Source organism: Comamonas terrae, from assembly GCF_001544075.1.
In the GTDB taxonomy this organism is placed as follows: Bacteria; Pseudomonadota; Gammaproteobacteria; order Burkholderiales; family Burkholderiaceae_C; genus Comamonas; species Comamonas terrae.
The window spans coordinates 170,866-225,527 of record NZ_BCNT01000007.1 but is presented as its reverse complement, the minus strand read 5'-3'; the positions used below and the strand labels follow the sequence as shown (position 1 = coordinate 225,527).

58 protein-coding genes and 1 pseudogene (2 of these 59 only partly in view) are annotated in these 54,662 nt (G+C 67.9%); 37 read left to right on the top strand and 22 right to left on the bottom strand.

The features are described 5' to 3' along the window. Positions 1-319: the 5' end (the start) of a DUF3100 domain-containing protein gene (locus tag Cte04_RS12640; protein WP_066477932.1), read on the bottom strand. It extends 1,043 nt beyond the left edge of the window; only the first 319 of its 1,362 coding nucleotides appear in the window; its start codon is at positions 317-319; the stop codon falls past the left edge of the window. 171 nt (positions 320-490) lie between these two features. On the opposite strand from Cte04_RS12640, the gene Cte04_RS12635 reads away from it, so the two are divergent. Continuing rightward, entirely contained in the window at positions 491-1,411 is a 921-nt protein-coding gene (locus tag Cte04_RS12635; protein WP_066478168.1) for a LysR family transcriptional regulator, read from the top strand. A gap of 112 nt (positions 1,412-1,523) precedes the next feature. Here the strand turns inward: Cte04_RS12635 and Cte04_RS12630 are convergent, their stop codons facing one another. Next, on the bottom strand, positions 1,524-1,928 hold the full coding sequence (locus Cte04_RS12630) for a group II truncated hemoglobin (RefSeq protein ID WP_066477930.1): 405 nt from the start codon (positions 1,926-1,928) through the stop codon (positions 1,524-1,526). A gap of 306 nt (positions 1,929-2,234) precedes the next feature. Here Cte04_RS12630 and Cte04_RS12625 point away from each other — a divergent pair, with 306 nt between their 5' ends. From Cte04_RS12625 to Cte04_RS12610, 4 genes are all read left to right on the top strand, one after another. Next, positions 2,235-2,714 (top strand): sigma-70 family RNA polymerase sigma factor, encoded by a 480-nt coding sequence (locus Cte04_RS12625; RefSeq protein ID WP_066478166.1) that lies wholly within the window; start codon positions 2,235-2,237, stop codon positions 2,712-2,714. Then, a complete protein-coding gene (locus tag Cte04_RS12620; protein WP_245633361.1) occupies positions 2,711-3,670 on the top strand; it encodes a FecR domain-containing protein in 960 nt (319 codons plus the stop codon). Before Cte04_RS12625 ends, Cte04_RS12620 begins: the two co-directional genes overlap by 4 nt. Positions 3,671-4,035: 365 nt before the next feature. Beyond that, positions 4,036-6,510 (top strand): TonB-dependent receptor, encoded by a 2,475-nt coding sequence (locus tag Cte04_RS12615; RefSeq protein WP_370671032.1) that lies wholly within the window; start codon positions 4,036-4,038, stop codon positions 6,508-6,510. Between the two features lie 4 nt (positions 6,511-6,514). Then, positions 6,515-7,732 carry a PepSY-associated TM helix domain-containing protein gene (locus Cte04_RS12610; protein WP_066477927.1) on the top strand — a complete coding sequence of 406 codons (1,218 nt, stop codon included), beginning with the start codon at positions 6,515-6,517 and terminating at the stop codon, positions 7,730-7,732. Positions 7,733-7,840: 108 nt separating this feature from the next. On the opposite strand, the gene Cte04_RS12605 is transcribed toward Cte04_RS12610, so the two are convergent. Further along, positions 7,841-10,378 (bottom strand): ABC transporter permease, encoded by a 2,538-nt coding sequence (locus Cte04_RS12605; RefSeq protein WP_066478162.1) that lies wholly within the window; start codon positions 10,376-10,378, stop codon positions 7,841-7,843. Positions 10,379-10,455: 77 nt separating this feature from the next. Between Cte04_RS12605 and Cte04_RS12600 the strand changes: the two genes are divergently transcribed. After that, positions 10,456-11,223: a sulfite exporter TauE/SafE family protein gene (locus tag Cte04_RS12600; protein WP_066477918.1), complete on the top strand. Its 768-nt coding sequence runs from the start codon at positions 10,456-10,458 to the stop codon at positions 11,221-11,223. Here Cte04_RS12600 and Cte04_RS12595 read toward each other — a convergent pair. Continuing rightward, positions 11,188-12,102 carry a LysR family transcriptional regulator gene (locus tag Cte04_RS12595; RefSeq protein WP_066477915.1) on the bottom strand — a complete coding sequence of 305 codons (915 nt, stop codon included), beginning with the start codon at positions 12,100-12,102 and terminating at the stop codon, positions 11,188-11,190. The two genes, Cte04_RS12600 and Cte04_RS12595, sit on opposite strands and share 36 nt — an antisense overlap. Positions 12,103-12,172: 70 nt before the next feature. Here Cte04_RS12595 and Cte04_RS12590 point away from each other — a divergent pair, with 70 nt between their 5' ends. From Cte04_RS12590 to Cte04_RS12575, 4 genes are all read left to right on the top strand, one after another. Then, on the top strand, positions 12,173-13,255 hold the full coding sequence (locus tag Cte04_RS12590; RefSeq protein ID WP_066477912.1) for an adenosine deaminase family protein: 1,083 nt from the start codon (positions 12,173-12,175) through the stop codon (positions 13,253-13,255). Positions 13,256-13,257: 2 nt separating this feature from the next. Continuing rightward, positions 13,258-14,253 (top strand): Bug family tripartite tricarboxylate transporter substrate binding protein, encoded by a 996-nt coding sequence (locus Cte04_RS12585; RefSeq protein ID WP_066477909.1) that lies wholly within the window; start codon positions 13,258-13,260, stop codon positions 14,251-14,253. A 373-nt stretch (positions 14,254-14,626) separates the two neighbouring features. Then, positions 14,627-15,010 carry a hypothetical protein gene (locus Cte04_RS12580; RefSeq protein ID WP_066477900.1) on the top strand — a complete coding sequence of 128 codons (384 nt, stop codon included), beginning with the start codon at positions 14,627-14,629 and terminating at the stop codon, positions 15,008-15,010. After that, on the top strand, positions 15,007-15,489 hold the full coding sequence (locus Cte04_RS12575) for a low molecular weight protein-tyrosine-phosphatase (protein ID WP_174522922.1): 483 nt from the start codon (positions 15,007-15,009) through the stop codon (positions 15,487-15,489). The genes Cte04_RS12580 and Cte04_RS12575 overlap by 4 nt, the downstream gene beginning before the upstream one ends. 147 nt (positions 15,490-15,636) lie before the next feature. On the opposite strand, the gene Cte04_RS12570 is transcribed toward Cte04_RS12575, so the two are convergent. Then, complete coding sequence (locus Cte04_RS12570) at positions 15,637-16,584, bottom strand: DMT family transporter (RefSeq protein WP_066478157.1); 948 nt, start codon at positions 16,582-16,584, stop codon at positions 15,637-15,639. Between the two features lie 50 nt (positions 16,585-16,634). Here Cte04_RS12570 and Cte04_RS12565 point away from each other — a divergent pair, with 50 nt between their 5' ends. After that, the gene (locus tag Cte04_RS12565) at positions 16,635-17,519 is read left to right on the top strand and encodes a LysR family transcriptional regulator (protein WP_066477897.1); all 885 of its coding nucleotides are present in this window, start codon (positions 16,635-16,637) and stop codon (positions 17,517-17,519) included. A gap of 64 nt (positions 17,520-17,583) precedes the next feature. Here the strand turns inward: Cte04_RS12565 and apbC are convergent, their stop codons facing one another. Next, complete coding sequence (apbC, locus tag Cte04_RS12560; RefSeq protein ID WP_066477894.1) at positions 17,584-18,675, bottom strand: iron-sulfur cluster carrier protein ApbC; 1,092 nt, start codon at positions 18,673-18,675, stop codon at positions 17,584-17,586. A gap of 206 nt (positions 18,676-18,881) precedes the next feature. Here apbC and Cte04_RS12555 point away from each other — a divergent pair, with 206 nt between their 5' ends. From Cte04_RS12555 to Cte04_RS12540, 4 genes are all read left to right on the top strand, one after another. Further along, positions 18,882-19,445 carry a restriction endonuclease gene (locus Cte04_RS12555; protein WP_066478154.1) on the top strand — a complete coding sequence of 188 codons (564 nt, stop codon included), beginning with the start codon at positions 18,882-18,884 and terminating at the stop codon, positions 19,443-19,445. A gap of 124 nt (positions 19,446-19,569) precedes the next feature. After that, positions 19,570-20,796 (top strand): patatin-like phospholipase family protein, encoded by a 1,227-nt coding sequence (locus tag Cte04_RS12550; RefSeq protein WP_245633360.1) that lies wholly within the window; start codon positions 19,570-19,572, stop codon positions 20,794-20,796. A 216-nt stretch (positions 20,797-21,012) separates the two neighbouring features. Then, positions 21,013-23,160: a methionine--tRNA ligase gene (gene metG, locus Cte04_RS12545; protein WP_066477881.1), complete on the top strand. Its 2,148-nt coding sequence runs from the start codon at positions 21,013-21,015 to the stop codon at positions 23,158-23,160. 119 nt (positions 23,161-23,279) lie between these two features. Then, complete coding sequence (locus Cte04_RS12540; protein ID WP_245633364.1) at positions 23,280-23,576, top strand: hypothetical protein; 297 nt, start codon at positions 23,280-23,282, stop codon at positions 23,574-23,576. Positions 23,577-23,618: 42 nt separating this feature from the next. On the opposite strand, the gene Cte04_RS12535 is transcribed toward Cte04_RS12540, so the two are convergent. Further along, positions 23,619-24,284: a YitT family protein gene (locus Cte04_RS12535; RefSeq protein ID WP_066477878.1), complete on the bottom strand. Its 666-nt coding sequence runs from the start codon at positions 24,282-24,284 to the stop codon at positions 23,619-23,621. Between the two features lie 202 nt (positions 24,285-24,486). Continuing rightward, positions 24,487-24,984: a hypothetical protein gene (locus Cte04_RS12530; protein WP_066477874.1), complete on the bottom strand. Its 498-nt coding sequence runs from the start codon at positions 24,982-24,984 to the stop codon at positions 24,487-24,489. Positions 24,985-25,172: 188 nt separating this feature from the next. Here Cte04_RS12530 and Cte04_RS12525 point away from each other — a divergent pair, with 188 nt between their 5' ends. The 9 genes from Cte04_RS12525 (at position 25,173) to Cte04_RS12485 (ending at position 32,308) form a co-directional block, all read left to right on the top strand. Then, positions 25,173-25,379, top strand: a complete 207-nt coding sequence (locus Cte04_RS12525) for a DUF3460 family protein (protein ID WP_066477872.1) — start codon at positions 25,173-25,175, stop codon at positions 25,377-25,379. Positions 25,380-25,458: 79 nt separating this feature from the next. Next, positions 25,459-26,322 (top strand): segregation and condensation protein A, encoded by an 864-nt coding sequence (locus Cte04_RS12520; RefSeq protein ID WP_066477870.1) that lies wholly within the window; start codon positions 25,459-25,461, stop codon positions 26,320-26,322. A gap of 119 nt (positions 26,323-26,441) precedes the next feature. Next, the gene (gene queE, locus Cte04_RS12515; RefSeq protein ID WP_066477868.1) at positions 26,442-27,080 is read left to right on the top strand and encodes a 7-carboxy-7-deazaguanine synthase; all 639 of its coding nucleotides are present in this window, start codon (positions 26,442-26,444) and stop codon (positions 27,078-27,080) included. A 138-nt stretch (positions 27,081-27,218) separates the two neighbouring features. After that, positions 27,219-27,626: a 6-pyruvoyl trahydropterin synthase family protein gene (locus Cte04_RS12510; RefSeq protein ID WP_066477859.1), complete on the top strand. Its 408-nt coding sequence runs from the start codon at positions 27,219-27,221 to the stop codon at positions 27,624-27,626. A gap of 48 nt (positions 27,627-27,674) precedes the next feature. After that, entirely contained in the window at positions 27,675-29,327 is a 1,653-nt protein-coding gene (gene nadB, locus Cte04_RS12505; RefSeq protein ID WP_066478148.1) for an L-aspartate oxidase, read from the top strand. 74 nt (positions 29,328-29,401) lie between these two features. Further along, positions 29,402-29,782, top strand: a complete 381-nt coding sequence (gene panD, locus Cte04_RS12500) for an aspartate 1-decarboxylase (protein ID WP_066477851.1) — start codon at positions 29,402-29,404, stop codon at positions 29,780-29,782. 43 nt (positions 29,783-29,825) lie between these two features. Next, a complete protein-coding gene (locus Cte04_RS12495; RefSeq protein WP_066477849.1) occupies positions 29,826-30,185 on the top strand; it encodes a 5-carboxymethyl-2-hydroxymuconate Delta-isomerase in 360 nt (119 codons plus the stop codon). A 110-nt stretch (positions 30,186-30,295) separates the two neighbouring features. Continuing rightward, positions 30,296-31,504 carry a CynX/NimT family MFS transporter gene (locus tag Cte04_RS12490; RefSeq protein ID WP_157081973.1) on the top strand — a complete coding sequence of 403 codons (1,209 nt, stop codon included), beginning with the start codon at positions 30,296-30,298 and terminating at the stop codon, positions 31,502-31,504. 90 nt (positions 31,505-31,594) lie between these two features. Then, positions 31,595-32,308 carry a tRNA-uridine aminocarboxypropyltransferase gene (locus Cte04_RS12485; protein ID WP_066477839.1) on the top strand — a complete coding sequence of 238 codons (714 nt, stop codon included), beginning with the start codon at positions 31,595-31,597 and terminating at the stop codon, positions 32,306-32,308. Between the two features lie 25 nt (positions 32,309-32,333). On the opposite strand, the gene yiaA is transcribed toward Cte04_RS12485, so the two are convergent. From yiaA to Cte04_RS12445, 8 genes are all read right to left on the bottom strand, one after another. Beyond that, positions 32,334-32,855 carry an inner membrane protein YiaA gene (yiaA, locus tag Cte04_RS12480; RefSeq protein WP_066477836.1) on the bottom strand — a complete coding sequence of 174 codons (522 nt, stop codon included), beginning with the start codon at positions 32,853-32,855 and terminating at the stop codon, positions 32,334-32,336. A gap of 133 nt (positions 32,856-32,988) precedes the next feature. Beyond that, complete coding sequence (locus tag Cte04_RS12475; protein ID WP_066477833.1) at positions 32,989-33,369, bottom strand: hypothetical protein; 381 nt, start codon at positions 33,367-33,369, stop codon at positions 32,989-32,991. 26 nt (positions 33,370-33,395) lie between these two features. Next, positions 33,396-33,977 carry a DUF4274 domain-containing protein gene (locus Cte04_RS12470; protein ID WP_066477829.1) on the bottom strand — a complete coding sequence of 194 codons (582 nt, stop codon included), beginning with the start codon at positions 33,975-33,977 and terminating at the stop codon, positions 33,396-33,398. A 108-nt stretch (positions 33,978-34,085) separates the two neighbouring features. Then, positions 34,086-34,715 carry an aminotransferase class IV gene (locus Cte04_RS12465; protein WP_066477826.1) on the bottom strand — a complete coding sequence of 210 codons (630 nt, stop codon included), beginning with the start codon at positions 34,713-34,715 and terminating at the stop codon, positions 34,086-34,088. Positions 34,716-34,725: 10 nt separating this feature from the next. Then, entirely contained in the window at positions 34,726-35,955 is a 1,230-nt protein-coding gene (gene pabB / locus Cte04_RS12460; protein WP_066477823.1) for an aminodeoxychorismate synthase component I, read from the bottom strand. 74 nt (positions 35,956-36,029) lie between these two features. Further along, positions 36,030-37,214, bottom strand: coding sequence for a quinolinate synthase NadA (gene nadA, locus Cte04_RS12455; protein ID WP_083526649.1), 1,185 nt, complete (start codon positions 37,212-37,214; stop codon positions 36,030-36,032). Between the two features lie 219 nt (positions 37,215-37,433). Next, entirely contained in the window at positions 37,434-37,748 is a 315-nt protein-coding gene (locus Cte04_RS12450) for a DUF4148 domain-containing protein (protein ID WP_066477819.1), read from the bottom strand. Between the two features lie 131 nt (positions 37,749-37,879). Continuing rightward, a complete protein-coding gene (locus Cte04_RS12445; RefSeq protein WP_066477815.1) occupies positions 37,880-38,614 on the bottom strand; it encodes a Crp/Fnr family transcriptional regulator in 735 nt (244 codons plus the stop codon). A 230-nt stretch (positions 38,615-38,844) separates the two neighbouring features. Between Cte04_RS12445 and panB the strand changes: the two genes are divergently transcribed. Together panB and panC are read left to right on the top strand one after the other, a co-directional pair. Next, complete coding sequence (panB, locus tag Cte04_RS12440) at positions 38,845-39,729, top strand: 3-methyl-2-oxobutanoate hydroxymethyltransferase (RefSeq protein ID WP_066477812.1); 885 nt, start codon at positions 38,845-38,847, stop codon at positions 39,727-39,729. 46 nt (positions 39,730-39,775) lie between these two features. Continuing rightward, complete coding sequence (gene panC, locus Cte04_RS12435) at positions 39,776-40,636, top strand: pantoate--beta-alanine ligase (protein WP_066477803.1); 861 nt, start codon at positions 39,776-39,778, stop codon at positions 40,634-40,636. Between the two features lie 131 nt (positions 40,637-40,767). On the opposite strand, the gene Cte04_RS12430 is transcribed toward panC, so the two are convergent. Beyond that, complete coding sequence (locus Cte04_RS12430) at positions 40,768-41,157, bottom strand: hypothetical protein (protein WP_157081971.1); 390 nt, start codon at positions 41,155-41,157, stop codon at positions 40,768-40,770. A gap of 60 nt (positions 41,158-41,217) precedes the next feature. On the opposite strand from Cte04_RS12430, the gene Cte04_RS12425 reads away from it, so the two are divergent. The 5 genes and pseudogenes from Cte04_RS12425 to Cte04_RS12405 all read left to right on the top strand — a co-directional run bounded on the left by Cte04_RS12425 (position 41,218) and on the right by Cte04_RS12405 (position 44,731). After that, positions 41,218-41,667 carry a MaoC family dehydratase gene (locus tag Cte04_RS12425; protein WP_066477799.1) on the top strand — a complete coding sequence of 150 codons (450 nt, stop codon included), beginning with the start codon at positions 41,218-41,220 and terminating at the stop codon, positions 41,665-41,667. A 78-nt stretch (positions 41,668-41,745) separates the two neighbouring features. Then, positions 41,746-41,901 (top strand): annotated as a pseudogene (locus tag Cte04_RS21995) (DUF3079 domain-containing protein); the annotation flags it as partial. A gap of 325 nt (positions 41,902-42,226) precedes the next feature. Then, positions 42,227-43,051, top strand: a complete 825-nt coding sequence (locus Cte04_RS12415; RefSeq protein ID WP_066477798.1) for an ABC transporter substrate-binding protein — start codon at positions 42,227-42,229, stop codon at positions 43,049-43,051. 232 nt (positions 43,052-43,283) lie between these two features. After that, a complete protein-coding gene (locus Cte04_RS12410) occupies positions 43,284-44,039 on the top strand; it encodes an amino acid ABC transporter permease (RefSeq protein WP_066477795.1) in 756 nt (251 codons plus the stop codon). Further along, positions 44,036-44,731: an amino acid ABC transporter permease gene (locus Cte04_RS12405; RefSeq protein WP_066477792.1), complete on the top strand. Its 696-nt coding sequence runs from the start codon at positions 44,036-44,038 to the stop codon at positions 44,729-44,731. The genes Cte04_RS12410 and Cte04_RS12405 overlap by 4 nt, the downstream gene beginning before the upstream one ends. 100 nt (positions 44,732-44,831) lie before the next feature. Here Cte04_RS12405 and Cte04_RS12400 read toward each other — a convergent pair whose 3' ends face one another. Continuing rightward, positions 44,832-45,749 carry a LysR family transcriptional regulator gene (locus Cte04_RS12400; protein ID WP_066477790.1) on the bottom strand — a complete coding sequence of 306 codons (918 nt, stop codon included), beginning with the start codon at positions 45,747-45,749 and terminating at the stop codon, positions 44,832-44,834. Positions 45,750-45,855: 106 nt separating this feature from the next. Between Cte04_RS12400 and lysA the strand changes: the two genes are divergently transcribed. Together lysA and Cte04_RS12390 are read left to right on the top strand one after the other, a co-directional pair. Next, on the top strand, positions 45,856-47,103 hold the full coding sequence (lysA, locus tag Cte04_RS12395; protein ID WP_066477787.1) for a diaminopimelate decarboxylase: 1,248 nt from the start codon (positions 45,856-45,858) through the stop codon (positions 47,101-47,103). 102 nt (positions 47,104-47,205) lie between these two features. After that, positions 47,206-48,093 (top strand): DMT family transporter, encoded by an 888-nt coding sequence (locus tag Cte04_RS12390; protein ID WP_066477786.1) that lies wholly within the window; start codon positions 47,206-47,208, stop codon positions 48,091-48,093. A gap of 105 nt (positions 48,094-48,198) precedes the next feature. Here Cte04_RS12390 and Cte04_RS12385 read toward each other — a convergent pair whose 3' ends face one another. The 4 genes from Cte04_RS12385 to Cte04_RS12370 all read right to left on the bottom strand — a co-directional run bounded on the left by Cte04_RS12385 (position 48,199) and on the right by Cte04_RS12370 (position 50,675). Beyond that, positions 48,199-49,212, bottom strand: coding sequence for an NAD(P)H-dependent glycerol-3-phosphate dehydrogenase (locus tag Cte04_RS12385; RefSeq protein WP_066477783.1), 1,014 nt, complete (start codon positions 49,210-49,212; stop codon positions 48,199-48,201). A gap of 77 nt (positions 49,213-49,289) precedes the next feature. Continuing rightward, a complete protein-coding gene (secB, locus tag Cte04_RS12380) occupies positions 49,290-49,745 on the bottom strand; it encodes a protein-export chaperone SecB (protein ID WP_066477781.1) in 456 nt (151 codons plus the stop codon). Between the two features lie 159 nt (positions 49,746-49,904). Then, positions 49,905-50,162, bottom strand: a complete 258-nt coding sequence (grxC, locus tag Cte04_RS12375) for a glutaredoxin 3 (RefSeq protein ID WP_066477772.1) — start codon at positions 50,160-50,162, stop codon at positions 49,905-49,907. Between the two features lie 105 nt (positions 50,163-50,267). Then, positions 50,268-50,675 (bottom strand): rhodanese-like domain-containing protein, encoded by a 408-nt coding sequence (locus Cte04_RS12370; protein ID WP_066477771.1) that lies wholly within the window; start codon positions 50,673-50,675, stop codon positions 50,268-50,270. Between the two features lie 274 nt (positions 50,676-50,949). On the opposite strand from Cte04_RS12370, the gene gpmA reads away from it, so the two are divergent. The 4 genes from gpmA to Cte04_RS12350 form a co-directional block, all read left to right on the top strand. Further along, positions 50,950-51,693, top strand: a complete 744-nt coding sequence (gene gpmA, locus Cte04_RS12365; RefSeq protein ID WP_066477768.1) for a 2,3-diphosphoglycerate-dependent phosphoglycerate mutase — start codon at positions 50,950-50,952, stop codon at positions 51,691-51,693. A 149-nt stretch (positions 51,694-51,842) separates the two neighbouring features. Next, entirely contained in the window at positions 51,843-53,339 is a 1,497-nt protein-coding gene (locus Cte04_RS12360) for a S41 family peptidase (RefSeq protein WP_066477765.1), read from the top strand. A gap of 84 nt (positions 53,340-53,423) precedes the next feature. After that, entirely contained in the window at positions 53,424-54,176 is a 753-nt protein-coding gene (locus tag Cte04_RS12355; protein ID WP_066477761.1) for a HesA/MoeB/ThiF family protein, read from the top strand. 122 nt (positions 54,177-54,298) lie between these two features. Beyond that, positions 54,299-54,662, top strand: partial view of a response regulator gene (locus Cte04_RS12350; protein WP_066478137.1) — the 5' portion only. It continues 17 nt past the right edge of the window; 364 of the gene's 381 nt are visible here — the first part of the coding sequence; its start codon is at positions 54,299-54,301; its stop codon lies off the right edge, out of view.

The window sequence follows — 54,662 nt, the reverse complement described above, 5'->3', positions numbered from 1 at the left end:
AGAGCTTGACCACGAACAGCATCAGCGCCGCATTGAGCAGGGCGCCCGCCAGGCTCTGCAGGCTGGTGCCTATGCGCAGCGCGCCCGGCAGGCGCCGCTGCGCCACGCCCCAGACCGCCGCCATCAGCAGCGCCCACAGCATGGGCATCAGCACCACCTGCCCGGGGCCCAGCTTGAACTTGGCCGAACCTATGGACTCCGCCAGCGCGACGATGGCGAGGACGGTGAGCACCAGGCGGAGCTTGCCGGCTCCCGTGACCCGGGCCGGCGCATCGCCATGCCCTGCCACACCGGAGGAAGATGCTGCGACAGAATTCATAGGGTTTTCCCTATATCGTGAGGTAAGATAGTGGACACTTGCCAGGCAGCCCCGCGCTGCATTGACAGCGCCAAAGTGTCATCGTCCTGTCTTGTTGCATCAATGATGCAAAATCGGGATATTTGTTGCATTGAATGCAACGCAGCAAGCCGACACGCCATGCCCCCCGTCCTGCAAGAAACCCTGGATTCCCGCCGCCTGCGCTATTTCATGCAGGTGCTGGAGCACGGCTCGGTGCGCGGAGCGGCCGAAGCCCTGGACATGGACCCCTCGGCCGTGAGCCGCGCCATCGGCCTGCTGGAGCAGGAATGCGGCGCGCGCCTGCTGGAGCGCCACGGCCGCGGCGTGGTGCCCACCGAGGCCGGCCTGCTGCTGGCCGACTACCAGCGCCGCCAGAACAGCGAGCAGCGCCAGCTGCTCGCGCAGTTCGACAGCATCCGCAAGCTCGAGCGCGGCCATATCGACATCGTGGCCGGCGAGGGTTTCATCGACTGGCTCATGCGCCACAGCCTGCGCGACTTCATGGCCGAATACCCGGGGATCACGGTGGACATCGAGGTCGGCAGTACCGACGACATCGTGGAGCGCATCGTCGAGCAGCATGCCCATATCGGCCTGGTTTTCCAGCCGCCGCGCGACGAGCGGCTGCGTACCCACCACTCGCATCCCCAGCCCATCGAGGCCCTGGTGCTGCAGGCGCATCCGCTGACGCAGCTGCAGCGCCCGCTGCTGCTGGCCGACCTGGTGCCCTATCCGGGCGCCATGCTGCACCGGGGCTTCGGCGTGCGCCAGCACATCGAGGCCGCCGAAATCAGCGAGGGCCTGCGCCTGCAGCCCGCGCTGACCACCACCTCGTTCAACGCCATCGCCCATTTCGTGACCGCCGGCCTCGGCTATGCCCTGGGCGCGCGCATGCCCATGCCGGCCTACGAGATCAGCGGCGAGCGCGTCGTGGCCCTGCCCATGGCCAATCCGCTGCTGTCGCAGGGCCAGGCCAAGGTCGTCACCCGCCAGGGCCGGCAACTGCCGCCGGCCGCCGGCGTGCTGCTGCAGCGCATCGTGGCCGATATCAAGCACCGCGCGCTGGCCTGAGCCCTGCCGGCGCCGTGCAGCATGGCGTCACGCCAGGCGTGGATGCCAAAATTTTTGGCTACAACCCATTGCCTGGCATGCGCAGAAAGCTATATTTTCAATAGCAAAAGATTCAAACGCCGCGGTTGCGCATCCAGTCGGCGGTATTCATGAAGCTGGCCTTCAGGCGCACACGCAACGCCTCGGGCACGCCGGTCTCGCCCATGGCCTGGTCCATGCAGGCCACCCACTGGTCGCGCTCCTGGATGCCGATGGAAAACGGCATGTGGCGCATGCGCAGGCGCGGATGGCCGAAGCGGCTCTGGTAGTGGTCCGGCCCGCCCAGCCAGCCGCAGAGAAACCAGAACAGCTTCTGGCGCGCATCGTCCAGCGTGCTGCCGTGGGCCCCGCGCAGCTCGCGATAGGCGGGCTCCAGGTCCATGAGGTCGTAAAAGCGCGTGACCAGCTGCTGGACCTTCTCTTCCCCGCCAATCCACTCGTAGGGCGTGGCGAACGGCGGCTTTTCTTCAATCTGCATGGTGTGAGGGGCAATGGAATGCGACTTGCGCAAATCAGTTTCGGGCGGGGCATGTGTCTCATGGAGAGGCACTTGGCGCCTTGGCGCCCGCATGTCTGCGCAAGTGCTGACGGATACGGTCGCTGCGGCATTGTCCCCCGACCGGCTTGGCCTGCGTTGCCGCAAGGCAATAGCCGGATGGCCGGAGCATGGCATATCAATAATGAGAATAAATATCATTTATGTAGAATCCCGCCATCTTTGACGCCAACCGACTTTCCCGTGTCCATACCCGCCGATAGTGACAGCCGCCAGACGCTGGGCCGCATGTACCTGCAGCACAACCCCTGGCTGGTGGCATGGCTGCAGCGCAAGCTGGGCAACCGCAGCGATGCCGCCGACATCGCGCAGGACACCTTCGCCCGCCTGTGCACGGCAACCCGGGCCCAGGCCCTGCAGGACCTGCGCGAGCCCCGCGCCTACCTGACCATGGTGGCCAAGCGGCTGCTCATCAACCACCTGGAGCGCCAGTCGCTGGAGCAGGCCTACCTGGCCTCGCTGCGGCTGCTGCCCGAGCCCATGGCCCCCTCGCCCGAGGCGCGCGCCATGCTGCTGGAAACCCTGGAGGAGCTGGACGCCCTGCTCGACGAGCTGCCGCCCAAGGTCCGCACTGCCTTTCTGCTGTCCCAGCTCGAAGGCCTGTCTTATGAAGACATCGCGGCGCAGATGGAACTGAGCGTGCGCACCGTGACGCGCTACATGGCCCAGGGCTTCCGGCAGTGCCTGCGCGCCATGCTGGAGGCATGAGCATGGGGCCCGTGGACGCCCGTCTGCTCGACGAGGCCGCGCACTGGCTGGCCCGAAGCCATTCCTCCAGCTTCAGCGCCGCCGAGCAGCAGGAGCTGGCGCGCTGGCGCAGCCGCAGCCCCGAGCACGAGCAGGTGTGGCTGTGCGCCGAACAGTTGCAGGAACGCCTGGGCAGCCTGCCCCCTGCCCTGGGCATGGCGGTGCTCAACCGTCCGCGCCGGCGCAGCAAACGCCGCCAGGCCTTGCGCCACGCCGCGCTGCTGCTGGCCACTCCCGCGCTCGGCTGGCTGGGTTGGCGCCACCTGCCCTGGCAGTCCTGGAGCGCCGACTACCGCACCGCCAGGGGCGAGAGCCGCTCCATCACCCTGGCCGACAGCAGCCGGGTTCTTCTGAACACCGATTCGGCCATCAGCGTCCGCTTCGACACCCAGGCCCGGCGGGTGCGCCAGCATGCCGGGGAAATCCTGGTCGAGACCGCGCACACGGCCGCATACGCCGCCCGGGCCTTCGTGGTCGAGACCGAGGAAGGCCGCATGCAGGCCCTGGGTACGCGGTTCATCGTGCGCAGGCAGCAGGGCAGGACCCGGCTTGCCGTGCTGGAGGGCGCGGTGCGGGTCACGCCGGCACGCTCGGGCAGCTCCGTCATCGTGCAGGCCGGCCAGCAGCTGGCGTTCGATGCGCGCACGGCCGCCACGCCCTCCCCCCTCGCCGCCGCGCCCGACGCCTGGACCCACGGCATGCTGTATGCCGAGCGCATGCGGCTGCAGGACTTCCTGGCCGAGGTGGGCCGCTACCGCGAGGGGTTGCTGCTGTGCGATCCGCAGGTGGCCGAGCTGCGCGTCTCGGGCGCCTTCCAGCTGCGGGACACGGACCGCATTCTGGAGCTGCTGGCCCAGACCCTGCCGGTGAACGTGCGCAGCCGCACGCGCTATTGGGTGACTGTGACGGGGGAATAGCCCCCGCGCTTGCCGCACTGCGTGCGGCGGCGCTGCCCCCGAGGGCCCGTACGGCTTCGCCGTTTTGCCTTGGGGCGGCCCGGCGGCAAAACATGTCCAAGGCCAGGCTTGTCGCGCCGCGTGCGGTGGCGCTGCGCCCCGAGGGGGCCCGTATGGCTTCGCCGTTTTGGCCTGGGCGGCCCGACTGCAGATTTTTTTGTCCTCCGCTGTCCGGTTTTTGCGGCTCGCCTGTCATGTGCAGTGAAGCCTTTCATTTGACAGCGACCAGGATCGAACCTATGCCCGCAATCCGCCTTTCCTCCCCCGGCTCCCTGCCCTGCGCCCCTTCCGTCCTGCCGCCACGGCGGCGGGTGGCGCAGGCCGCCATGACGGCCCTCATCGGCGGCGCCGCGCTGGGCCTGCAGCTGGGCGCGGCGCAGGCGGGGGAGCCCGTGCCGGCCCAGGCTCAGGCCTCCACGTCGTTCCAGATTCCGCCCGGCCCGCTGGGTCCGGCGCTGATGGCCTTTGCCACGCAGGCCGGCATCAATCTGAGCCTGGACCCCGACCGGCTGGGCTCGCTGCGCACCCCGGGCCTGTCCGGGCGCTTTTCCGTTGACGGCGGCTTGGCCGGCCTGCTGCAGGGCACGGGGCTCAGGGCGCGCCAGGCCGGCCCCGGCAACTATGTGCTGGAAGCCGCGCAGGCCGCGACACTCCAGGCCGCCGCCGGCGTGGGTTCAGGTGCCGGTTCTGGCGGGGATACGCGGGCAGGCGATGGCGCCGAGCTGGCAGCCGTCACCGTCACGGCCCGCACCCAGAACAACCTGGTGGCCCCCACGCGCCAGGTCACGGTGCTCGAAGGCGAGGAGGTACAGCAGCTCAGGCAGGGCTCGGACAGCCTGGCCACCGTGCTGAGCAAGGCCGTGCCCGGCATGGCCGATTCCAGCCACACCATCACCGACTACGGCCAGACGCTGCGCGGGCGCAACATGCTCATCCTCGTCGACGGCGTGCCGCTGAACACCAACCGCGACTCCTCCAGGAACCTGGCCAACATCAACCCCGCGGACATAGAGCAGATCGAGGTGCTGCGCGGCAGCAGCGCCATCTACGGCAGCGGCGCGGCCGGCGGCATCATCTCCATCCGCACCAAGCGCCCCAGCGGCGAGGTGCAGGCCGAGACCGTGGTCACCGGCACCGTCCCGCTGTCGCGCCCGCGCGCGGCCGGCCTGGGCGCGGAAGTGCAGCACTACCTGTCCGGCGGCAACGAGAGCGTGGACTACTCGGTGAGCCTGGGCGCCCGCCACAATGGCGGCTCCTACGATGCGCGAGGCGCGCGCATCGCGCCCGAGCCCAGCCAGGGCGACCTGTTCGACTCCAGCATCTACAACGCCTCGGCCAAGGTCGGCTTCAAGCTCGATGCGCGCCAGCGCCTGCAGCTGTCGGCCAGCCACTACAACGCCAGCCAGGACACGGCCTATGCCTCCGACCCTTCGGTGGCCCGGCTGCCCCCCGGCACGGCCGCGGCAAGGCCGATCAAGGGCCTGGAGCTGGCCGACCAGAACCAGATCAGGAACACCATGCTGGGCCTGGACTACGAGAACAGCGACCTGGCGGGCAGCACGCTGGCCGCCCAGCTCTACTACCGCGATTTCTACACGCGCTTTGCCCCCTTCGACGCCCGCGCCGTGCCCGTGCGCGGCGCCAACGTGGACCAGTCCATGCAGAACTCGAACGTGTTCGGCGGCCGCCTGACCGTCAAGACGCCGTTCGGCCAGGACCGCAGCAGCCTGCTGATCTGGGGCGCCGACTTCAACCATGAGCGCACCGACATGCCCATCGACGTGTTCGATCCGCGGGCCTACGACGCCAGCGGCGGCCTGGTGTTCCGCAAGACCGGCCGGCTGACCTACATGCCGCCCGTGACCACGCGCAGCATCGGCGCCTTTGCCCAGCTGCAGCACCGCTTCAGCGACCGGTGGTCGGCCGAGGGCGGCGTGCGCTACGACCGCGCCCAGGCCAGCTTCAACGACTTCACGCCGCTTTCGCAGTCGCGCGTGCCCGATCCCCAGTCCGTGGCCGGCGGCACGGTCAGGTACAGCGCCTGGACCTACAACCTGGGTGCCGTGTACACGCCGGCCAAGGGCCAGGAGTTCTACGCCTCGTACAGCCAGGGCTTCGAGCTGCCCGACATCGGCGTGGTGGTGCGCAATGCCACGCCGGCCTTCAACATCGGCAACTCCAACCTGCAGGCCATCAAGACCGATACCTACGAAATCGGCTGGCGCGGCAAGTTCTCCAACGTCATGGCCAATCTGAGCGTCTTCCAGTCGCAGTCCGACCTGGGCGCCGTGCAGAGCTTCAACAACGGCCTGACGCTGCTGCGCACGCGCGAGAAGATCCACGGCATCGAAGGCGGCCTCGACTACTACAGCGACGACGACCGCTGGAGCGCCGGCGCCAGCCTGACCTGGATGGCGGGCCGCGAGCGCCTGCAGGGCGCCGCCAGCGCCCAGGACATGACGGGCTACCGCATACCGCCGCTCAAGGTCACGGCCTATGCCCAGTACCGGCCCAGCGCCAGCTGGAGCCACAGGGTGCAGCTGACCTCCTACGCCTCCAAGGACTACCGCCTGCAGGGCAGGACCAGCTTCGGGCGCTACGACACCAGCGGCTACACCACGGTGGACCTGATCAGCCAGTGGCGCCTGGATGCCAAGAACCGCGTCTCCTTCGGCGTGGAGAACCTGTTCAACCGCCACTACTTCCCGCTCTACAGCCAGCTGCTGCGCAGCAACAACAACACCAGCCGCCTGCCCGCAGCCGGCGCGGTGCTGAAGATCGGCTACGCCCACACCTGGTGACAGGATGAAGGCGCTGTTTCGCCGGCTGCACCGCTGGTGCGGCCTGACCGTCGCCGGCCTGCTGTGCATCAGCGCGATCACGGGCAGCCTGATCGCCTTCGAGCATGAGCTGGACCGGCTGATCAACCCGCAGCTGTTTCGCACGGGCAACCTGCGGCAGGCCATGCCGGTGGATGCGCTCATCGCCCGCATCGAAGCGCAGGAGCCGCAGGTGCGCGTGGCGCAGATGCCGCTGGACACGCCGCCGGGCGAGGCGCGCGAAGTGCATGTCGCGCCACGCCCGCAGGCGGGCGGGCCGACAGCGGCGCCGCGCTTCGACCGGCTGTTCGTCGATCCGGCCACGGCCCGCATCCTGGGCCGGCGCCAATGGGGCGCCTGGCAGGGCGACCGCGCCCATCTCATGCCCTGGCTCAACCGCTTTCACCGCACGCTGACGCTGCCGGGCCGGCTGGGCAACCGCCTGCTGGGCGGCGCCGCCATCGCGTGGCTGGGCCTGAGCCTGGCGGGCCTGTATCTCACCCTGCCCGCGCGGCAAAGAGGCAGGGCGGCGGCGCTGCCGCGGGGCACGCGCCAGCGCGCCTACCTGGCGCGCTGGCGGCCGGCCTGGCAGATGCCATGGAAGGGCCCGCGCTTTCGCCTCGTCAACGACTTACACCGCGCCCTCGGCCTGTGGCTGCTGCCCCTGGCCCTGTGCAGCGCGCTGACCGGCATCTACCTGAACCTGGGCAACGAGGTCTTCAAGCCGGTGGTCGGCCTCTTCGGCCACATCACGCCCCACCCGCTCGCCCGGCTGTCGCAGCGCGATGGGCGGCAAACCGATGGCCGGCTGCCGGCCGGCGCGCAGCTGCCCGCCGCCCAGGCCCTGGAGCAGGCGCAAAGCCTGCTGCCCGCCGAGGCCCTGCATTACCAGCCCTGGTACCTGGCGCCGCTGCCGCAGCAGGGGGCGTACCGCATCGCCTTCAAGGAGCCGGGCCTGCGGGAGGCGGCCTGGCGCGTGCGCTACGAGCAGGTCTTCATCGACAGCCGCAGCGGCAGCCTGCTGGCGCGCTTCGGCTACCCCAGCGGCACCGGCGCCGACCGCTTTCTGGTCTGGATGTATCCGCTGCATTCGGGCAAGCTCTGGGGCCTGCGCGGGCGCGTGCTCATCTGCCTTGCGGGGCTGGGAACGGCCGCGCTGTGCATCGCGGGAGTCTTGCGCTGGACCTTCAAAAAGAAGAGCTGACACCGCCTGTCCCACAATGAATCCAGACAGGAATCACTGTGGATTTGTTGATGAAAAGGCGATGGCCGCTATCCAGAATGATTCAACGCATCTGCTGCCGCGCGGGCTTCACTCCGCCGCCTGGCGCAGCGTCGTCATCACCGGGCGCTGCAGCACCTCCCGCAGCGCCCACCAGCCGGCCAGCCAGGCCAGCACCGCGCCGGCCAGGGCACCGACCAGCGGCACCCACCACAGCACGTTCCAGCTGAAATCGAACACCCAGCGCGCCAGCGCCCAGCCCACGGCCAGCGCCACGCAGCTGGCCAGAAAACCGGCCATCAGGCCCACGCCCGCCAGCTCCGCGCTCTGCACCTGGCGCAGCAGTCCGGCGCGGGCGCCCACGGCGCGCATGATGGCGTATTCGCGCGCCCGCTCCTCGCGCGTGGCCGTCACGGCCGCGAACAGCACCACCAGGCCGGCGGCCAGCGTGAAGCCGAACAGGAATTCCACGGCACGGATCACCTGGTCCATCACGCGCTGCACCTGGGCCAGCGTGCTGCTCAGATCCACATTGGTGATGTTGGGAAACTCGCGCACCAGCGCATTGTCGAAGCCCGCCACCTCGGGCGCCCGGTAGGCCGCCAGATAGGTGACGGCCACGTTGTCCAGGTGCTGCACCGGATAGATCACGAAGAAGTTGGCGCGCATGGAGCCCCAGTCCACCTTGCGCAGGCTGGTGATCCGTGCCTCGCTGAGCTCGCCGCCGATGTCGAAGCGCAGCACGTCGCCCATGTGCAGGCCCAGCGTCTTGGCAATGCCCTCTTCCACGCTGACGGCGCCGGCCTCGCCCGGCGACCAGCGCCCGGCCACGATCTGGTTGTGCTCAGGCGCCACCGTGGTCGTCGATAGATTGAACTCCCGGTCCACCAGCCGCTTGGCCCGGTCCTCGGCGTAGTCGTCGGGCGAGACCTCGCGGCCGTTGACGGCCACCAGCCGCCCGCGGATCATCGGATACCAGTCGTAGCTGCGCACGCCGGCACGGGCCAGCGCGGCCTGGAAGTCACTGGCCTGGTCGGGCTGCACATTGATCACGAAGCGGTTGGGCGCATTGGCCGGCGTGGCCTGGCGCCAGCTGGCAATCAGGTCGGTGCGCAGCAGCACCAGCAGCACCAGGGCCAGCAGGCCCACGGCCAGGCTGCTGACCTGCACCACGGCATAGGCCGGCCGCGCCGAGACCTGGCGCGTGGCCAGCACCAGCCAGCGCGGCGCCGTGGCCTCGTTGACCAGCCGCCGCAGCAGCCCGACGGCCAGCCAGGCCAGCGCCGCAAACAGCAGCACGGCGGCGGCAAAGCCGCCCACGGCGATCAGGCCCAGCTGCCGGTCGCGGCTCACGGCCATGAGCAGGCCCGCGAAGCCCGCCACGCCCACCACCAGCACCGACAGCGATGCCGGCTTGAGGCTGCCCAGATCGCGCCGCATCACGCGCAGCGGCGGCACCTGGGCCAGCTGCAGCACCGGCGGCAGGCCGAAGGCCAGCAGCAGGGTCATGCCCATGCCCAGCCCCATGAGCGCGGGCCAGATGCCGGCGGCCGGCAGGCTTGTCTGCACCAGCCCCGCCACCATCAGCACGAACACATGGTGGATGGCCCAGCCCAGCAGCACGCCGGCGGCACTGGCCGCCAGTCCCGCCAGCACGAACTCCACCGCATACGCACCGGCAATGCGCCGCTGGCTCTGGCCGAGCACGCGCAGCATGGCCGAAGCATCGAGATGGCTGTTGGCAAAGCCGCGCGCGGCCAGCGCCACGGCCACGGCCGACAGCAGCGCGGCCAGCAGCGCCACCAGGCTCAGGAATTTCTCGGCACGGTCCAGCGTCTGGCGCATCTCGGGGCGGCCGCTTTCCAGCGACTCTATGCGCAGGCCGTGCCCGGCCCTGGTCTGCTCCTGGGCCCAGGCCAGATAGCGCTGCGCGGCCAGCTCTCCCGCTCGGCCCGCTTCGGGCGCTGCGGCCACGGCCAGGCGGTAGGTGATGCGGCTGGCCGGCTGCACCAGGCGCGTGGCGGGCAGGTCGGCGCCGCTGATCATCACGCGCGGCGCAAAGCTCATGAAGCCCGCCCCGCGGTCGGGCTCCATGGCGATGACGTGGGAGAGGCGAAAGCGCGCATCGCCCAGCAGCAGCTCATCGCCGAGCTTCAGGCCCAGCGCCTCCAGCAGCGCGGCATCGACCCAGGCGTGGCCGCTTTCGGGAATCGCCCTGACCTCCAGATCCGGCTGGCCCGGTCCCTGGTTCAGATGCAGCACGCCGCGCAGCGGATAGCCGGGCTCCACGCTTTTGAGCGCCACCAGCTGGCTGGCACCACCCCTGGCCTGGTCGGCCCGCGCCATGGTCGGAAAGCTGGCCGAAGCCACGGTCTGCAGGCCCTGCGCGCGGGCATGCTCGCCAAAGATGGCGGGTGCCGGATTGTCGCTGACCACCACCACGTCGCCGCCCAGCAGCTGGCGCGCATCGCGCTGCAGGCCGCCCTGCAGGCGGTCGGCAAAAAAGCCCACCGAGGTCAGCGCCGCCACGGCCAGCAGCACGGCCACGGCCAGCAGGCGCAGCTCGCCTGCGCGCACATCGCGCCACAGGCTGCGCCAACCCAGAGTCCAGACAGAAGATTCATGCATGCCCCGCACGATAACCGAGGCGCGCTTGCCCCGGCGGTTGCGCGGAATCCGCACACAATGCGGGAAAGAGGAAGGCCATGGAAATATTCATCGTTGTCGCCCTGGGCGCCGCCGTCGCGGGATTCGTGCAGGGGCTTTCGGGCTTTGCCTTCGGCATGGTGGCCATGTCGTTCTGGGCCTGGGTGCTGGAGCCCCGGCTGGCCGCCACGCTGGCCGTGTTCGGTGCGCTCACGGGCCAGCTGGTCGCGGCCTTTTCCGTGCGCCGCGGCTTCGACTGGCGGCAGCTGGCGCCCTTTCTGCTCGGCGGCCTGGCCGGCATTCCGCTGGGCGTGTCGCTGCTGCCGCGCCTGGACATGGACTGGTTCCGCCTCGTCCTGGGGCTGCTGCTGGTGCTCTGGTGCCCGGCCATGCTGCTGTCGCAGCGCCTGCCCCGGCTCGCGGCCGGCGGGCGGCTGGCCGACGGCGCGGTCGGGCTGGCCGGCGGCATCATGGGCGGCATCGGCGGCTTCACCGGCACCCTGCCCACGCTGTGGTGCACGCTGCGCGGCTATGAGCGCGACGTGCAGCGCGCCATCATCCAGAACTTCAACCTGTCCATGCTGCTGGTCACCATGGGCACCTATCTGGCCTCGGGCATCGTCACCCGGTCCATGTGGCCCTGGTTCGCCACCGTGCTGCCGGCCATGCTGATCCCGAGCTTCATCGGCACGCGCGTCTACATCGGCATCAGCGACATGCGCTTTCGCCAGATCGTGCTGGGCCTGCTGACCTTCTCGGGCCTGGCCCTGCTGGTCTCCGCCCTCCCCAAGCTATGGCTGCGCCTGGGCGCCCAGGCGCTCGCATAGAAAACCCCGGCAGGCGGCCACCGGCGGCCGCTGCTGCCCTGGCTCGCCATTGACCATCAGGGCCAGGCGCCGGCCGATCACGGGCGCCGTGAGGCGCCGCACCTGCAACGCGGGCGTGGCCACGCCCTGGGTGTAGAGGCGCGAGATCACGCCCACCGCATGGCCGGCCTGCACCAGGCTGTACAGCGACTCGCTGTAGCGCATGCGCATGGCCTCGTCCAGGGCGATGCGCTGCTGGCGCAGGGTGGCCACGGCCAGTTCGTAGGTGCTGCCGCGCGCGAACAGGGCCAGCCGTTCGCCGCGCAAGGCGCGCCAGCGCAGCGGCCCGCCATCCTGCGCCAGGCGGTGGCCCGGCGGCAGCAGCACGACCAGCTCGTCCTCCATCAGCGGCGTGGTGTGCAGCCCCGCCGGCATGTCCAATTCGGTGGTGATGCCCATGTCCACGGCGCCGCCGCGCAGCTGGGCGATCAGTTCCTCATGCAGGGGATCGGAGATTTCCACTCGCACCTGCGGCTGCTGCCGCTGCCATTGCGCCAGGGCCGGCGCCAGCAGGTGCATGGCCGACGGCAGGCAGGCGATGCGCACGGTCTGCTGGCCGCCGGCCAGCACGGCATGCATCCGGCCCACGCCGCGGTCGAAGCTGGCCACCAGCCACTGCGCCTCATGCAGCAGCGTGCGGCCGGCCTCGGTCAGCGCCATGTGATGCGGCCCGCGGTCCATCAGGCGCGCGCCCAGCAGCGACTCCAGCTCGCGGATGCTGGCCGAGACCGCGGGCTGGCTCAACGACAGCTGCTGGGCCGCCTGGCTGAAGCTGCCGCTTTCCGCCACGGCCAGGAAGGCCCGCAACTGGCGCAGGCTGGGCACATGCAGGTTTGCCATAAATTACCTGGATAGACCTATCAAATTAAATCATTTTATTTATGGCTGCAGTCGGCCTAGCATGCGGGCCATGAATGCTGCCCCCACCTGCGCCACACCCGAGCTGTCCGCCTTTTTGCATGCCATCCCCAAGATGGAGCTGCACTGCCACCTGCTGGGCACCGTGCGCAAGAACACTTTTATCGACCTCGTGCAGCGCGCCAGGGCGCCGCTGACGCTGGAGGAAATCGAGGCCTTCTACACGCGTGGCGAAAAGCCCGTGGGCGTGCTGCGCGTGCTGCGCGCCCTGGACCAGTGGCTGCTGCGCTCGAGCGACGACCTGCACCGCATCACCTACGAATACCTGCAGGACGCGGCCGCGCACAACGTGCGCTATGCCGAGTTCTTCTGGAACCCCACGGGCACGGTGCAGTGCTCGGGCATGCGCTACGAGACCGCCCAGGCCGCCATCCTGGCCGGCGCGGCCGATGCGCTCAAGGACTGCGGCATACGCGGGCGCCTGGTGCCGTCCATCGACCGCGAGGCACCGGCCGCGGCCGCCGTCGAGATGGTCGAATGGATGCTCGCCCACCGCCATGACGAGGTGCCCGGCATAGGCATCGACTACCGCGAGAACGAGCGCCCGCCCGAGCTGTTCGTCGACGCCTATGCGCTGGCCCGCAGGAGCGGCCTCAAGACCACGGCCCACGCCAGCGAATTCGGCCTGCCCTGGAACAATCTCCAGACCGCGCTGGACGTGCTCCAGGTGGACCGCATCGACCACGGCTACACCGTGGTGGACAACCCGGAGCTGGCCCGGCGCTGCGCCGACAGGGGCATCGTGTTCACGGTGGTGCCCACCAATTCCTACTACCTGCGCACGCTCCCGCCCGAGCGCTGGGCGCTGGACCACCCGATCCGCCAGATGCCGGGCCTGGGCCTGCGCGTGCATCCCAATACCGACGACCCCACGCTGCACCATGTCGATCCCACGGGCGCCTGGAGCAAGATGGTCTGCGACTTCGGTTTTTCCATTGACGATCTCAAGGGCTTCATGCTCAACGGCATAGACGCCGCCTGGATCACCCCTGCCGAGCAAGCCGAACTGCGCCGCCAGTGGAGCGCCGAGTTCGATGCGCAGCGCGCCACCCATCTTTCCACCGCACAGGCCTGACCATGTTCCAGTTCAAGAAATCCTTCCCACTCGCCGCCTTCTTCTGCGGCCTTGCGCTGTGCGCCGGCGCTAGCCATGCCGCCGATCCCGCCTGGCCCGCGGCGCGGCCCATCACGCTGATCGTGCCCTTCAGCGCCGGCGGCAGCGTGGACGTGACGGCCCGCCTGGTCGCACAGAAGCTCGGCGAGCGCCTGCACCAGTCCGTGGTCATCGACAACGTGGCCGGCGCCGGCGGCGCCATCGGCGTCAACAAGGGCGTGCATGCGGCCGCCGACGGCTACACCCTGGTCATGGGCGCGGACAGCCCCATCGCCATCGCCAAGCTCGTCAACCCGGCCGCCGTGCGCTACGACGCGCTCAAGGACCTGGCGCCCGTGGCCATGGTCAACACGGCGCCCATGGTGCTGGTGGCCCGCAGCAGCCTGCCGGCCGGCAACCTCGACGAACTGGCCAGGCTGGCCCAGCAGCAGCCCGGCAAGATCAGCTATGCCACCTCGGGCATAGGCACCATCCTGCACCTGGCGACCGAGCGGCTGAGCGAGCGCGCCAAGATGCAGCTGGTCCACGTGCCCTACCGCGGCGGCGGCCAGATCGTGACCGACGTGGTCGGCGGCCAGGTGGACCTGGCCATGCTGATCAGCGTGACGGCCATTCCGCAGATCCAGTCCGGCAAGCTCAAGGCCCTGGCCGTGACTTCGGACAAGCGGCTGCCCGAGTTGCCCAACGTGCCCACCGTGGGCGAGACCCCGGCGCTCAAGGGCTACCAGATGGTGTCCTGGTCCGGCATCTTCGCGCCGGCCCGCACGCCCGCGCCCATCGTCGCCCGGCTCAACCAGGAACTCAATGCCGTGCTCGCCGCGCCCGAGGTCAAGGCCAAGCTCGCCGAGCAGGGCGCCGTGGCGGCCAGCGGCAGCGCGGCGGACTTCGGCGCCTTCGTGCGCAAGGAACAGGCGCGCTACGCGGAAATCGTCAAGAACGCCCATATCTCGGCAGATTGAGCACCGCGATCGACCAAGAACGTATTTACGATCTCTACGCAGCCGCGTTGGAGCGCAATCGGGATGAGTTCGAAGCGATGGCTCGCAGCTTGCACCGGGGTGCAGGCAAGAGACAGCGCGAAGAAATCGCCCGATTGCGCTCCAACCCTTCGGGACATCGGCTTTGCGGCCGCCCGGGTCAGGGGCGGTCTGCATCGTTGCCTAGCCGGCCGCGCCAATCCTCGCAATAGCACGGCTATTGCTGCGGTATCGGATGCGGGGGGCCGCCCCCTAGCATCCCATCCCGCAAGGCCGCTGTCGCGGCGCGAGGAGATCGTAAACACGTTCTAAGGCATGGAGCCTGGAGGTGACCCGCACTTCCTACAATGGCTCCATGCCTTCCGACAACGCACCCATCCCCCAAAGCCTGGAAGAAGTCCAGGCATCGCTGGCCAGGCTCCAGGCCACGGGCCAGCAACTCGAAAACACCGCACAGCAATACGCGCTGAAGATGCAGCGCTCCAGAAAGTGGAACTACCTGGCCGTCGCCATGGCCGTGGCGGTCTGCATCGTGGCCTGGGCCAACCATGCATCGCCGTGGCTGCGCTGGGGCGTTCTGCCGGTCGTGCTGTTCATGGTGCTGTTCTTCGAAGCCATGCGCCGCCTGCTGGGCCTGACCATGCAAAGCAGCCTGCGCCAGCTGCAGCTGCAGATCGGTGGACTGGAGGCTCAGCTGGCTGCCCATCTCAAGGCCCGCGAGCAAGAGGGCCAGCCATGACTGCCGGCCGTCCGTTTCGCGTGCTCATGGTCTGCACGGGGAACATCTGCCGCAGCCCCACGGCCCATGGCGTGCTGGAGAAAATGGTGGCCGATGCCGGCCTGTCCGACCGCATCGCCGTGGACTCCGCCGGCACCCATGGCTACCACGTGGGCGAAGCGCCCGATGCGCGCAGCCAGGCCCATGCCCGAAAACGCGGCTACGACCTGAGCCCGCAGCGCGCGCGCCAGTTGCAGGCCAGCGACTTCGACGATTTCGACCTGGTACTGGTCATGGATGACGCCAACGAGGCCGCCGCCCGCCGCCTGTGCCCCGCCGAGCGGCTGACGCGCCTGCGCCGCCTGACCGATTTCTGCCGCACCCATACCGACCGCGAAGTGCCCGACCCCTACTACGGAGGCGTCCAGGGCTTCGAGCATGTGCTCGACCTGGTGGAAGACGCCTGCGCGGGCGTGCTCGCCTCCGTGCCGCGCGCCTAGGCGGCCCCACCGGTCCGCGCCAGGCGCATCTGCAAGCGCTCAGATGGCCAGCAGCCCGGTGAGCCTGGGCGCGGTCGTGTTCCTGCCCATGGCGCATGCGCCCATGCCCGGGCAGGCGGATACGCGCGCTTTGCGGCAGCGAGGGAGTTAACCCGCCACCCGCCTCGTGGACAGGGCAGCTGCTGCCGGCCTGCGCCCCCAGTTCATGACCACCGTGCCGGCCACGGCCATGGCGCCGCCCACCAGCATGGAGGCATCGATCTCCTCGCCCAGCAGCAAGGCAGAGAACACCACGCCGATCACCGGCACCAGCGTGATATAGCCCGAGGCCGCGCCCGCGCCCAGGGCCTTGACCCCGTCGAAATACCAGGCATAGGCCAGGGCCGTGGCGCCAAAGGCCAGGAACAGCAGGGCCATCCAGGCCTGCCAGGTGCCGTGAAGGGCGGCGGCAAGGCCCGCAGGCCCTTCCACGACCAGACTGGCGGCCAGCAGCAGCACAGCGCCCACGGTGGACGTGACGGCCGTGGCCGAAAGCGCATCCACGCCCGTGAGCAGCCAGCGGCCGATCAGCGTGTACGACACCCAGCAGGCCACGCAGCCCAGGATCAGCGCCTCGCCGGTGCCCACGGCACCTTGCAGGATCTCCAGCGGCCGGCCGTGCGAGATGACGACCACGGCCCCCAGCGCCGCCAGCAGCATGCCCGAGGCGATGACGCGGTTGATGCGCTCCCGAAACAGCCACACGGCCAGCAGCAGCGTGACCACGGGATTGAGCGTGATGACCAGCGCCGCCTTGCCGGCCGGCACATGCTGCAGGCCCAGCAGGAAGAACGAGGCATAGCCGAAAACGCCGGTGGCGCCGGCGGCTCCCATGCCCAGCCAGCGCCTCGCGCTCCAGCCCTTGAGGCCGGCAAAGCCGCCGGCGCAGTACATCCAGGGCAGCAGCACCATGACGGCAAGCACAAAGCGCAGGCTGGCCGCAGCCAGCGGCGGCATGTTCTGGGCGATCACGCGGCCCGCAGGCCAGGAAGCGCCCCAGAGCAGGGCCATGCCGACAAGCCGCAGGTGCGGGCCAAAGGAATCACGGGTCATCATGGCGCGTACTATGTCTTCATGCAGCCTCATAGACAAATGAGCAAACATTCATGACATTCGCCCAACTCGAAGTGTTCGCGGCGCTGGCGCGCGCCGGCAGTTTTTCACGTGCGGCCGCGCTGCTGGGCATTACCCAGAGTGCCGTCAGCCACGCCATGCGCGCGCTGGAGGGGGAGCTTCAGGTCCAGCTGGTGCGGCGCGAAGGCCCCAGCTCCTCGCTGACCGATGCGGGCACGCGCCTGCTGCAGCGCGCCAACGACATCCTGCAGCAGAAAGAGGCGCTGCGCCAGGAAGCCGATGCCGAGCGCGGCATGGCGCGCGGCACGCTGCGCGTGGCCTCGTTCGGCGCGACCTCTTCCTTGCGGCTGCTGCCGCAGCTGCTTGCCGAATATCGGCTCCGCCAGCCGGCCGTGCAGGTCCAGGTGGACGAGCAGAACGACGACACCGTGGTCAAGTGGCTGCTGGAGCGGCGCGTGGAAATCGGCTTCGTGGTGCTGCCCGACGAGCGCTTCGAGACCATCCCCCTGGTCGAGGACGAGCTGGTGGCCCTGCTGCCGGCCGCACACCGGCTCGCGGGCCAGCGCAGCATCCGTGCCGCGGACCTGCAGGGCGAGCCCTTCATCCGCACCTCGGCCGGCTCGGGCGCGCAGATCGACCGATTCCTGGCCGAAGCCGGCGCCCAGCCCGATGCGATCTACCACTTTGAGCAGATGTCCTCGATGCTGGGCTTCGTGGCCCAGGGGCAGGCGACCGCGATCGCCGCGCGGCTGGCCGTGCCCGCAGAGCCGCCGGCCGGCATGGTCTACCGCAGCCTCTCGCCGCGCCAGCGCCGCGTCACGGGCCTGGCCGTGCGCAGCCTGGAGCGCCTGTCGCCGGCCGCGGCCGGCTTTGTGGCGCTGGCGCGCGAGATGGCCAGGAAAAAGCGCTTCGGCTAGATGCGGCAACGCCCGCAGATAGCGGGCGTTGTTCTTCAAGAGGCCAAGGGGCGGGCCGCCGGGCTCAGGTGCCCTGGCTCACCGTGATGGTCGGAAACTTGCTCGTGAAGTCCTTCGCCTTGAGGGCCACCTTCACGGCCAGGTCGCGTGCCACCTTCTTGTAGACCTGGGCAGCCTCGCTCTCGGGCTCGGCCACCACCGTGGGCCTGCCGCTGTCGGCCTGCAGGCGGATCTGCAGCGACAGGGGCAGCGCGCCCAGGTAGTCGATGTGCTGCTCGGCCGCCATCTTCTTGCCGCCGTCGGCGCCGAAGATGTGCTCCACATGGCCGCACTGGGTGCAGACATGGGCCGCCATGTTCTCCACCAGGCCCAGGATGGGCACGCCCACCTTCTCGAACATCTGCACGCCCTTCTTGGCGTCGATCAGCGCGATGTCCTGCGGCGTGGTCACGACCACGGCGCCCGTCATGGGCACGCGCTGGGCCAGGGTCAGCTGGATGTCGCCGGTGCCGGGCGGCATGTCCACCAGCAGATAGTCCAGGTCCTTCCAGTTGGTCTGGCGCAGCATCTGCTCCAGCGCCTGCGTGGCCATGGGGCCGCGCCATATCATGGCCTGGTCGTTGTTGACCAGCAGGCCGATGGACATGACCTGCACGCCGTGGTTCTCGAGCGGCTCCATGGTCTTGCCGTCCGTGCTCTCGGGCTTGCCGGAGACGCCCATCATCATGGGCTGGCTGGGGCCGTAGATGTCGGCATCCAGGATGCCCACGCGCGCGCCCTCGGCGGCCAGCGCCAGGGCGAGATTGGCCGTGGTCGTGCTCTTGCCCACCCCGCCCTTGCCCGAGGAGATGGCGATGATGTTCTTCACGCCCGGCAGCAGCTGCACGCCGCGCTGCACCGCATGGGCCGCGACCTTGGTGGCGATGTTGACGGAGACATTGCCCACGCCTTCGACCGTCCTGGCCGCCGCGATGAACTGGCTGCGCAGCGCGGGCTGCAGGCTCCGGGCCGGATAGCCCATTTCCACCTCGAAGGACACATCGCCGCCGGCGATCTGCAGATTGCGCACGGCGCGCGTGCTCACGAAGTCCTTGCCCGTATGCGGATCGAGCACGCCGGAGAGTGCGGCCAGGAGCGCTTGTTCAGTAACTGCCATTGCTTGTGGAGGATTGTTCTGGTGATTTCTCGGATGAGGGATAGTCTAGCGAACGCTTCCAACCCTAGTGCGTGCCGGCGATCTCCGCCGCCGCGCACAAGGATCGCGGCCATGCGCCGCCGCCCGAGAGACAATGCGGGCTTGCCTTGCGCCCCGCCGGCGCCGTCCCACAGATACCGATAGAGAGACAGTCCGTGAAACTGAAGATGGCCGAAAACTCCTTGTTTGCAATCCTGCTGCGCTCGCGCTGGTGGATCAGCTTTGCGATCTGCGCCGCCGTGGCGCTGGTGTCGCTGGCCGTATTTCCCAAGGACATCTCGCCGTTCGCCGCCCTGGGCGCCTTCCCGTTCTTCATCGTGGGCTGCATGGCGTTCTACAGGCAGATGCGCGCGCCCAGCCCGGTGCGCCTGGCGCAGATCGAGGAGACGCTGCGCCAGCAGTCCTGGAGCGACTTCTGCGCCCAGCTGGAAGCGGCCTGGCAGGCCGAGGGCTATACGGTGCAGCGCCTGGACATGGCCGGAGCCGACCTGCTGCTGGAGCGCAACGGCCAGACCCTGGTGGTCAGCGCCAGGCGCTGGAAGGCGGCCAGCCACGGCGTGGAGCCGCTGCGCGAGCTGGCCGAGGCAGCCCGGCGCCAGCAGGCGGGCGCCAGCGTCTACGTCGCCATGCAGCCCCTGGGCGGCAATGCGGCCACCTGGGCGGCCGAGCATGGCGTGATGGTGCTGGACCGCACTGCGCTGGCAACGCTGATCGCCAAGCCAAAGCGCTGACCCCGGGGAAGCGCCCCAGGACAGGGGCGGCCATTGCAGGCACACTGCGGCCATGGTGGCCGCAAGCATTCCCTCTTTGCCCGTCCCGGGAAATCCCCCCGCCGAAGCCTCCGCGCCGTCCTCCATGATCGCGCGCACCGGCCTGCTGCTCAGCGGCGGCGGCGCGCGCGCCGCCTACCAGGTCGGTGTGCTCGAGGCGATCGCCGAAATCCGCCGCGACTGCGGCCTGCGCCACGGCCCCAACCCCTTTCCCGTGCTGACCGGCACCTCGGCGGGCGCCATCAACGTGACGGCCCTGGCCTGCCACTGCGACCACTTCGACAGCGCCGTGCGGCGCATGGCCCATGTCTGGCGCAACATGCACACCGAGGACATCTACCGTGCCGACTCCCTGAGCGTGCTGCGCAGCGGCGCACGCTGGCTGACCCTGCTGTCTCTGGGCTGGGCCCTGGCCCGCTGGGGCATGACGCGGCCGCGCTCGCTGCTGGACAACACGCCGCTGGAAAAGCTGCTGGCCAGCGATCTCATGCCGTTCGAGCGCCTGCCCCAGCTCGTGGTCGACGGCCATCTGCATGCGCTGGCCATCACGGCCTCAAGCTACAGCAGCGGCCAGCACGTCACCTTCTTCCAGACCCGGCAGGCGCTCAGTCCCTGGGTGCGCAACCAGCGCCGGGCCGTACCGGCCCAGCTGGGCCGCGAGCACCTGCTGGCCTCGGCCGCCCTGCCCTTTCTCTTTCCGGCCGTGGCTCTGCCGCTGGACGGCCATGTGGAATATTTCGGCGACGGCTCCATGCGCCAGACGGCGCCGCTGGCCCCGGCCATCCACCTGGGCGCGCAGAAGATCATGGTGATCGACCCGGGCCGGCGGCGCGGCCAGCCGGGCGAGCAGCCCGTGGCCGACGCCGGCTACCCCACGCTGGCCCAGGTGGCCGGCCATGCGCTGTCGAGCATCTTCCTGGACACGCTGAACGTGGACATAGAGCGCGCGGAGCGCATCAACCAGACGCTGGCGCTGATCTCGCCGGCCGAGCGCGTGCACAGCCAGCTGCGCCCCATCGAGGTGCTGAGCATCACGCCGTCCGAACCCGTGGACGACATTGCCACGCGCCATATCGACCAGCTGCCGCTGTCGGTGCGCGCGCTGCTGAGCACGCTGGGCGTGCGCAGCCACGCGGGCGACGCCATGCGCGACGGCGCGCTGGCCAGCTATCTTCTGTTCGAGCAAAGCTACACACGCGAGCTGCTGGCGCTGGGGCGGCGCGACGCGCTGGCGCGCAGCGGCGAGATCGCCGAGTTCCTGGGCTGGCCCGGGCCCCGGCATGTCCCGGCGGCGCCGGCACCGGACGAATGAGCCACGCTACCCAATCAGGAGCACCTGGCGCCTTCCGTCCAATGGATTGAGCATGGATATTCATTGATCTTCAATCAGATCACGCGCAGGAAGCTTCTTTTTCAGGAGCATTCCGCGGAAGCCGGCAGCCGCGCCGCCCCTGACAAGACCCGGCAGCCGGCGGCCTGCGGCGCGCGCTTCTAAAATGCCGGGTTCACCGTGAAAGCAGTTTTTCCCATGACCGCACGCAAAATCTTCGTCACCACCGCCCTGCCGTATGCCAACGGCAATTTCCACATCGGCCACATCATGGAATACATCCAGGCCGACACCTGGGTGCGTGCGCAGCGAATGCAGGGCAATGCGGTCAACTTCGTGGGCGCCGACGATGCCCACGGCGCGCCCATCATGATCGCGGCCGAGAAGGCCGGCAAGACGCCCCAGCAGTTCGTGGCCGACATCGCCGCGGGCCGCAAGCAGTACCTTGACGGCTTCCACATCGCCTTCGACAACTGGAGCAACACCGACAGCCCCGAGAACCACGAGCTGTCCAGGCAGATCTACCTGGACCTCAAGAAGGCCGGCTTCATCGAGACGCGCACCATCGAGCAGTTCTTCGACCCCGAGAAGAACATGTTCCTGCCCGACCGCTTCATCAAGGGCGAATGCCCGCGCTGCCACGCCAAGGACCAGTACGGCGACAACTGCGAGGTCTGCAGCTCGGTCTACGCGCCCACCGACCTGATCAACCCGTACTCGGCCCTGTCGGGCGCCAAGCCCGTCATCAAGACCTCGGAGCACTTCTTCTTCAAGCTCTCGGACCCGCGCGCCGTGGAGTTCCTGACCGAGTGGACGCAGAACGGCCAGCACGTGCAGCCCGAAGTGGCCGCCAAGATCAAGGAATGGTTCGGCGTGCGCACCAATCCCGACGGCAGCACCAGCGAAGGCCTGGACGACTGGGACATCTCGCGCGATGCGCCCTACTTCGGCATCGAGATTCCCGACGCGCCGGGCAAGTACTTCTACGTCTGGCTGGATGCGCCCGTGGGCTACCTGGCCTCGCTCAAGAACCTGCTGAACCGGCGCGGCGAGGACTTTGACGCCTACATGGCCGACCCGGCCCTGGAGCAGTACCACTTCATCGGCAAGGACATCATCACCTTCCACACGCTGTTCTGGCCCGCCATGCTCAAGTTCAGCGGCCGCAAGACGCCGACCCGCATCTGCGTGCACGGCTTCATGACGGTGAACAACGGCGAGAAGATGAGCAAGAGCCGCGGCACGGGCCTGGACCCGCTCAAGTACCTGGCGCTGAACATGAACCCCGAGTGGCTGCGCTACTACCTGGGCGCCAAGCTCAACGGCAGGAACGAAGACATCGACTTCAACCCCGAAGACTTCATGCTGCGCGTCAACTCCGACCTGATCGGCAAGTACGTGAACATCGCCAGCCGCGCCGCGGGCTTTATCGCCAAGCGCTTCGGCGGCAGGCTGGGCGCCGTCAGCGAGGACGGCCAGGCCCTGCTGGCCCAGCTGCGCGAGCAAAAGGACGCCATCGTGACCGCCTACGAGGCCCGCGACACGGCCCGCGCCGCGCGCGAGATCATGCTGCTGTGCGACAAGGTCAACAGCTATGTGGACGCCAACAAGCCCTGGGAACTGGCCAAGAAGGAAGGCATGGAGGCGCGCCTGCAGGATGTGTGCTCCACCTGCATCGAAGCCTTCCGCATCCTGACCATCTACCTCAAGCCCATCCTGCCCGGCGTGGCCGCCGAAGTGGCGAACTTCCTCATCGTGCCGCCCGAAAGCTTTGCCGACGTGGACCAGCCCCTGGGCCAGGACCACCAGATCGGCGAATACAAGCACCTGATGCAGCGCGTCGACCCCAAGCAGCTCGAAGCCCTGTTCGAAGCGCCCGCCGGCCAGGCCGCAGCTGCGGCCGAGCCCGCCAAGGCCGACAAGAAGGCAGCGAAAAAAGCCGAGCCCGCGATCGACCCCCATGCCCCCGGCGGCGAACCCCTGGCCGAGACCATCGGCATCGAGGACTTTGCCAAGGTGGACCTGCGCATCGCCAGAATTCTGGAGTGCAAGGCCGTGGAAGGTTCGACCAAGCTGCTGCAGCTGACGCTGGATGTGGGTGAAAAGGACGAGAGCGGCCAGCCCAGGACACGCAATGTGTTCAGCGGCATCAGCAGCATGTACCAGCCCGAGCAGCTGCAGGGCAAGCTCACCGTGATGGTGGCCAACCTCGCGCCGCGCAAGATGAAGTTCGGCATTTCCGAAGGCATGGTGCTGGCCGCCAGCCACGCCGACGAGAAAGCCCAGCCCGGCATCTATGTGCTGGAGCCCTTCCCCGGCGCCACACCGGGCATGAGAATCCATTGATGCCCCCTGAGTCGCTTCGCGCCTTCCCCCATAGGGGGACGACACCCTCGCTGCGGGGCGGCCCTTGCTTGGTGTCCCTCCTGCAGGACAGGGATGGATCAAGCTCCTGCAAGCCATGGCTGGCAGGGGCTTTTTTGTGTTGTGCGCTTTCAGGCTGCACCGTGGTGAGCGTGGGCGCGGCGGCCGTCGGCGTCACGGCCACGGCCGTGGGCGTGGCGGCCGATGCAGCCGTGGGCACGGCCAAGCTGGTGGGCAAAGGCGTGGGCAAGGCCTATGACGCCGTGACGGACGACAAAGCCGACAACAGCGGCGTGAGCATCAGATACCGGGAAAGCGACCCCAACCATCCCTACCGGCCCGGACCGGGGGCCAGCAATGCGCGCGACCCGGCAGAGTACGCGCCGGACCCGCCCTGAGCAGGCCTGTGCCCTTTTCCCGAGGTCGCTGGAGATCGCAACTCAATTGCCCTGGTAGCGCCCGGGCCTGTGGCTGATCCAGAGGAACATGCTCATGATCACGGCAGCCAGCACCGAGTAGGCCACGCGCTCGAAAGGCACGATCCACAGCGCCAGCAGCACCACGGTGCAGTCGATCATCATCTGCACCTTGCCCGCGCGGATGCCGTAACGGTCCTGCAGATAGAGCGAGACGATGGTGGCTCCGCCCAGGCTGGAATGGTGGCGCGCCAGGAACAGGCAGCCCGAGCCCATGAGCAGGCCGCCCGCGACGGCCGCATACAGCGGGTTCAGGTAATCGATATGGATGAAGCGCGGCCCCACGTCGGCCATCAGCGCCAGCATGGCCACGGACACAAAGGTCTTGACCGTGAACTCCGCCCCCATGCGCTTCCAGGCGAACCAGTAGAACGGCAGGTTGATCACGAAGAAGATGGCGCCGAACGGCAGCCCCGTCACATAGTGCAGCAGGAATGCGATGCCCGCCGTGCTGCCCGTGAGCAGGCCGGCCTGGGCAAACAGCATCATGGTGATGGAAACGAACAGCGAGCCCGTGAACAGGGCCTGGGCATCCTCGAAGCGGCCATGGCGCAGGGCCGGCGGCGGGACGGAGGCGGAAACTGCAGGCTCCAGGGCGGAGGCCGCAGCGGTCGATAGCGGTGTGGACATGTCGGGGGTGGTGACAGCAAGGCAAGCACCCAGCGCCCGTGTGAGGCCTGGACCAGCAGCGCATCAAGGTATACCCTGATTGCGCTGGCCGGATTTTACGAACTACCGACTCTCCCTGGTAGAGATCCGGGTGCTGGACCCGGCATTTTTGTGCATTGCAGCAACCTCTGTAGGCTGGCCGCAACAGGCAGCGGCACCGGGCTCAGGGGCCGTCGTGCAGCTTCTCGTGGCTGCCGCTGCGCAGCACGCGCTCGTCGGGCCCGAAGGTGACGATGAACTCCATCTGGCGCGTGGGCGGATCGATCCAGTTCCACTCCCAGTCGGTCTCCTGCTTGAGCGCGTAGGGGATGGCCCTCGCCGGCTTGCCCAGCATGCGGCGCACCTGCTCCTGGGTCAGCCCGGGCACGATCTTCTCGAAGTTGTGCGGCGCCAGCACCTGGCGCAGCGCGCTCATCTTGCCGTCGGGGCCGATGGTGATCATGTAATTGCGCGTGCCCGCGGGCTGGCGGTTGTACTCGAAAGTGCGCGAGCCGTCGGCTTCGGGCCAGATGCGCTCGGGATCGCCGAAGCGCTCGCGCACATCGGCCTCGGTGGACAGGCCTTCCTCCAGCTCCTTGATCTTCTGCTGATCGCAGCCAGCCAGTGCCAGTGCGCCGAAGACGGCCACCGCAGCGAGGGCCAGACGGGAAAAAATATTCATGGGCATGCATCACAAAAGTGCCGGACACAGGCCGATTCTGGCAGCATCCGCGTCCGGGCTGCGCGCCCGTCTGCAAACGCTTGTCAAAACCGCTGCCGGTACGGCGGCCGCCGCAACGCCAAAGGGCCGCTGCCTGCCCCCGCACGCGCAACCGGCTAAAATCCGCGGTTCTGAGAGGTTTTACGCATATGTCCTTCTTCCGCCGCCCCGATTACCGTTCCGACACCACCAATTTCCTCAACGATCTGAAAAAGCAGAATCCCGGGCTGTCCGAGCAACAGGTCGCCGGCCGTGCGCTGCTGTGGGACAAGAACGTGAACCAGGAAGTCTGGGAAGACCTGCGCGCCGGCCGCGTGGACCAGAAGCCCTACGTCTACCAGACCAACCCGTCCTGACCGGTTGGCGGCTCCGAATGGAATTGGCCTGCAGCGCCGATGCAGCATGCGCCATGCGCTCCTTTGTGCATAGCAGCCCATGAACGAGCCGCGCCCTCCGCAGGCCCTGGCCGCCGCCAGCGGCGCCGGACTCCCGCCGGATGCCTCGCAGGACCTGGTCGACCAGGTGGCCCTGGCGCGCCTGTACGGCGAGCCCCTGTTCGCACTGCCCCAGGACCTGTACATCCCGCCCGATGCGCTGGAAGTCTTCCTCGAAGCCTTCGAAGGCCCGCTGGACCTGCTGCTGTACCTGATCCGCAAGCAGAACTTCAACATCCTCGACATTCCCATGCAGGATGTGACGCGCCAGTACATGGCCTATGTGGACGAGATCCGCAGCCGCAACCTGGAGCTCGCGGCCGAATACCTGCTGATGGCGGCCATGCTGATCGAGATCAAGTCGCGCATGCTGCTGCCGCCCAAGAAGCAGGAGGATGGCGAGGAGGCCGAAGACCCGCGCGCCGAACTGGTGCGCCGCCTGCTCGAGTACGAGCAGATGAAGCTCGCGGCCCAGCAACTGGGCCAGCTGCCCCAGTACGGACGCGACTTCCTCAAGGCCACGGTCTATATCGAGCAAAGCCTGCAGCCGCGCTTTCCCGACGTGGAGGTCGGCGAGCTGCAGGCCGCCTGGCGCGACATCCTCAAGCGCGCCAAGCTGGTGCAAAGCCACAAGATCACGCGCGAGGAGCTGTCGGTGCGCGAGTACATGAGCCAGATCCTCAAGCAGCTGCAGGGCCAGCGCTTCGTGGAGTTCGAGCGCATCTTCAATCCCGAGAAGGGCTCGACCGTGCTGGTCGTGACCTTCATCGCCATGCTGGAGCTGGCCAAGGAAACGCTGATCGAGATCACCCAGGCCGAGGCCTTCGCCCCCATCTACGTGCGCCTGGCCTATACCCCCGTCTGAGTCCGCAGATACCCCGGCCACCCACCCTGCTTTTCATGCCTGCGCTGCAGTCAACGCCAGTCAGGACTTACATTCGCCCACTTCCTGCACCCAACAGCTCCTGAAGCGCAAACCCAGGCATGACATACAGCGTCAAAGAAATCTTCTACACCCTGCAGGGCGAAGGCGGCCAGGCGGGCACGCCGGCCGTGTTCTGCCGCTTTGCGGGCTGCAACCTCTGGAGCGGCCGGGAGCAGGACCGCGCCAGCGCCGTCTGCCGGTTCTGCGATACCGACTTCGTGGGCACGGACGGCACGCTGGGCGGCAAGTTCGCCACGGCCGACGAACTGGCCGAGCGCATCCTCGCGCAGTGGCCCGCGCAGGACAGCCGGCACCGCATGGTAGTGCTCACGGGCGGGGAGCCGCTGCTGCAGGTCGATGCGGCCCTGGTGGATGCCTTGCATGCACGCGGTTTCCGCATTGCGGTGGAAAGCAACGGCACGGTGGCCGCACCCGAGGGCATCGACTGGCTGTGCATCAGCCCCAAGGCCGGTGCGGAATGGGTGCAGCGCAGCGGCCAGGAGCTCAAGCTGGTCTGGCCCCAGCCGGGCTTCAACCTGGAGGCCATCGTCGCCGGCACCGACTTCGCCCATTACTTTCTGCAGCCCATGGACAACGCCCTGCAGGCCGACAACACAGCGGCCTGCATCGCGCAATGCCTGCAGCACCCGGCATGGCGCCTGAGCCTGCAGACCCACAAGCTCACCGGCATCCGCTGAAGCAATGAAACACCCCCTGAGTCGCTACACGCCTTCCCCCTTGCTGGGGGACGACAGCCTCGCTGCGGGGCGCTCCTTGCCCGCTGTCCCTGGTGTTCGTACGCGCCGGTTTCATGCGCAGCGCCATGGATAACTGATATGCAATTTACCGTTCACCAGCGCTTTTTCTTCGATGCCGCCCACACGCTGGAGCGCGCCATCGAAACCGAAGGCAGCCGCCGCATCCATGGCCACACCTACTGGGCCGAAGTCAGCGTGACCGGCCCGCGCAATCCCGACAACGGCATGGTCATCGACCTGGGCCATCTGCGCGCCCGGCTCGCGCTATTGCGCGAACAGCTGGACCACCATTTCCTCGACGAGATTCCCGGCCTGGGCAAGCCCACGCTGGAAAACCTGAGCCTGTTCATCGCCAAGTCCCTGGCCGACCTGCAGCCTGCGCCCAGCCGCGTGCGCGTATGGCGCGACAGCATCGGCGACGGCTGTGTGCTCGACCTGAGCGCCAGCGACTACGCCGCAGGCGGCACGGACGCCTCCGGTATCTGACCCTTCCACGCCCATCCAATGGCCAACGGCCCCCATGCCATGCCCCCGATGCCGACCTCCTCGACCGACTCCCGCAGCCAGAACGTTTCGCCTGCCGAGCAGGCACTGGATTTCGATGTACTCATCGTGGGCAGCGGGCTGGCCGGCCTGACCGCCGCGCTGCAGCTGGCGCCCACGCGGCGCGTGGCCTTGCTCACCAAGCAAGGCCTCAATGACGGCGCCAGTGCCTGGGCCCAGGGCGGCATCGCGGCCGTGCTGGCCGAGGACGACAGCTTCGACGCCCATGTGCAGGACACGCAGGTGGCCGGTGCCGGCCTGTGCGACCTGGCCGCCACGCGCTTCGTGGTGGAGAACGCGCCTGCCGCCATTGCCTGGCTGCGCAGCCTGGGCGTGCCTTTTTCGGAAGAGGACGGCCAGCCCGGCGCGCTGCACCTGACGCGCGAAGGCGGCCACAGCGCTCGGCGCATCGTCCATGCGGCCGATGCCACGGGCGCGGCCGTGCAAGCCAGCCTGCTCGCGCAGCTGCGCGCCACGCCCCATGTCACGGTGTTCGAGCAGCATACGCTGGTGGACCTGATCACCGCCCGCAGGCTGGGCCTGGCCGGCCCCGACCGCTGCCTGGGCCTCCATGCCCTGGACGAGTCCCGAGACCGCGTGCGCAGCTTTCGCGCGCCGCACACCATCCTGGCCACGGGCGGCGCGGGCCAGGTCTACCTGCACACCACCAATCCCGGAACCGCCACGGGCGACGGCATCGCCGCCGCCTGGCGCGCGGGCTGCCGCGTGGCCAACCTGGAGTTCATCCAGTTCCACCCCACCAGCCTGTGCCATCCCCAGGCCGGGAGCTTTCTGATCAGCGAGGCCGTGCGCGGCGAAGGCGGACGGCTTCTGCTGCCCGAGTCGGCCGGGGGCACGCGCTTCATGCCGCAGCACGACGGGCGCGCCGAACTGGCGCCGCGCGACATCGTGGCCCGCGCCATCGACTTCGAAATGAAGCAGCACGGCCTGGACTGCGTGCACCTGGACATCTCGCACCAGAGCCCCGAATTCCTGCAGGCCCACTTTCCCAACATCAAGGCACGCTGCGCCGGGCTGGGCATAGACATCACGCGCGAGCCCATCCCGGTGGTGCCCGCCGCCCACTACACCTGCGGCGGCGTGCTCGCCGATCTGGCGGGCCGCACCGACCTGCCCGGCCTCTACGCCCTGGGCGAGACCGCCTGCACCGGCCTGCATGGCGCCAACCGCCTGGCCAGCAACTCCCTGCTCGAATGCATGGTGTTCGCGCGCGCGGCGGGGCAGGCCATCAACGAGGCCGCCGCAGCGGGCGCCGCGCTGCCGCCGCTGCCCGCCTGGGACGAAAGCCGCGTGAGCGACGCCGACGAGCGCGTGGTCATCACCCACAACCGGGACGAGCTGCGCCGCTTCATGTGGGACTACGTGGGCATCGTGCGCACCGACAAGCGCCTGGCGCGCGCGGCGCGGCGCATTGCGCTGCTGCAGGGCGAGATCGACGAGTTCTACGCCCGCTTCCACGTCAGCCGCGAGCTGCTGGAGCTGCGCAACCTGGTGCAGGTGGCCGATCTCATCGTGCGTTCGGCCCGGCTGCGCCGCGAAAGCCGCGGCCTGCACTTCAGCCGCGACTGGCCGCAGACGGCCGCGCCCGCGGCGCCCACCATCCTGGTGCCGCCCGCACGCTGAGCGGCCGGCATCGCATAGACTCGCGAGAATTTCCTAGCAACCACCAGCCCCCGCCGGGCACAGAGAGAGACAACATGTTCCGCACCATGCTCAAGTCCAAGATCCACCGCGTCAAAACCACGCAGTGCGAGCTGCATTACGAAGGTTCCTGCGCCATCGACGAGGATCTGCTGGACGCCGCCAACATCGCCGAGAACGAACAGGTCCATATCTGGAACGTCGACAACGGCGAACGCTTCGTGACCTATGCGATCAAGGGCGAGCGCGGCAGCGGCATGATCTCGGTCAACGGCTCGGCAGCGCGCCGCGCCGCCGTGGGCGACCTGCTCATCATCGCCGCCTTCGCCCAGGTGCACGAAAATGACGTGGCCGAGCACCAGCCCCAGCTGGTCTTCGTGGACGCGCAAAACCGCAAGGTCGAGCTGCGCCACAAGGTGCCCACCCAGATGCTCTGAGCGCACCCGCGCGCCGCACTTCCCTTCCCCGCAAGAGACCAACATGCCCCACCTGCACATCGAATACACCGACAACCTCACCGGCCTGAACGAGCGCGAGCTGATGCGCGAACTCAACGCCGTGGTCTGCGCCCATCCCACGGTGGCCGACGAGGCCGACGTCAAGGCCCGCATCGCACGCCTGTCGGACTTCTACATCGGCAACCAGCCCGACAACCGCGGCTTCGTGCATGTGCAGCTGCAGCTCATGGCCGGCCGCACCGAGCAGGCCAAGAAGGAAATGTCGGACGGCCTGGCCGCCGTGCTGCGCCGCCTCGTGCCCCAGCCCGCGGGCATCATGGTCCAGCTCAGCGTGGACGTGGCCGACATGGACAAGGCCACCTATTTCAAGGGCCGTCTGTAATCGCTGCGCGACCCGCGCCCTTGGCCCTGCCCGCCGCACCCCGTGCCGGCGGGCATCGCTTTTTGTCCTGTCCGGCAGCGCGGCGGCGCATCGGATAAAGTCCGGCGACCATGACCGCGCCGCACACACCTTCTACCGCCACCCGTTCCACGCACTGGCTGCTGGCCCTGAGCCTGATCCTCATCGCCTGCAATCTGCGCCCGGTGTTCGGCAGCCTCTCGGTGGTGCTGCCCGAGATCATGCGCGACACCGGCCTGTCCGCCACGGGCGCCAGCGTGCTGACCACGCTGCCCATTCTGTGCCTGGGCGTGTTCTCGCTGCCCACGCCGGGGCTGTCGCGCCGCTTCGGCGCCGAGCGCGTGCTGCTGCTCGCGCTGCTGCTGATCGCCGGCGGCACGCTGCTGCGCGCCGTGGGCAGCATTGCCGCCCTTTTTGCGTCGGCCGTGCTGGCCGGCGCCGGCATCGCCATGGGCAATGTGCTGCTACCCGGGCTGATCAAGCGCAGCTTTGCCACCCGGGCAGCGCTGATGATGGGCCTCTACACCCTGGCCGTGTGCGCAGGCGCCTCGTCGGCCGCAGCCTTCACCGTGCCCATGGAGATGCACTGGTTCGGCGGCGCCTGGGCTCCGGCGCTGGCCGCCTGGACAGGGCTGGCACTGCTGGCGCTGCTGGTCTGGACACCCCAGGCCTTGCGTGCCGCGCCCGTGAAGACCGATGCCGCCGCCCATGCGGGCAGCCTGCTGCGCTCGGCCCTGGCCTGGCAGGTGACGCTGTTCATGGGCCTGCAGTCGGCGCTGGCCTATATCGTCATGGGGTGGCTGGCGCCCATCCTGCGCGAGCGCGGCATCGCCAGCGAGACTGCCGGCTACCTGGTGGCAGCCTCCATCCTCATGCAGCTGGTGGCCAGCCTGTTCACGCCGCCGCTGGCCGCGCGCCTGCCCAACCAGCGCGGCTTTGCCCTGGCCCTGTCGGCCATGATCCTCGCGGCCTTCCTGGGCCTGCTGTGGGGGCCGCTGGGCGCGCCCATGTGGGCCTGGGCCGTTTTGCTGGGCCTGGGCCAGGGCGGCTCGTTCGCGCTGGCATTGAGCCTGATCGTCATGCGCAGCGGCAATATGCAGACCACGGCCCGGCTGTCGGCCATGGCTCAGGGCTGGGGCTATGCGCTGGCGGCCTGGGGCCCGCTGCTGGTGGGCGTGCTGCGCAGCATGACCGGCAGCTATCTGTCCTCGGTCTGGCTGGTCGTGCTGCTGTGCATTGCCACGGCAATCGCCGGCTGGGGCGCGGGCCGCAACCTGCAGGTGCAGACCTCGTACTCCTGAAACCATAGCTGGCTGCGCTGGGTACAACTGATATTTTGGCTGCCATTCATCTGAAAACCTTGCCAGCCATGCGCTGACCGCTGCGATTGCATGAGCACTTCCGATAGCCCTACCGCCACCCGCCTGCGCTGCCCGCAATGCCGGCGCGCGCTGCGCACCTGCGTCTGCGCGCTGGCCCGGGCCGTGCCGCACGAGGTTCAGGTGCTCATCCTCATGCACCCCATGGAAGTGCACGAAGCCAAGGGCACGGGCCATCTGCTGCACCTGTGCCTGCCGCACAGCCGGCTGCTGGTGGGCGAATGCTTCGATGCAGCCGCGCTGCGGCAGGCCCTGTACGGGGATTGGGACGAAACCGCAGGCGCCGGACCGCGCCACAGCGTGCTGCTCTACCCCGACACGGGGCTGCAGGACGCGGCCCTCGGGCTGGCCGCCGCGGCGCCGCTGCCCACGCCCTGGCCCTGCGCGCCATCAGGGCTGCGCCTGGTCGTCCTCGACGGAACCTGGCGCAAAAGCCGCAAGATGCTTTATGCGAATCCGGCTCTGCAGTCCCTGCCGCGCCTGGCCCTGGAGGATGTGCCGGCCGGTCGCTATGCGATCCGCAAGGCGCATCTGCCGGAGCAGTTGTCCACCTTCGAAGCCACCGCTCTGGCCCTGGGCCAGTTGCAGGGCTGGACCGACGGCGCGCCGCAGCACGCACGGCTGCAATCGGTGTTCTCGGACTTCATGGCCCAGCAGGCCGCCATGCGGGACGCAAACCGGAGCCCCCAGGCAAAAAGCCCGCAGGGCCAGCCTGCAGGCTTTTGAATCCGTAGCGCAAACGGGCTTCACTTCATCGGTTCGACTCCAGTTGCTGCACGGCTTCGATGGCCCGGGCAGCTTCGGCCGCCGCAGTGCGCTCGGCCTTGGCGTTGCGCTTGGCGCTGCCCATATCGTCGGGCACGCGGGCCGGGTCGGCCAGGTTGTCGCGGGTGTTCTTCTGCACCGCAATCGCACCGAACAGGGCCAGCGCAAAGGCCATGGCGTAAAAGCCTTTTTCGCTCAGCTGCAGCGCGGCATTGAACAGGCCCGTGCCCAGCAGCAGCACCGCGATGATCAGCGCCATCCAGCTGATGCCGTAGTAGATGCCCGTGACGGCAATGCCTTCGAGCCGGTCGCGCACCGTTTTCTGCAGCGAGATGGCCGCATACAGGCCCAGCACCAGCACGGCGAAGTAATAGCCTTTCTCGTTGAGCTGCATGCCCGCATTCCACAGCCCCGCCATGAAAGCCACGATGCCCAGCAGCAGGGCGGCCCAGGAGGCGGCAACAAAGGCCGAGGAAGGCTTGTGGCTGTGCAGTTGCGGTGTGCTCATCGGTTTGCTCCAGAAGTTATGGTGCCGCGATGGTGGCCTCAGCCCACATGTTTTTCCACCCAAAAACCGCCAGGTATCACAAAACGATACCCAAAGCGTTCCAACGCGCCACACGACGGGCTGCAGAATGCATTCAACGGGCGAAGAAGAAGCGCACCAGCGCCCAGGACAGCGCGAACAGGAAACCGTAGAAGAAATGGTTGATGCGCAGCAGCGGCTCCCCCCGGCGCGCGCGCCAGGCGCCCATGGCGGCCATCAATGCGCCCACGGCCACGGGCGTGAACAGCAGGTTGAGCCAGCGCAGCGGCCCCGCGGGCGTGAGGTGATGGCCCAGCACGAGCAGGCTGAGCCCGCCCAGCACGGCACCGAAGATCATGTAGCCCAGCGCGGCCAGCCAGGGATTGGGCGGCCGGCGAAACGGCTCGGCCAGCGAATGCAGGCCCAGCTCCACCAGGGCCTCGCCCACGACCTGCAGCAAAAACTCGCCCAGCAGCTGCAGCAGAAACTCAAGCACGGGCCGGCGGCCGGCCGGGCCGGAGTTCAGTCATCGATATCGGCATCGCTGTCGGACTCGTCCTCGATGGCGCTGTTGAGCTCTTCCTGCACATGGGGCGGCATGCCTTCGTCCCAGCCGTTGTCGTCGCAATAGGCATAGATGTCGATCTGCTCTCCGGGCACGGGCTCGAACATGATCGGGGGAATGGTCCAGGCCGCCTCCTTGGCCGGCACGGCCTCGGCCGTCCAGTCGTAGCCCGGGTGCTTGGGATTGCCCGTGGGCGATGCCAGGTCGTTGCGCGGGTCCCAGCCTATGGAGGGCGCCGCAAGGTCGCCCCTGGCAAAGCGCTGGTGCAGCGCCTGGATCTGGTGCCAGCCCGTGCGGTTGACCGCAGGCACCTTGTCCTCCGACGCATAGTGCTGGTAGTAGGCAGGCTGCAGATACCAGTACAGCGCCTTGGCCACCGCCGGCTCCAGCCGGGGCTGCTTGATGATCCAGTCCACCAGCGCCCCGTTGCCGTCATAGTTCATGGTACAGACCGTGGCCAGCCATTGCACGGGCTTGGCATCGGCCAGGAATTCCTGCATCAGGTCGAGATACAGCGCATCAAAGTCCTCGTCTTCCATGGTGCCGTCTCCGTTGTGTGGTTGAGGGCAGCGCCGCACAAGCACCTCGCGCGCGTCGCGAAGAGCCGTTCAACGTCGCCTTGGGCCATTGTGTCACGCGCGCCGCAGTCAATGCGCACTGATCAGCTGTGCCTCCAGCCAGCCGCGCAGGCTGTTGACAAAGGCCCAGCCCTCGATCTGCGGCACCTCGTCGATGCGCACCACGCGCTCGCTCACGCGCCCCTGGGACAGCGCCAGCGCGCGGCCCACGCCGGGCAGCAGCCCACAGGCCAGCGGCGGCGTGACCCAGCGGCCATCCAGCTGCATGCAGACATTGCCGCGCGTGCCTTCGGTGATCTCGCCGTTGTCGTTGTGCAGCACCACGTCGAACACGTGAGCGCCGCGGGGGCGGAAAGCGTTGTAGTGCGCGCGGCGCGAGGTCTTGAAGCGCACCCAATCGCTTTGCGCCACGCTGTTGGCTATCGGCTGCTGCGCCAGCTCCAGCCGCACGGGCGTAGCCGAGGGCTGCAGCGGCTCTGCGGCCATCTGCACCTGTCCCTGCGCATCCAGCGCCAGCCGCACGCGCCAGTCGCCGGCCGTCTTCTGCTGTTGCAGCGCCTGCATCTGCGCTTCCAGCGCCGCCTGGTGCAAGGGATAGCCGAAGTGCTGGGCCGCGATCTGCAGCCGCGCCCAGTGCAGCGGCCAGTTCTGCCAGCGGCCGTCCTTCAGGGCCAGGGTTTCCAGAATTTCAAAGTCCATTCATTCCTCTTCAAAGCGCTTGGATCGCCGCCAATCCTGCCAGAAACCGCTGCTTGTGCTGCCATTCCTGCCACTCGGCCTCGGCCGTGGCGCTGGCCGTGATGCCGCTGCCGATGCCGCAGCGCAGCGCCTGCCCCTGCAGCGCCACGGTGCGGATGGGCACGTTGAACGTGGCATGGATGCCGCCGGGCCTGGCCGAGGGCCGCACCACCCCCAGGGCGCCGCAATAGATGCCGCGCGGCTCCGGCTCCAGCGCGCGGATCAGGCGCATGGCCTGGCGCTTGGGCGCGCCCGTGATCGAGCCGCAGGGAAACAGCGCGGCAAAGACATCGCGCAGGCGGATGCCGGGCCGGGTGCGGGCCTCCACGTCCGAGGTCATCTGCCAGACCGCCGGCAGCGGCTCGGCATGGAACAGCCGCGGCACCCTGACGCTGTGCGGCACGGCGATGCGCGAAAGGTCGTTGCGCAGCAGGTCCACGATCATCACGTTCTCGGCCCGCTCCTTGGGAGAGGCGCGCATGGCCTGCATGCGCGCCTCGTCCTCCTGCGGCGTGGCGCCGCGCGGCGCCGTGCCCTTCATGGGGCGCGTGAGAATGCGCTCGCCGTCCCAGTCGAAGAACAGCTCGGGCGAGACGGACAGGGCCTGCATGCCGCCGCCGTCGACCATGGCCGCATAGCCGCCGGGCTGGGCCCGGCGCAGGCGCGCAAACAGCGCATGGGCGGTCTGCCGCGCGCTCAGGCCTTCCGCGCCGCCGAGCCGGCCCTTGAGGGGCGAGGTGTAGTTGACCTGATAGCAGTCGCCGGCGGCAATGGCCGCATGGATGCGGGCCACGTCGGCATCAAAGCGCGCGCGCCCGCCTGGCTCCGGTTGCCATTGCACATGCAGGACATCCGGCGACGGCTGCGGCAGAACGTCCGCGCCCAAGGCATCCGGTGCCTCGTGCACGCCGAACCAGGCCAGGGGCGACCTGCTGCCCGGTTCATGCACCGCGCCGGTGTGCACCGCGCCGGTATGCACCGCGCCGGCATAGGCCTTGTCCAGGCCGGCCGCCGCCTCGTAGGCCAGCCAGCCCACGCACCAGCGGCCGCCTTCGGCCGCCTGCTGCACGGCGTCGAGCACGGCCGGAACCTGCTGCGGCTCATGGGCTGCCAGCACCTGCAGCGGCGGCGCAAAGCCCCATTGCAGCCGGTCGGCCCCGGCATCCCGGGGATTGGTGAAATCGATGACGGAGGAATACAAGGGAAAAAGGTCTCAAACGCAGAGCTGGCGAGCGCAAGCCGCTATCAAAGCAGGATGGCGCAAGCAGGCAGGCATCACGCCGCGCCCAGATGGGGCACCAGGCGCGGCACCAGGGACGCCGCCGCATGCCGGCCCTGCGCCTTGAGGGCCGCGGTAAAGCCCAGCATGCGGTCTATGGGCAGGCGTGCCCGCTTCACCAGGTCGGCAGGCACGTGGACTGCATTGTCCCCGGTTTCCAATACCCTGAGCACGTCGGCCAGGCCGTTCATGGCCATCCACGGACAGTGCGCGCAGCTCTTGCAGGTGGCACTGCTGCCGGCCGTGGGCGCCTCCATGAAGCGCTTGTGGGGCAGCAGCTGGCGCAGCTTGTGCAGCAGGCCGTTGTCGGTGGCCACGATGAACTCCTGCGCGTCCAGGGTCTTGGCGGCCTGGATGATGGCGCTGGTGGAACCCACGGCATGCGCCATGGCCACGATCTCGGCCGAGCTTTCGGGGTGCGCCAGCAGCCTGGCGCCGGGATGCTCCTGCATCAGCGCCTGCAGCTCGAAGGCCTTGAACTCGTCGTGCACGATGCAGGCGCCGTTCCACAGCAGCATGTCCGCGCCGGTCTGCTCCTGGATGTAGCGGCCCAGGTGGCGGTCGGGCGCCCACAGGATCTTGTGGCCGGCCTCCTTGAGGGCGGCGACCACCTCCAGCGCGCAGCTGGAGGTGACCACCCAGTCGGCGCGCGCCTTGACCTCGGCGCTGGTATTGGCATAGACCACCACGGTGCGGTCGGGATGCAGGTCGCAAAAGGCCGAGAAGTCGGCCGCCGGGCAGCCCAGGTCCAGCGAGCAGGTGGCGTCCTGGTCGGGCATGAGCACGGTCTTCTCGGGCGAGAGGATCTTGGCTGTCTCGCCCATGAAGCGCACGCCCGACACCACCAGGGTCTGCGCCGCATGGTCGCGCCCGAAGCGTGCCATCTCCAGCGAATCGCTGACGATGCCGCCGGTCTCCTCGGCCAGGTCCTGCAGGTCGGGATGCACATAGAAGTGCGAGACCATCACCGCGTTGCGCTTTGCCAGCTCCGTGCGGATACGGTTCTTGAGCCGCTGCCGCTCGGCGGGCGCGGGTTCGGCCGGCACGCGCGCCCAGGCATGGCGCGTGGTGCAGGCCGTGGCCTGCGGCAGGGCCTGGTTCCATTGCGGCAACTCGTATTCCACGGTCTTGCGCGCGGCCGGGTGGTCTGAATGGGAGCGCGTAGGCAGCGCTGTCAGCATGGGGTCTCCTCCGTTGCCATGGGCCGCTTTTTGTGGATGGCGGCTGGATTGAAAGACGGGCAGCATACAGTCACCCAGGTGACAGCCGCAAGCCGCCGGCGCCGCAAAAGCGGCGTCTCCGGCGGAAAACTGCTTCAGCGGATTTCCATCCAATGGCATGGCCGGCCCGCGCGCTCGGGCACGCGCCGCGGCGGGAGGGCGCAGGCAAGGCAACCCCGCTCACCTGCCGGCCGGGGGCTGCGACTCGTACCTGGCCACGGCCTCCCGGTAGTCCGGCCCGGCCAGCAGGCGCTGGTACTCGGCATAGGCCCGGCGGTATTCGGCGCTCTGCTCGGATTCCACATAGCCGGTGGGCGATGGCAGATAGCCCAGGCCCGAGCGCTGGAACATTTCCAGATCGGCCAGCACCTCGGCACGGCTTCTGAAGGCGGCCGCCATGCCCTCGCCGGCAGATGCCGGGGCATTCTCGGCCATGGCGGCAGCGGAGACGGCGGCCACCGCAGCGGCAACAAACAAGCTGGTGAGGGAGCGCATGTTCAGTCCTTTCGGCTCGCCGAAGCGTCCAGGAAATCTGCCTCGCCGCGGCAAGGACTGAACTATGTGCCGGCTCCTGGCGATAGTCTGTACGTTTTCTCACGCCAAAAGCAATTTCGCGGTGCCGGCCGTCAGCGCACCTCATCCAGCAGCAGGCGCAGGCCGTCGACGCGGCAAATGCGCAGGTTGCGCCCCTCGCGCCGCAGCAGGCCCAGGCGCGCCAGCCGCGCCATCTCGCGCGCGACTTCCTCGCGGCTGGTGCCCAGCATCAGGGCCAGATCGCTCTGGCGCGGCGCGGGCGCCAGCAGGGCCTGGTCGTCCGCGATGCCCGCATGCTCTGCCAGCTCCAGCAGCAGGGCATGCAGGCGTCCGCGCACCGACAGCGTGCCCTGGCGGACCAGGCGCCGCGCGAGCACGCCGGTCATCTCGCCCAGATGCTGGACCATGGCCCGCATGACCAGAATCTCGCTCATGATCAGCGCCTCCATCTCCTCGGACGAAAGCGAGGCCACCAGGCTTTCCTGCACCGCATGCACCTGCACCAGCACATGCTGCGATGGCTGTGGCGGCGCAAATGCACCGAAGAAGAACCCCGGCTCCAGGTGTCCCAGAATCATGGTGCGGCCGCTGGCACTGCAGCTGCCCAGGCTCAGCAGGCCACCGACCAGCACATACGTGCGCCGGTCCGTATAAGGGCCATGCAGCATCTGCCCGGGCTGCAGCCGGTGCCACCGGCATTGCGCAGCCAGCAAGGCCAGTTTTTCGTCCGACAGCGACCGCAGCCAGCCCACTCCGCGCAGGCCTTGCCAGGCCACGGACGCGGCAATCGGCAAGGCCGACGGAAACTCCTGCGCATCCAAGGGCATACCGATGACCTCAAGCGGGAAAAGACGGAACGCATAACGCCAGACGCCGTGCGGCCGGACCGGGCCGCCGGTACAGCATAGTATCGGTGCATCAGCCATGCACAGTCTATTTACGGTTGTTATGCCAACCCCGCATCGCATAGACTCGCGGGCAATTTGCCCTGTAATGTGCAAGCGCCCCCGGCCTGGCGCCTGCACGTTTCCTGGCCGACCAAGACAAAGGAGACCCCATGTCCGCCACAGCAGCCACCGCCACAGGCACGCCCTACGGCACCATCCCCCCCGCTTCGCCGCTGCCCCAGCGCCGCCCCATCAGCCTGCCGCGGCTGGCGCAGATGCGCGCGGCCGGCGAGAAGATCACCATGCTCACGGCCTATGACGCCACGTTTGCCGCCGTGGCCGACGCCGCCGGCGTGGAATGCATTCTGGTGGGCGACTCGCTGGGCATGGTCTGCCAGGGCCTGCACAGCACCGTGGGCGTGACGCTGGAGGACATGGCCTACCACACGGCCAGCGTCACGCGCGGCCTGCACCGGGCCCAGGGCACGGCCTGGGTGATCGCCGACCTGCCCTACGGCAGCTATGCGGAAAGCCGCGAACAGGCCTTGCGCAGCAGCTGCGCCCTGATGCAGGCCGGGGCCCACATGGTCAAGCTCGAGGGCGGCGGCTGGACAGCCCCTACCGTGGAATTCCTGGTGGAGCGCGGCATTCCCGTCTGCGCCCACCTGGGCCTGACGCCGCAGACCGTGCACGCGCTGGGCGGCTACCGCGTGCAGGGCAAGGACGACGTGGCGGCCAACACGCTGCGCCGCCATGCCCACGCCTTGCAGGATGCCGGCGCCTCCATGCTGGTGCTGGAGATGGTGCCCGCGGCCCTGGCCGCCAGCCTGACCGAGGAGCTGCAGCACTGCCACACCATCGGCATAGGCGCGGGCAGCGGCACGGCCGGCCAGGTGCTGGTGCTGCACGACATGCTGGGCGTGAACCTGGGCAAGATGGCCAAGTTCGTGCACAACTTCATGCAGGATGCGGGCAGCGTCAAGGGAGCCATGCAGGCCTATGTGGAAGCCGTCAAGAACGGCTCCTTCCCCAACAACGAACTGCATGCCTGGTAGGCCCGGCAGGCAGCACCGCGACTTTTCCGTTCTTCCCGTTCAAGCCATGCAAATCGTCCATACCATCGCCGACCTGAGAGCCGCACTCGCCACCGCGCTTGCCGGCCGCGGCCGCCCCGCCTTCGTGCCCACCATGGGCAACCTGCATGAAGGCCACCTGTCGCTGATCCGGCTGGTGCGCCAGCACGGCGAAGTGACCGTGGCCAGCATCTTCGTGAACCGCCTGCAGTTCCTGCCGCACGAGGACTTCGACAGCTATCCGCGCACCTGGGAGGCCGACTGCGCCAAGCTGCAGGCCGAAGGCTGCGACATCCTGTTCGCCCCGCGCGAGGCCGACCTCTACCCCGAGCCCCAGACCTTCAAGATCCAGCCCGACCCGGCCCTGGCCGACATCCTCGAGGGCGAGTTCCGCCCCGGCTTCTTCACCGGCGTCTGCACCGTGGTCATGAAGCTGTTCCAGGCCGTGTTCGCCACCACCGGCGGCGGCACGGCCGTGTTCGGCAAGAAGGACTACCAGCAGCTCATGGTGATACGCCGCATGGTGCAGCAGTTCGCCCTGCCCGTCGACATCGTTGCCGGCGAGACGGCACGCGCCGAAGGCGCGAGCGGCGGCCTGGCCCTGAGCTCGCGCAACGGCTACCTGAGCGAAGCGCAGCGCGAGCAGGCCATTGCGCTGTCCAGGGCGCTGAAGACCCTGGCCGAAGCCGCACGGCAGGGCGGCAACCTGGCCGTACTGGAAGCACAGGCCATGCAGGCACTGCGCGCCCAGGGCTGGGAGCCCGACTACCTCACGGTGCGCCAGCGCGGCAATCTGCTGCCGCCGGCCGATGCAACGACCGGCGAGCTGGTGGCCCTGGGTGCCGCACGCCTGGGCGGCACACGGCTCATCGACAACCTGGAGTTCTAGATAAAGCCCCCTGGATCGCTTCGCGCCTTCCCCCCGGAAGGGGACAGCGCCTTCGGCGGGGCGGCTCCTGCCCGGCGTTTCCAGCCTGGAAACGCGCCCAGTTCACGCGCAGTGGATAGTTTTTCCCTCGCTCAACACTGATAGGAATCCACGGAGCACCGGCTGGCCGGTGCCCGCAGCTCCAGCCCCCTGCCCTGCACACGGCAGCGCGCGCCGCTGGCAAACTCCAGCTCCAGCGCAAAAGATGCCGTACTCTGCAGCGGCACGGGCAGCGCGGTCCTGCGCTCGCCGTCCAGCACCACCGTGCCGCCGGCCAGCCGGCCAAGGCAGCCGGACTCCATCTCCACCCGCCCCGGCTGCCCGCATATCAGCAGCAGCGGCATCCATCGGCCCTCGCCCCCCTCGGACACCCGGCCCGCGGCAAAGCGCACGCTCAATTGCTGCGGAGTCTGTTGCAGCTCGGCAACCTCGGAATCGGAAAATTCGAACACCATGGACGCGAGCATAAGCGCGAGTCGCATGCGCTGCAGCGGCCTGCAGACCGGCCATGCATACTCGGGCATCCAATCCGGGAGACATGGATGAGCGACAAGCTATACCTCGAGGATCTCTACGAAGGCCAGAAATTCGTCAGCGGCGACCATCCGCTCGACGAAGCCCAGATCGTGGCCTACGCCAGGCAGTTCGACCCGCAGGTCTTCCACCTCGATGCCGATGCCGCGCAGAACACCTTCTTCCAGGGCCTGGCGGCCAGCGGCTGGCATACGGCCTCCATCAGCATGCGCCTGGTCACCGAAAGCATTCCCCTGGCCGACGGCATCATCGGCGGCGGCGTGGAGGAGCTGGCCTGGCCCCAGCCCACGCGCCCCGGCGACGTGCTGCACCTGGAATCCGAGATCGTGGAGATCATTCCCTCGCGCTCGCGCCCGGACCGCGCCATGGTGCGCCTGCTGTGCCAGACCAAGAACCAGCGCGGCGAAGTGCTGCAGCGCTTCCGCCCCAAGCTTCTGGCCTTCAGGCGGCCCGCATAGGCCTTCGGAAACGGCTTCAAGGGCCGCTCTGTTGCGCCAGCGCAAAGCCAGGGCGGCGGCAGCCGGCCAAGCGCGGGCATGGCCAGGAAGTTTCCTCTCCACCCTGCGTATCCCGGGCGCAACTGCTGGGGGTGCGACCGATCTGGCGCCCATGACGCCATGGCTTGCGGCAACGGCTCGGACCGCGCGCCGCACCCTGCGGAAATGTGGGGCGACGGCTGGGTGCCGTGGGAGCCGCGCCGGCTTCGCGGCCCTTCGGGGCCACCGCGGACAGAGCCGCCTGCGGCGGGCAATCCGCGCAGGCCTGAAAGCCCTTTGGCCTTGTGGCTCGCCCGCACCCGCAGGGATCGGCGCCATGCCGATGCGGCCTTCATTCCCACGGAATATCCGCCTTAATACCTAAAACATATATCTCCGTCGAAAAATATTCCTTTCTGTTTTAAACCTGCATTTCGACAATTCAGCCAGCTCCAACGCTCCGGTTTTTGCAGCAATACGCCTGCTTGGACCAGGGCGCCGGATTCAATGACTTTCATTTCCATCAGGGAGATCGGGTTTTATGGCGCTGAAGAAATTGATCACCGCAACCGCTGCCGCCGCCGCGGTGCTGGCCTCGGATGCGGCCTGGGCGGACCGCCTGCAGGACATCCGGAATGCGGGCGTGCTGCGTGTGGCAGCCTTCGATTCCAACCCTCCTTTCGGCTTTGTCGACCCCAAGACGCGCCAGATCGTGGGCCTGGACGTGGACTATGCCCACGAGTTCGCCAGGCGCCTGGGCGTGAAGCTGCAGCTGGTGCCCACCAACCCCGCCAACCGCGTGCCGCTGCTGCTGTCGGGCAAGGTGGACCTGGTGCTGGCCAACTTCACCATCACCGAGGAGCGCGCCAAGCAGGTGAATTTCAGCATTCCCTACTTCGCCTCGGGCACGCAGTTCCTCGTGCCCAAGGGCAAGCTCAGTGCGCCCGAGCAGCTCAGCGGCCTGCGCATCGGCGTGGACAAGGGCACGACCAACGAAATCGTGTTGCGCGAGAAATACCCCCAGGCCACGCTGGTGGCCTACGACGACACGCCGTTTGCGTTCACCGCGCTGCGCAACGGCAATGTGCAGGCGATCTCCCAGGACGGCCCCAAGCTCGTAGGCCTGCTGGCCACCATCAAGAATCCGCAGGAACGCGCCAAATGGGAGGTGCCGCCCTTTGCCATCTCCAGCGACTTCATCGGCGTGGGCCTGCCCAAGGGCGAGGCGGCGCTGACCGACTGGGTCAACGCCACGCTCAAGGACCTCGAAGCCAAGGGGCAGGCGGGCCGGATCTATGACGCCTGGTTCGGCCCCCAGAGCAATACGCCGCTGCAGCGCAACTTCAGGATCGGAGACAAAGCCTGATCCCCGAGGCGCTGCGCGCCTGCCTCCCAAGCGGCATGCTGCTGCAGGGACGCACCTTCGCCGCCAGGCGGCTCTGGCGCGGTGCCTGCGGGCTCAGGATTCGCCGCCTCCAAAGATTTTTTATATGGGAATGGCTTGCAACCATTACCGGATAAGCGGTGGCAGCTACGTTTTTTGAATATCCGACTTCTTTTCAAGCGCCTGAAGCATCTTCAGGCGCTTGCCCTTCCCCATGATTGCTTTCACGGACTGGCCCCGGCAACTGCTGGCTGCCAGGTACTGGGGCTGGCTGCTCGATGGCGCGGCCACCACCCTGCTGGCCTCGCTGCTGGTCATTGCCGCCGCCACGCTGCTGGGCATGCTGTTCGCCGTGGCGCGCACCGCGCCGCTGGCGACCGTGCGCCAAGCGGCCGGCCTCTACCTTTCCGCCTTTCGCAACACGCCGCTGCTGGTGCAGCTGTTCTTCTGGTATTTCGGTGTGCCGGGGCTGCTGCCGCAAGAGTGGGCCGCGTGGCTCAACCACCCGCACCGGCTGGAGCTGGGGGCTTTCGGCATCGGCTGGCCGTCGTTCGAGTTTGTGGCTGCCCTGTGGGGGCTGGTGCTGTATTCCACCGCCTACGTGGGCGAGGAAATACGTGCCGGCCTGCGCAGCGTGCCGCGCAGCCAGGCGCAGGCCGCCCTGTCCCTGGGCATGCGGCGCGCGCAGGTGCTGCGGCATATCGTGCTGCCCCAGGCGCTGGCCCGGATCGTGGCGCCGCTTTTCGGGCAGTACATGAACATCGTCAAGAACACCTCGCTGGGCATGGCCATAGGGCTGATGGAACTGTCGTACCGCGCGCGCCAGGCCGAGGCCGAGACCTTCCAGTCCTTCCAGGTCTACGGCATTGCCACCATGCTCTACATCGCGCTGGTCGCGGCCCTGGAAATGCTGGGCCGGCATCTCCAGAACCGGCGCCCCTGGGGCCGCATCCGCCTGGAGCGCACATGAACTTCTCCGCCCTCGCCGACGACTGGCAGTACCTGCTGTGGGGCACGTTTCCCGACGGGCCGCCCGGCGGCGCGCTGCTCACGCTGATGCTGAGCGGCCTCTCGGGCGTGGTATCGGCCGTGCTGGGACTGGTACTGGGCATTGCCCTGGCCCTGGGCCAGGACAGCGCCGGCCCCGCGGCGCGGCTGCTGCGCATCGTGCTGGGCTTTCTGCGCGCCATACCGGTGCTGATGCTGATCTTCTGGAGCTACTTTCTGCTGCCCGTGCTGTTCGGCCTCGATGTGCCCGGCATGTTCTCCGTGGTCTGCGCGCTGTCGCTGATCGGCGCGGCCTATCTGGCCCACGGCGTGGCGGCCGGCATCCACGCCGTGGCGCAGGGGCAGTGGGATGCGGGCGCGGCGCTGGGCTTCACGCGCTGGCAGGTCCTGCGCATGGTGATACTGCCGCAGGCGCTGGCCGTCATGCTGCCTTCTTTCGTGAACCAGTGGGTCACGCTGGTCAAGGACAGCTCGCTGGCCTATATCGTGGGCGTGGGCGAGCTGTCCTTTCTCGCCACCCAGGTCAATGCAAGGCTGATGGTCAACCCGGCCGAGGTGTTTCTCTTCGTGGGGGCCATCTACTGGCTGCTGTGCTCGCTGCTCCATCTTCTGGCCGGGGCCGTGGCAGCCAGGCTGCGGCCCGTGCATCTCTGAGCGCACGCCGGGCCCGGAGCCACTCGCATACCGTCCCCAGCCGTTTCCGGTCGCCCCGGGCCAAGCCGGCCGAGCCCGGCATCCGGCTCAATGCAGAAGACTAGGCCTGGACGGACTGCAGCAGGGCCGCGACCAGCCAGTCCACTTCCGGCACCGCGGGCCGGTGCAGCGGCAGCAGCATGTGCACCTGGAAAGGTATCGAGAATGCCAGCGGCCGCACCACCAGCTGCGGCCCGGCGCAGGCGCGGGCCGTGAGCGGGTTGACGACGGCCACGCCCAGCCCCTGCTGGACCATGGCGCAGACAGCCACGGCGCTATGGGTTTCCAGCCGCATCTGGCGCTCCACGCGCGCCCTGGCGAACACGGCATCGATCTGCTGGCGGTAGGGGTCGTCGCGCGCCAGGCTGATGAAGGATTCGCCCGCAAAGTCCTCGGCCCCGAGCACGCTGTGCTGCGCCAGCGGGTGACCGGCAGGCAGCACGGCCACTTCATCCAGCGCCGGCAGCGGCAGGCTGCGCGTGCCGGGCGGCGCATCGGCCAGTTCGGAAAGGCCCAGGTCGTAGCGCTGGGCCGCCATCCACTCCTGCAGCAGCGGCGCCTCCTGCGTGGCCACGCTGACGGAAACCGGACCGTGGCCGGCATGCAGCAGCGCCAGGGCCCGGGGCAGCAGCGCATGGCTCAGCGCCGGCAGGCACAGTACATGCAGGCTGGCCTGGTGCGGCCGGCCCAGCTCCAGCGCGCGCTCCACCACCCGGTCCAGCCCCGCCCAGCTGCGCTGCACCTCGTCCCACAGCTGCAGGGCGCGGGCATTGGGCCGCAAACGTCCCTGGGAGCGGTCGAACAGCGCATAGCCCAGGAGCTGTTCCAGCCGCGCAAGCTCGCGGCTTACCGTGGGCTGGGAGGTGAACAGCATGGAAGCCGCGCCCGTGGCCGTGCCGGCGAGCATGAGGGCTCTGAAAACCTCGATATGGCGATGGGCGATGCGCTCGGGCACTGGAACGGGCAGCGGTTCTGACATACCCAGAGCATATCCATAATGAATAGACTACTCAAAAGCAAGCATTGGACTGCATGCATCGACATGGGCACCATGGGCGGCGAATCAGACGGAATCCCCAACAGCCATGTCCAATCCCTTCACTCCCGCCCAACTCTGGTCCCTGGCCGATCGATACTGCACCCCGCTGTGGGTGTATGACGCAGCCACCATCCGCGAGCGCATCGCCCAGCTGCAGGCCTTCGACACCGTGCGCTTTGCCCAGAAGGCGTGCTCCAACATCCACATCCTCCGGCTGATGCGCGAACAGGGCGTGAAGGTGGATGCCGTCTCGCGCGGCGAGATCCTGCGCGCGCTGGCCGCAGGCTTCACGCCGGGCTTTGGCGAGCCGGCCGACATCGTCTACACCGCCGACGTGATGGACGAGGCCACGCTGGCCACCGTGGTGGAGCACAAGGTGCCCGTGAACGCCGGCTCCATCGACATGCTGCACCAGCTGGCCGCGGCCTCCCCCGGCCACCACGTGTGGCTGCGCATCAACCCTGGCTTCGGCCACGGCCACAGCAACAAGACCAATACCGGCGGCGAGCACAGCAAGCACGGCATCTGGCACAGCGAGCTGGAAGCGGCGCTGGCCGCCATCCGCACCGGCGGCCTGGTGCTGGCCGGCCTGCACATGCACATCGGCTCCGGCGTGGACTACGGCCACCTGCAGGAAGTCTGCGGCGCCATGGTCAAGCTAGTGGAACGCACCAAGGCCGCAGGCCATGACCTGCATGCCATCTCGGCCGGCGGAGGCCTGTCCATTCCCTACCGCAAGGGCGACGCCACCATCGACACCGCGCACTACCACGGCCTGTGGGATGCGGCGCGCAAGCAAGCCGAGAGCATCGTGGGCCACAAGCTGGGCCTGGAGCTGGAGCCCGGCCGCTTCCTGGTGGCCGAATCGGGCGTGCTGCTGGGCACGGTGCGCGCCACCAAGAATGCCGGCAGCAATCATTTCGTGCTGGTCGATACCGGCTTCAACGAGCTGATGCGCCCCGCCATGTACGGCAGCTTCCATGCCATGGACGTGCTGCGCCGCGACGGCGCCGCCCTGCCCGCGCGCGACAGCGTGGTGGCCGGCCCGCTGTGCGAATCGGGCGACGTGTTCACCCAGGGCGACGGCGGCGTGGTGCTGCCGCGCGCGCTGGCCGGCGCCAGCGTGGGCGACCTGCTCGTGATCCATGACACGGGCGCCTACGGCAGCTCCATGTCCAGCAACTACAACACGCGTCCGCTGGCCGCCGAAGTGCTGGTGGACGGCACCGACGCCCGGCTGATCCGCCGGCGCCAGACCGTGGAGGAACTGCTGGCACTGGAACTGAGCCTCTGATTCGATAGCTGCCAGCGCTTTGCTGGCAAAGGTTTCAGGCAAAAAATGCCTGAAATCCATTCTCCATCGGGCACCGGCAGGGGTGCCCTGCGCGCTTTTTCCATGCCACAGCACTCCGCTTCATCGGCCCACCGGCACACGCTGACGGGCATTGCCTTCACGGTGCTGGCCTGCGCCTGCTTTTCGGTACTGGACACCGGCTCCAAATACGCGGGCGCCCTGCTGCCGCTGCTGATGGCGCTGTGGCTGCGCTATGTGCTGCAATCGGCATTGACCGTGGGTTTCGGCGTTGCCAGACACGGGCTGGATATCTTTCGCACGCAGCGCCCCGGCTTCCAGTGCCTGCGCGCCGTGCTGTTTTGCCTGAGCAATGCACTGGCCATGCTGAGCCTGCGCTACCTGCCGCTGGCCGAATTCACCGCCGTGGTGGCCCTCACGCCGCTGGCGCTGACCCTGGTGGCCGCGCTGTGGCTGCGCCAGCGCGTCAGCCCGCTGCGCTGGGTGCTGGTGGGGCTGGGCTTTGCCGGCACGCTGGTCATCATCCGGCCCGGCGCCAATTTCAGCGGCTGGGCACTGTTCTGGCCCGTGCTGCAACTGGCGGCCAACACGGCCTACCAGGTGCTCAGCAGCCGCATGGCAGGCAAGGAACGGCCGCTGACCACGCAGATCTACACCAGCCTGCTGGCGCTGGCCCTGACCTGCGCCACCCTGCCCTGGACCTGGCAGCTACCGGACACGGCAGCGCTGTGGCTGGCCGGCATCGCCATGGGCGTGGGCAGCGCGGTCGGGCACCTGATGCTGCTCAAGGCCTACGAAAAAGCCCAGCCCGCCACCATCACGCCGTTCCTGTACAGCCAGATCCCCTGCGCATTGCTGGCCGGCTGGCTGGTCTACGGCCACATCCCCGACCAATGGGCCGTGATCGGCATGGCCATGGTCGCGGCCTGCGGCGCGGCCAGCGCCTGGCTCAGCATGAGGGAGTTACGTTGACCCCCTGAGCGGATTCGCCGCTTCCCCTTGAAAGGGGGGCGATGGCCTTTGCTGCGGGGCGGCCCATGCTGGCCGTCTCGCACCTGAAACACGCCAGTTTCAAGGTCAGCTCTCCGGCTTCGGGTCGCGGCCCATCAGGTGCTCCACGGCCTGGGCTGCCGTGATGCGGCCGTCGAGCAGGTCCACCACGGTTTCGGCGATCGGCATCTCCACCTGCAGCAAACGCGCGCGCGCCAGCACGGTGCGTGCGCTGTAGACGCCTTCGGCCACATGGCCCAGGGAGGCCACGGCCTGCTCCAGCGTCCGGCCTTGGGCCAGCAGCAGGCCGACTTTGCGGTTGCGCGACAGGTCACCGGTGGCGGTCAGCACCAGATCGCCCAGGCCGGACAGTCCCATGAAGGTTTCCGTGCGTGCGCCGAGGGCCACGCCCAGGCGCGTCATTTCCGCCAGGCCGCGCGTCACCAGCGCCGCCCGCGCATTGAGCCCCAGCTGCAGGCCGTCGCAAAGCCCGGTGGCAATGGCCAGCACGTTCTTCACGGCGCCGCCCACTTCCACGCCCACGATGTCGCTGTTGGCATAGACGCGCAGGGCGCCGCCATGGAAGGCGGTCACCAGCTGCTCGGTCACCTGCGCGTGCTGGCTGGCCGCCACCAGGGCCGTGGGCTGCTGGCGCGCCACCTCGGCCGCAAAGCTGGGGCCGCTGAGCACGCCGCTGCGCAGTCCGGGCGCCACCTGCTGGCAGATTTCATGCGCCATCAGCCCGTAGGCGCCCGCCGGTGCGCCGGGCGGCACGGCCTCGAAGCCCTTGCAAAGCCAGGCCACGGGAACCGCGCAATCCTTGAGCCGGCCCAGCCATTCGCGCAGTGCCGCCATGGGCGTGCCGAGAACGACCAGATCGGCCGCGTGGACATGGCCCATGACATCGCCATGCACCACGGCCAGCGCCGCCGGGAACCGCACGCCCTGGAGATAGCGGCTGTTGGCCCGTTCGGCCTGCATGGCCTGTGCCTGGGCCGCGTCGCGCGCCCAGAGCACCACGGAACGATCTTCGCCATGCGCCGCCGCGCTGATGGCCAGCGCCGTACCCCAGGCGCCAGCACCAATGACAACAATTTTCATAGCCGCCGAGATTAACCCGCCCGAAATGCAAAAGAGGCCGCTGGGGCCTCTTTTTCTTGTCGCAAGCCCGGGATGGCTTACTGGGGCAGCTGGCCTTCGGCCTGTGCCGCTGCGGCCTGCTGCTGCTCGTACATGGCCTGGAAATTGATTTCGGCCAGGTGCACGGGAGGGAAGCCCGCACGGGTCACGATGTCGGCCACGTTGCCGCGCAGGTAGGGATAGATGATCTGCGGGCAGGCGATGCCGATCACGGCGCCCATCTGGTCTTCGGGCACGTTGCGGATCTCGAAGATGCCGGCCTGCTTGGCTTCCACCAGGAACACGGTCTTGTCCTGGATCTTGGTCTGCACGGTCGCGGTCACGGCCACTTCAAAGACGCCTTCGGCCACGGGAGTGGCTTCCACGCCCAGCTGGATGTCCACATTGGGCTGCTCCTGCTCGAGCAGGATGGCGGGCGAATTGGGCTGCTCGAGCGACACGTCCTTCAGGTACACGCGCTGGATCTGGAAAACGGGGGTTTCTTGTTCGGCCATGATGGGGTCGGTCTTTCAGGAATAGGGATTCAATGCAATGAAAAGGCCCGCTGCAACGCGCTGTCGCAGCGGGCTCTTCCATGGGAAATAGCAGCTTGCATTATGCAGTGTGCACCGGCGGGCGTCGGCAGATCTCGCAGGCGCCGCGGCATTCGGGCATCAGGACTGCAGCAGGGGCACCAGGCCGCCCTTGGCGTCCAGCGCCATCAGGTCGTCGCAGCCGCCCACATGGGTTTCGCCGATGAAGATCTGCGGCACCGTACGGCGGCCCGTGACCTCCATCATGTGGCTGCGCGCGGCAGGATCGGCATCGATGCGGATTTCCTCGATCTGCTCCACACCCTTGGATTTCAGGATCTGCTTGGCACGGATGCAATAGGGGCAGACAGCGGTGGTGTACATCTTCACGGCTTGCATGGGGGCAACTTCCTCGACTTCATAGCAGCGGCCCGCGCGTGGCGCCCGGACAGCGATTCAAAACACGGCATCGGGCAGGCCCGATGAAAACCAGCTGGGGGCGGTTTACGCTTTCTCAACCGGCAGGCCGGCATCGCGCCAGGCCTTCATGCCGCCAGCCAGCGCCTGGGCCTTCTCATAGCCCAGCTTCCGGGCGATGCCCTCGGCACGCGCGGCTCGCGCGCCCTTGGCGCACACCAGCACCACCGGCAGCTGCTTGTTCTTGACCATGGAAGGCAGCTTTTCCTCGAACTGGCCCAGCGGCAGATTCTTGGCACCGTTGACATGGCCGGCAGCGAACTCCTCGGGCTCGCATACATCCAGCACCACGGCTTTTTCGCGGTTGATCAGATGCACGGCTGCAGCGGCCGACAGCGAACCGCCGGCAGCGCCACGTACAACGGGCAGCACCAGCATGACGCCCGAAGCCGCGGCGATCAGAATCAGGTACCAGTTATCAATAATGAATTTCACGTCATTCCTCGGGATGGCAAACCGGCCGATTTTAGGGGCAGGCCCGAACCCGGGGCACGGCGGCATTCCCGGCCCGACCCAAGGTCAAGAAGATAGCCGCTCTGCCACTGCCCTGCAGCGCAAGCGGGTACTGCGATTTCCGTCCTCCGGCCCGCCGATGCGGCCGCCACGCGCGACAGCCCTGCACCCCTGTGCGGGGCCCAGGAAAGGCCAAAGCTCTAAAATGCCAGTTTTGACTTAGCGTCATTACTGCTTTGCTACTTTGAGAGAATCCATGTACAAGCTCGTTCTGATCCGCCACGGCGAATCCACCTGGAACCTTGAAAACCGCTTTACCGGCTGGACCGATGTGGATCTGACCGCCACCGGCGTAGAGCAGGCCAAGCAGGCCGGCCGTCTGCTCAAGGCCGAAGGCTACGATTTCGATGTGGCCTACACCAGCATGCTCAAGCGCGCCACGCGTACGCTGTGGCATGTGCTCGACGAGATGGACCGCACCTGGCTGCCCGTGGTGCACAGCTGGCGTCTGAACGAGCGCCATTACGGCGGCCTGCAAGGCCTCAACAAGGCCGACATGGCCAAGCAGTACGGCGAAGCCCAGGTGCTGCAGTGGCGCCGCAGCTATGACGTGCCGCCGCCGGCCCTGGAAGCCAGCGACCCGCGCAGCGAGCGCAGCGATGTCCGCTACGCCAAGCTGCAACCCGAGCAGATCCCGCTGACCGAATGCCTCAAGGACACCGTGGCCCGCGTGATTCCGTTCTGGGAAGAGTCCATGGCCCCCGCCATCAAGGCCGGCAAGCGCCTGGTCGTCACGGCCCATGGCAATTCCATCCGGGCACTGGTCAAGTATCTGGACCATATCTCCGACCAGGACATCGTGAGCCTGAACATTCCCAACGGCATTCCTCTGGTCTACGAACTGGACGCCGACCTCCAGCCCATTCGCCACTACTATCTGGGCGATGCCGCAGCTGCAGCCAGCGCCGCGGCAGCCGTGGCCTCCCAGGGCAAGGCCTGAAAAGCGTGAAACCGTCTGCGCAGCCGCTGCCGGCTCCGCAGACGCGCTGGCCATCGCTTTATGCCCGGCACCCGCAAGCCCGCAACCCTGGGGAACCTCGCGGGTCAAGCACCGCTCTAGGTGTATATTGCAAAGGTTAAAGGGGTGCTATGGGTCAAAAAATCAAAATTGCAGGCTGGATCTCTGTAGGCGTGGTGGCTGGCGCTCTGACCACGGTATCGCTGCAGACTCTGGCCCGAGGGGGCATGGCGCCCCTGCCGCTGGAAGAAATTCAACAGCTGTCGGCCGTATTCGGCCTCATCAAGACCGACTATGTCGAGCCCGTCAGCGACAAGAAGCTGATCACCGATGCCATCTCGGGCATGGTGTCCAGCCTGGACCCGCACTCCCAGTATTTCGACAAGAAGTCGTACAAGGAATTCCGCGAAGGCACGATGGGCAGGTTCGTGGGCGTGGGCATCGAGATCACCATGGAAGATGGCCTGATCAAGATCGTCTCGCCCATCGAGGGCTCCCCGGCCTTCCGTGCCGGCCTCAAGACCGGCGACCTGATCACCAAGATCGACGACACCGCCGTCAAGGGACTGTCGCTCAACGACGCGGTCAAACGCATGCGCGGCGAGCCCAATACCAAAGTGCGCCTGACCATTCTGCGCAAGGACGAAAGCCGCAGCTTCCCCGTCACCATCACTCGCGAAGAGATCAAGACCCAGTCGGTCAAGGGCAAGCTCATCGAACCCGGCTATGCCTGGATCCGCCTGAGCCAGTTCCAGGAGCGCACGGTCGACGACTTCGTGCGCAAGGTGGAGGAGCTCTACAAGCAGGACCCCAATCTCAAGGGCCTGGTGCTGGATCTGCGCAACGATCCGGGCGGCCTGCTCGATGCCGCCGTCGCCATCTCCGCGGCCTTCCTGCCTGCCAACACCACCGTGGTCTCGACCAACGGCCAGCTGGAGGAAAGCAAGGCCGTCTACAAGGCGTCGCCCGAGTTCTACGCCCAGCGCGGCTTCGGCGATCCGCTGCAGCGCCTGCCTGCAGGACTCAAGAAGCTGCCGCTGGTGGTGCTGGTCAATGAAGGGTCGGCTTCGGCCAGCGAGATCGTGGCCGGCGCCCTGCAGGACCACAAGCGCGCCACCATCATGGGCAGCCAGACCTTCGGCAAGGGTTCGGTGCAGACCGTGCGCCCCCTGGGTCCGGACACCGCACTCAAGCTCACCACGGCCCGCTACTACACCCCCAGCGGAAAATCCATCCAGGCCAAGGGCATTGTTCCCGACGTGATGGTGGACGAGACGCCGGAAGGCGACCTGTTTGCAGCCCTGAGCATGCGCGAAGCAGACCTGGAAAAGCACCTGTCGAGCGGCCAGGGCGCCGAGGTGAAGAACGAGGCGCTGGAGAAGGCCCGCGAGGAAGCGCGCAAGCGCCTCGAGGAAGAATCCAAGAAGCCGCTGTCGGAGCGCCGCCTGCCCGAGTTCGGCTCGGACAAGGACTTCCAGCTGCAGCAGGCACTGAACCAGCTCAAGGGCAAGCCCGTGAAGGTCAGCAAGACACTGACCGCCCGCGATCTCGAGAAGAAGCCCGAAGACAGCAAGCCTGCCGACAAAAAGCCGGCAAACAAGGCCGAGCCGGAGAAAAAAGGCAACTGATCCTAAAATCGGCATGCACCTACCGACCAAGCCGGGCTTTGCGCCCGGCTTTTTCATGGCTTGGCCACGAATGGGAACCGATCAATGAATGACGACCAACTCCTGCGCTATTCGCGCCACATCCTGCTCGATGAAATCGGCATCGAAGGGCAGGAGCGCATTCTCGCCGCGCATGTACTCATCATCGGCGCCGGAGGGCTGGGCTCGCCGGCCGCGCTGTACCTGGGTTCGGCCGGCGTGGGGCAGATGACGCTGGTGGACGATGACACGGTGGACATGACCAATCTGCAGCGCCAGATCGCCCACACCACCGGCCGCGTCGGCCAGCCCAAGGTCGAATCCATCCGCGAGGCCGTGCTCGCCATCAATCCACAGGTGCTGGTCCATGCCGTTCAGCAGCGCGCCACGGACCAGCTGCTGGATGAACTCGTGCCGCAAGCCACCGTGGTGCTCGACTGCACGGACAACTACAAGACCCGGCACCGCATCAATGCAGCCTGCGTACGCCACCGGGTGCCGCTGATCGAGGGCGCCGCCATACGCCTTGACGGGCAGCTGATGGTCATCGACCCGCGCGATGCCCAAAGCCCATGCTATGCCTGCATTTTCCCGCCGGAAGCAGAATTCGAAGAGGTGCAGTGCTCGACCATGGGTGTCTTTGCGCCCGTCGTCGGCCTCATCGGCACCATGCAGGCAGCCGAAGCCCTGAAGCTCATCGCGGGCCTAGGGAAACCCACTACAGGCCGGCTGCAAATGCTGGACAGCCGGGTCATGGAGTGGAGTAGCATGAGCACCTCGCGCAACCCGGGCTGCCCGGTCTGCGGCCACCAACCATAGGAAAGAACCTACATCACCGCTGTTTGCGCACTGGCAGGAGCTCGCACCTGTCACCATGACAATTGCATCAGAGAAGATCGCCATTGCTGCAATCTTGCATCGTGACATCGCCGGATATTATTGTGAAGCTGCGTACCTATTTTGTTGAAGATAATCCAACCATTCGGGAAAACTTGATCGAGACCCTTCAGGAATTGGCCAATATCGAACCCGTTGGCATTGCCGAGACAGAAGCCGACGCAACTCGCTGGCTGTCTCAAAACGAGGATTCCTGGGATCTCGTCATTGTCGACCTGTTTCTGCGCCAAGGCAGCGGCCTTGGAATAGTGGGCGCATTCCAAAAGCGCGCGGAGCAGCAAAAACTGATCGTGCTCAGCAATTATGCCACCAATGACGTTCGCAAGCGCTGCGAACAGCTCAATGCCGACGCGATTTTCGACAAATCGAATGAAATCGATTCCCTTGTCGATTATTGCATCGGGCTCA

Excerpts from the sequence above, each read along its gene's own strand:
- Cte04_RS12630 (WP_066477930.1), bottom strand. The coding sequence starts at position 1,928 with ATGCAGATTGAAGAAAAGCCGCCGTTCGCCACGCCCTACGAGTGGATT.
- Cte04_RS12625 (WP_066478166.1), top strand. The coding sequence starts at position 2,235 with ATGTACCTGCAGCACAACCCCTGGCTGGTGGCATGGCTGCAGCGCAAG.
- Cte04_RS12620 (WP_245633361.1), top strand. The coding sequence starts at position 2,711 with ATGAGCATGGGGCCCGTGGACGCCCGTCTGCTCGACGAGGCCGCGCAC.
- Cte04_RS12615 (WP_370671032.1), top strand. The coding sequence starts at position 4,036 with ATGACGGCCCTCATCGGCGGCGCCGCGCTGGGCCTGCAGCTGGGCGCG.
- Cte04_RS12610 (WP_066477927.1), top strand. The coding sequence starts at position 6,515 with ATGAAGGCGCTGTTTCGCCGGCTGCACCGCTGGTGCGGCCTGACCGTC.
- Cte04_RS12605 (WP_066478162.1), bottom strand. The coding sequence starts at position 10,378 with ATGCATGAATCTTCTGTCTGGACTCTGGGTTGGCGCAGCCTGTGGCGC.
- Cte04_RS12600 (WP_066477918.1), top strand. The coding sequence starts at position 10,456 with ATGGAAATATTCATCGTTGTCGCCCTGGGCGCCGCCGTCGCGGGATTC.
- Cte04_RS12595 (WP_066477915.1), bottom strand. The coding sequence starts at position 12,102 with ATGGCAAACCTGCATGTGCCCAGCCTGCGCCAGTTGCGGGCCTTCCTG.
- Cte04_RS12590 (WP_066477912.1), top strand. The coding sequence starts at position 12,173 with ATGAATGCTGCCCCCACCTGCGCCACACCCGAGCTGTCCGCCTTTTTG.
- Cte04_RS12585 (WP_066477909.1), top strand. The coding sequence starts at position 13,258 with ATGTTCCAGTTCAAGAAATCCTTCCCACTCGCCGCCTTCTTCTGCGGC.
- Cte04_RS12580 (WP_066477900.1), top strand. The coding sequence starts at position 14,627 with ATGCCTTCCGACAACGCACCCATCCCCCAAAGCCTGGAAGAAGTCCAG.
- Cte04_RS12575 (WP_174522922.1), top strand. The coding sequence starts at position 15,007 with ATGACTGCCGGCCGTCCGTTTCGCGTGCTCATGGTCTGCACGGGGAAC.
- Cte04_RS12570 (WP_066478157.1), bottom strand. The coding sequence starts at position 16,584 with ATGATGACCCGTGATTCCTTTGGCCCGCACCTGCGGCTTGTCGGCATG.
- Cte04_RS12565 (WP_066477897.1), top strand. The coding sequence starts at position 16,635 with ATGACATTCGCCCAACTCGAAGTGTTCGCGGCGCTGGCGCGCGCCGGC.
- apbC (WP_066477894.1), bottom strand. The coding sequence starts at position 18,675 with ATGGCAGTTACTGAACAAGCGCTCCTGGCCGCACTCTCCGGCGTGCTC.
- Cte04_RS12555 (WP_066478154.1), top strand. The coding sequence starts at position 18,882 with ATGGCCGAAAACTCCTTGTTTGCAATCCTGCTGCGCTCGCGCTGGTGG.
- Cte04_RS12550 (WP_245633360.1), top strand. The coding sequence starts at position 19,570 with ATGATCGCGCGCACCGGCCTGCTGCTCAGCGGCGGCGGCGCGCGCGCC.
- metG (WP_066477881.1), top strand. The coding sequence starts at position 21,013 with ATGACCGCACGCAAAATCTTCGTCACCACCGCCCTGCCGTATGCCAAC.
- Cte04_RS12535 (WP_066477878.1), bottom strand. The coding sequence starts at position 24,284 with ATGTCCACACCGCTATCGACCGCTGCGGCCTCCGCCCTGGAGCCTGCA.
- Cte04_RS12530 (WP_066477874.1), bottom strand. The coding sequence starts at position 24,984 with ATGAATATTTTTTCCCGTCTGGCCCTCGCTGCGGTGGCCGTCTTCGGC.
- Cte04_RS12525 (WP_066477872.1), top strand. The coding sequence starts at position 25,173 with ATGTCCTTCTTCCGCCGCCCCGATTACCGTTCCGACACCACCAATTTC.
- Cte04_RS12520 (WP_066477870.1), top strand. The coding sequence starts at position 25,459 with ATGAACGAGCCGCGCCCTCCGCAGGCCCTGGCCGCCGCCAGCGGCGCC.
- queE (WP_066477868.1), top strand. The coding sequence starts at position 26,442 with ATGACATACAGCGTCAAAGAAATCTTCTACACCCTGCAGGGCGAAGGC.
- Cte04_RS12510 (WP_066477859.1), top strand. The coding sequence starts at position 27,219 with ATGCAATTTACCGTTCACCAGCGCTTTTTCTTCGATGCCGCCCACACG.
- nadB (WP_066478148.1), top strand. The coding sequence starts at position 27,675 with ATGCCGACCTCCTCGACCGACTCCCGCAGCCAGAACGTTTCGCCTGCC.
- panD (WP_066477851.1), top strand. The coding sequence starts at position 29,402 with ATGTTCCGCACCATGCTCAAGTCCAAGATCCACCGCGTCAAAACCACG.
- Cte04_RS12495 (WP_066477849.1), top strand. The coding sequence starts at position 29,826 with ATGCCCCACCTGCACATCGAATACACCGACAACCTCACCGGCCTGAAC.
- Cte04_RS12490 (WP_157081973.1), top strand. The coding sequence starts at position 30,296 with ATGACCGCGCCGCACACACCTTCTACCGCCACCCGTTCCACGCACTGG.
- Cte04_RS12485 (WP_066477839.1), top strand. The coding sequence starts at position 31,595 with ATGAGCACTTCCGATAGCCCTACCGCCACCCGCCTGCGCTGCCCGCAA.
- yiaA (WP_066477836.1), bottom strand. The coding sequence starts at position 32,855 with ATGAGCACACCGCAACTGCACAGCCACAAGCCTTCCTCGGCCTTTGTT.
- Cte04_RS12470 (WP_066477829.1), bottom strand. The coding sequence starts at position 33,977 with ATGGAAGACGAGGACTTTGATGCGCTGTATCTCGACCTGATGCAGGAA.
- Cte04_RS12465 (WP_066477826.1), bottom strand. The coding sequence starts at position 34,715 with ATGGACTTTGAAATTCTGGAAACCCTGGCCCTGAAGGACGGCCGCTGG.
- nadA (WP_083526649.1), bottom strand. The coding sequence starts at position 37,214 with ATGCTGACAGCGCTGCCTACGCGCTCCCATTCAGACCACCCGGCCGCG.
- Cte04_RS12450 (WP_066477819.1), bottom strand. The coding sequence starts at position 37,748 with ATGCGCTCCCTCACCAGCTTGTTTGTTGCCGCTGCGGTGGCCGCCGTC.
- Cte04_RS12445 (WP_066477815.1), bottom strand. The coding sequence starts at position 38,614 with ATGCCCTTGGATGCGCAGGAGTTTCCGTCGGCCTTGCCGATTGCCGCG.
- panB (WP_066477812.1), top strand. The coding sequence starts at position 38,845 with ATGTCCGCCACAGCAGCCACCGCCACAGGCACGCCCTACGGCACCATC.
- panC (WP_066477803.1), top strand. The coding sequence starts at position 39,776 with ATGCAAATCGTCCATACCATCGCCGACCTGAGAGCCGCACTCGCCACC.
- Cte04_RS12430 (WP_157081971.1), bottom strand. The coding sequence starts at position 41,157 with ATGCGACTCGCGCTTATGCTCGCGTCCATGGTGTTCGAATTTTCCGAT.
- Cte04_RS12425 (WP_066477799.1), top strand. The coding sequence starts at position 41,218 with ATGAGCGACAAGCTATACCTCGAGGATCTCTACGAAGGCCAGAAATTC.
- Cte04_RS12415 (WP_066477798.1), top strand. The coding sequence starts at position 42,227 with ATGGCGCTGAAGAAATTGATCACCGCAACCGCTGCCGCCGCCGCGGTG.
- Cte04_RS12410 (WP_066477795.1), top strand. The coding sequence starts at position 43,284 with ATGATTGCTTTCACGGACTGGCCCCGGCAACTGCTGGCTGCCAGGTAC.
- Cte04_RS12405 (WP_066477792.1), top strand. The coding sequence starts at position 44,036 with ATGAACTTCTCCGCCCTCGCCGACGACTGGCAGTACCTGCTGTGGGGC.
- Cte04_RS12400 (WP_066477790.1), bottom strand. The coding sequence starts at position 45,749 with ATGTCAGAACCGCTGCCCGTTCCAGTGCCCGAGCGCATCGCCCATCGC.
- lysA (WP_066477787.1), top strand. The coding sequence starts at position 45,856 with ATGTCCAATCCCTTCACTCCCGCCCAACTCTGGTCCCTGGCCGATCGA.
- Cte04_RS12390 (WP_066477786.1), top strand. The coding sequence starts at position 47,206 with ATGCCACAGCACTCCGCTTCATCGGCCCACCGGCACACGCTGACGGGC.
- Cte04_RS12385 (WP_066477783.1), bottom strand. The coding sequence starts at position 49,212 with ATGAAAATTGTTGTCATTGGTGCTGGCGCCTGGGGTACGGCGCTGGCC.
- secB (WP_066477781.1), bottom strand. The coding sequence starts at position 49,745 with ATGGCCGAACAAGAAACCCCCGTTTTCCAGATCCAGCGCGTGTACCTG.
- grxC (WP_066477772.1), bottom strand. The coding sequence starts at position 50,162 with ATGCAAGCCGTGAAGATGTACACCACCGCTGTCTGCCCCTATTGCATC.
- gpmA (WP_066477768.1), top strand. The coding sequence starts at position 50,950 with ATGTACAAGCTCGTTCTGATCCGCCACGGCGAATCCACCTGGAACCTT.
- Cte04_RS12360 (WP_066477765.1), top strand. The coding sequence starts at position 51,843 with ATGGGTCAAAAAATCAAAATTGCAGGCTGGATCTCTGTAGGCGTGGTG.
- Cte04_RS12355 (WP_066477761.1), top strand. The coding sequence starts at position 53,424 with ATGAATGACGACCAACTCCTGCGCTATTCGCGCCACATCCTGCTCGAT.